Genomic DNA, 57,671 nt, shown 5'->3' on the forward strand with positions numbered 1-57,671 from the left:
ACCCGAACCCGAACCCGAACCCGAACCCGAACCCGAACCCGAACCCGAACCCGAACCCGAACCCGAACCCGAACCCGAACCCGAACCCGAACCCGAACCCGAACCCGAACCCGAACCGCAACCCCAACCCCAACCCCAACCCCAACCCCAACCCCAACCCCAACCAATCCATCAATAAATGGAAAATATGCAGTTAATTTCTTCGAGTTAGACCGAGTTTATAGTTTAGATGGAAAATTTACAGTTAATTTCAAAGGATATGCTAGTTTCATACATAATGAGCAAATTTAGCAGCATGAAATCCAGTTATTTGTGTTTTGGAGCGTATTTTGCTGAAAATAGCTACCTAAAATGCAGTTATTTACTTTAGGTACATCGAGTGTACTAAGTGAGTGGGAATGGTGAGGTAGATGAATAGGTGAGTGGAAGTTGGGAGTCGCGAGGTTGTGAATATATGGTCGTGAAAGGTTGTGTGGGAATGGTGAGGTAGATGAATAGGTGAGGGTAAGTTGGGAGTCGCGAGGTTGTGAATATTTGGTCGTGAAAGGTTGTGAGGGAATGGTGAGGTAGATGAATAGGTGAGGGTAAGTTGGAGTGGCGAGGTTGTGGAATATATGGTCGTAAAAGGTTGTGTGAGTGCAGTGTAAGGTATTGGAATGTTGGAGGACAGAAAGTGGATTAATGAAATCGTGAAAACGTAACGAACAGTACAGTAGTGGTGAGTAAGTAATATGAGTACAAACAAACATCCCCAAACAAAAACCTCCCAATCAACCACCAGTACTGTGGTTAATCGGGAGGCTATTTCAATCTAGCTGGACTTAAATCGCAGATAAGCCGAAATCGTATCGATGGCTACATCAATGGCACGCTCATCTGGATCAAGCTTGGCATTATGCAGGCCATGAGGTGTGTCCACCCCTAACCAGAACATGAAGCCAGGTATTTTCTCCAAAAAGTAACCAAAGTCTTCGCCGGTCATAGCTTCGGTACACTCGAACAACGTAACGTTATCACGTCCGCGAAGCCAGTCCATGAATTCCACGGTTATTGCTGGATCATTATACACTTGGCGATAATTCGAGCCCCAGTCAATCGTGACTTGGCATTCGAAGGAAGCTTCAATGCCCGCGGCGACCGCTTCAATGCGACCTTTGATCTTGTCCATAGAAGCAGCAGATAATGTACGAATCGTACCCTCTAAGCGAGCCTTCTCCGCGATAATATTCTGCTTCGTGCCAGCTTCCATTTTGCCAATCGTAATCACTGCGGAATCCAGCGGATTCACGTTTCGGGATACGATGGTTTGGAGCTGCCCAACCATCTGCGTTGCCGCGATGATCATATCATTCGCTTGATGCGGGTAGGCCGCATGACCGCCCTTACCAAGCAGATCAATGAACAACTCGGATGTGTTGGCAAACAAGATTTCAGGTCTAACAGCAATCGTACCGACAGGATACTCTGGCGCAATATGGAGTGCGACCATTTGGTCGGGCATCCAATCTTGCAATTCCTCGGCTGCTAGCATCGGTAATGCGCCGCCAGGGCCTTCTTCAGCGGGTTGAAACAACACGACAAGATCATCCTGCATCGGAGTCATCACGAAGTGTGTCACTACCCCCATCCCAATCGACATATGAAAATCATGCCCGCATGCGTGCATATAGCCTGGATGCTGAGAAGGGAAGGGGAGAGTGGTCTCTTCCGTAATCGGAAGTCCATCCATATCAGCACGATAGCCGAAGCGCTTGCTCGGGTTTAAGCCTTTAATATAGACCAGAATGCCCGTACGCCATGTGCGGATCGTGAGACGATCTTGAGGCAGTTTGGCCAACTGCTCAAGCAGAAGCTGCTGCGTTTTGAACTCTTGAAAACCCGGCTCCGGGATTTGATGAAGCTGACGTCGCAGCTCTACGAAAGGGCTAAGCATAACGATTTCCTCCAGATCCAGATCACCTTATAGGGTACGTAGGTCTGCTAGAATTTCGGTTTTGGATTTAGTTTTGTCGTCTACTTTTTTGATAACACGTGCAGGTGCACCTGCTACAACTGTGTACTCTTCAACATCTTGCGTTACGATTGCGCCAGCAGCTACAACGGAACCTTTACCGATGCGAACGCCTTCTAGGATAACCGCGTTAGCGCCTACTAGAACGTCATCTTCGATCACACATGGTTGTGCGGAAGGTGGCTCGATAACGCCAGCGACAACTGCGCCTGCGCCAATGTGACACATTTTGCCTACTTGTGCACGTCCGCCAAGCACTGCGTTCATGTCGATCATCGTACCATCACCAACGGATGCGCCAATGTTGATTAACGCGCCCATCATGATAATTGCGTTATCGCCAATATGTACTTTATCGCGAATAACGGCACCTGGCTCGATACGAGCGTTGATGTGTTTCAAATCTAGCATAGGAATAGCAGAATTACGACGATCGTTTTCAACTACGAAATCAACAACTTTATCTTTATTAGCTTCTAGAATTGGTTGAAGCACGCTCCACTCACCGAAAACAACACCGCTTCCGCCCGTAATGAAGGCTTGGCTGCCTTCGCCGAACTCAAGGCCTTCAAGGTTTCCTTTTACATATACTTTCACCGGAGTTTTCTTTTTGCTTTCTTTAATAAACTGGATAATTTCTAGGGTATTCATTTCTGTCATGGTGACATCTCCTTCAAATTTATGATTGACTCTCCTATATTAGCAGAAAGGAGGCGTTTGAGCCAATCTGTTTCAGACAGCTTTTTGTGCAAATTGACTCTGATAGAGCTCAGCATAGAAACCTTGCTGTTCGAGCAACTCGCCATGTGTGCCATGTTCAATAACGCTTCCTTGATTCATAACTAGAATTAAATCCGCTTCTCGGATCGTAGATAAACGATGAGCAATTACGAAACTTGTGCGATTCGCCATCAAATTATTCATTGCGCGCTGGATGGAAACTTCTGTCCGTGTATCGACACTGCTCGTTGCTTCGTCAAGAATCAGGATAGCTGGATCCGCTAGGATCGCACGAGCAATTGTAAGTAATTGCTTCTGACCATGGGAGAGATTGGACGCTTCTTCATTCAAAATCGTATCATAGCCATCCGGGAGTGTTCTTATGAAATGATCTGCGTAAGCCGCGCGTGCTGCTTCAACGATATCATCCTCCGTGGCACGGTGACGTCCATATGCAATATTGTCACGAATTGTGCCATTAAAGAGCCAAGTATCTTGCAGCACCATGCCGAACAGTTCCCGAAGATGGCTTCGCGACATATCGCGTGAATCCACCCCATCGATGGAAATTCGGCCGCTTTGCAATTCATAGAATCGCATCAGCAAATTGACAATGGTTGTTTTACCAGCACCAGTAGGTCCAACGATGGCAACAGTTTGTCCCGGTTTTACATCGATATTCATGTTCTCAATGAGTGGTGCATCTGTTTTGTATGCGAAGGAAACATCCTTGAACTGGACATGCCCCTTAACGTGAGCAACGGAATCCGTCACTTTTTTCTCCAAAACTTCTTCGGATTCATCTAATAATTCAAAAATGCGCTCGGCTGCTGCAATCGTAGATTGAATGACGTTAGCAATATTCGCCACTTGCGTAATCGGCATACTAAACTGACCCGAATATTGGATAAAAGCTAGGACATCACCAATTTTAATCGCATTATGTGTAACCATAATGCCGCCAATGACACTAACGAGGACATAACCGATATTCCCGATAAAGGACATCAAAGGAAAGATTAGTCCTGAAATAAACTGTGCCTTCCAACCAGAATGATACAGCCGGTCATTAATTTCATTGAATTTATCAACAGATTGCTTTTCTCTTCCAAAAGCTTTCACGATCGTATGTCCTGTATACATTTCTTCGACATGTCCGTTGAGCTCACCTAGGGTGCGCTGCTGCCCTTTAAAATATTTCTGTGAGCGGGTAGCAATCATTTTGGTTCCTAATATGCTGAGCGGTAAGGTAACGATAGTAGCTAATGTGAGCAGAGGACTTATTGTCAGCATCATGATAATGATACCGACTAAAGTGACGATGGATGTGATGAGCTGCGTTAAGCTTTGCTGCATCGTGGAACTGATCGTATCCACATCATTCGTAGCTCGGCTCATGGTGTCGCCATGGCTTCTCACATCGAAGAAGGAGAGCGGAACACGCGTTAGCTTCTCATTGATATCTTTGCGTAAATTAAATACGATGCGCTGTGTAACTTTTACCATGATTATTTGCTGGATATACAATAATATGGAGCTAAATATGTATAGGGCAGCTAGGATAAGTACGATCTGAAGGATCGCATCGAAATCGATTTTGGCACCAGCAATGCCTTTGAGCTTGCCGATAGCGCCTTCAGATAACTTCGTAACTGCGTTACCCATTAATTTTGGGCTAATAATACTAAATAATGTGCTTAAAATAGCTGCAAGGAGTACAAAGGATATGGAAACACGAAAAGGCTGCATGTACGTCATGAGTCTTTTCAAAGTACCTTTAAAATCCTTTGCTTTCTGCACAGGCATGCCCATACCGGCCATCCCGCCTCGGCCAATAAAACCTGGATTCATACCGGCTGCGGGGCGCACCGGTTCTTTTGGTTTGTCACTCATGCACTTTCCTCCTCTGATAGCTGAGAAGCAACAATTTCTTGATAGACCTCACAAGTGGACATTAGCTCACTGTGGGTACCGATCCCTGCAATTCGTCCTTCATCTAAAACGATAATTTGGCTCGCATCCATAATGGTGCTGACACGCTGCGCGACAATCAGCATGGTGGAAAGTGAAGTTTCAGATTTAAGTGCAGCACGAAGCTTAGCATCTGTTTTGAAATCGAGCGCGGAGAAGCTGTCGTCGAAAACATAAATGTTTGGTTTGCGAGCAAGTGCCCGTCCAATGGCAAGTCGTTGCTTCTGACCACCCGACAGATTGGTTCCGCCTTGGGCGAGTGTAGATTGGAAGGTATCTTTCATACCGCCAATGAAGTCAGCTGCCTGGGCTGTAGATGCCGCAGAAGCAAGCTCCTCATCGGTCGCTTGATCATTGCCGAATCGAAGATTATCCGCTACCGTTCCAGAGAAAAGTACAGCTTTTTGTGGCACATAGCCGATTTGATTCCGCACACTTTCCAGGGAGAGAGAGCGGAGAGGCTGGCCATTCAAAGTGATGGAACCGGACTCGACATCATAGAAGCGCAGCAACAAATTAATGAGTGTCGTTTTGCCAGAACCCGTACCTCCTATAATAGCTGTAACCTTCCCGGGCTCAGCTCGGAAAGAAATATCCTGAATGGCGGGTTGCTCGGCACCAGGGTAACTAAATGTCACGTTATTAAATTCAACAACGGTTTGGTTGTCTTGCAGCTTTTGTGCGTATTCCGCGTTATGTATGTTGGACTTAATAGTAAGCACCTCATTAATACGCGCAGCAGAAGCGGATGCTCGCGGAATCATCATGAAAATCATCGTCATCATGAACATACTGAACATAATTTGCATGGCGTATTGAATGAAGGCCATCAAATCACCGATTTGCATGTGGTTATTATCAATTCGAATGCCGCCGTACCAGAGAATGACGACGATTCCAAGATTGAATACGAGCATCATAATGGGCATCATCGTAGCCATAATCGTATTGACTTTGATTGCAATCTGTGTGAAATCTTGATTCGCACCTTCGAACTTCAACTTTTCATGTTCCGAACGGTTAAAAGCACGGATAACGCGAATACCCGTTAAATGCTCGCGCAGAACAAGATTGATCCCATCGATTTTCACTTGCAAGGTTTTGAATAAAGGAAGACTTTTTCGCATAATAACTGCAATAACAAGTACAAGGATAGGGATTACAGCATATAGTACAATTGCGAGATTAGTATCCTTATATGAGGCCATAATGACTCCGCCAACGAGCATGGTAGGCACGCCGATGAACATTCGCATCATCACGACTAATTGTTGAACCTGTGCGATATCATTTGTCGTTCTAGTAATGAGGGAAGAGGTTCCGAGCTTATCAAATTCATGCAAGGAGAAGCTTTCGACATGGGAGAAGAGGTTACGGCGTAAATCCCGCCCGAAGCCGGTTGCTGTCTTTGCGAGCAAGTAACTCGCCACCATGACACAAGCCATGCCCCCCATGGCGACTAAGAGCATATAAGCCCCGAATCGCAAAATATAACCGACGTCTCCTTTCACAACACCGACATCCACAATGTCAGAAAGAAGAGTTGGCAGATAGAGTTGAGCTAGTGATTGCAGAAGCATTAACGTAATGATGACAACCACTGAAACTCGGTAAGGCTTCAAAAATCGAAACAATTTGAACATAGTTTCCTCCTTAACATTTTGACTGCATAGAATTGGGATTAATTAGGTTGGTAATGCGATTTTATATGTAAATTATAACACATGGTCTCATTCTTGCTCAAAAAAAGAAACGAAAAAAATATTGACTTATCATGTCGAAAGTGGCATAATTCTTTTAATTACATATGTGCCTTTAAAAACAGTCCAGAGAGGCTGGCAAGGTAAAACGATAAGAAAAGTCGGGTAATACTGAATCGAGAATTCAGTAAGCTTAAGGATGTGCGCATCCTGCAGCCCCGCTCTATCTCTTTATGCACTCGTAACTCCTTGCCATGAATTGGGCAAGGAGTTTTTTGGTTTTCCTGCCAGAAAACGTATGTGAATGCTGACTAAGATAGTTTTGCCAGGAGGCGAAAACGATGAATGAGACCGCCGAACACACCATTATTGATGAAATGGGAATTCGTAGAGCACTTACGCGGATTGCACACGAGATACTGGAAAAGAATAAAGGGGTAGAGAACTGTACCTTGATTGGTATTCGGACCCGAGGCATTTACTTAGCGAAGCGAGTAGCAGAACGGATTCTAGAAATCGAAGGCGTACCGATTCCAGTTGGAGAGATTGACATCACGTCTTATCGCGATGATCGCGTAAAAGTAAAATCGGTTGAGGATGTACAAGAAGGCGGCAAGCTGCAAATCCAGGATCGCAAGATCATCCTCTTCGATGATGTGCTCTATACGGGAAGAACCGTGAGGGCCGCGATGGATGCGCTAATTGATTTGGGGAGACCGCAAATGATTCAGTTGGCTGTACTTGTGGATAGAGGTCATCGTGAACTGCCCATTCGGCCTGATTATGTGGGAAAAAATGTTCCAACTTCCAAGAGTGAAAGCATTAAAGTGATGTTAACGGAAATTGATGATAAAGATGAAGTCATTATTTTGAGGGGGAAACAGGAGTGAGTAGCGTGAGTACATGTACAACTAGACATTTCTTGGGACTGAAAGGCGTAAGTGCAGAGGAGATCACAAGCATTCTTGATCGTGCAGCCTATTGGGAACAGAGCCCTACCAAAGTAAATAACCAATTCCAAGGAAAATTCGTATCAAACTTATTTTTTGAAAATAGTACAAGAACTCGGTTCTCTTTTGAACTAGCACAAAAGCGTCTTGGCGCAGATGTGCTGAATTTCTCGTCAGCGGAGTCCAGCGTTCAAAAAGGCGAGTCCATCTACGATACGGTTCGCACGCTTGAATCCATGGGGATTGATGCTGGTGTGATTCGACTGAAGCCGAATGGTGTGCTGCAAGAGCTAGCTGAGAAAATTAAAATCCCGCTCATCAACGCAGGGGACGGCAACAACGAGCATCCAACGCAAGCGCTGCTTGATTTCTATACAATGCGCAAGCAATTCGGCGTGATCAAAGGTTTGACTGTCTCCATTATCGGAGACATTTTACACAGCCGCGTTGCGCGCTCCAACCTCTGGGGCCTGCTAGCCCTGGGAGCGAAAGTTCAGTTCTGTGCTCCTGCTAGTATGCAGGCTCCTGAGCTAGCGCAATTCGCACCGTATGTCTCCTTCGAAGAGGCATTGAAAGCCGATGTGGTGATGATGCTGCGCGTACAGCTGGAACGCCACGATACAGGGCTAATCAAATCTGCAGAAGAATATCGCGAGCAATACGGTTTGACCGTAGAACGCGCGAGCCGCATGGCGCCTCATGCGATCATCATGCATCCGGCTCCAGTCAATCGCAACGTTGAGCTCGATGATGAACTGGTCGAACATGAGAAATCTAAGATTTTCACCCAAATCGCTCACGGCGTGCCGATTCGTATGGCGGTCATCGAACGAGCTTTATCATAAATTGAGGAGGATTTCACAGCATGGGAATTTGGATTCTAAACGGACTTACCGTTGATGTAAATAATGTTCAAACGAAGAAACACATTTTGGTAGAGAATGATAAAATCGCACAGGTTGTAGATGCTTCGAACGGTGAGACACCGCAAACGACAGGTCATGAAGTCATTGACGCTGCTGGCAAGCTTGTATCACCTGGCTTCATTGATATGCACGTACATTTGAGAGAGCCTGGCTTTGAACACAAAGAGAACATCGCAACTGGAACACGCTCCGCAGCAAGAGGCGGTTTTACAACGATTGCTTGCATGCCAAATACAAGACCGGTTATTGATACCGTAGATACGGTAAATTACATATTAGATAAAGCTGCAACAGAAGGCGTAGTTCGCGTCATTCCTTACGGAACGATCACGAAGAACGAGCTAGGCCGTGAGCTAACAGATTTCGCTGCATTGAAAGAAGCGGGCGTTATCGGTTACACCGACGATGGCGTTGGCGTACAAAGTGCGCAAATGATGAAGGATGCGATGGCACTGGCTGCATCACTCGGTATGCCAATCATCGCACACTGCGAAGATGATACCTTGGTTGTGGGAGCGCCAGTTAGTGAAGGGACTTTTGCCAAGAAGCACGGCTTGAAAGGTATCCCGAACGAATCCGAAGCGATTCATGTTGGCCGCGACGTGCTGCTAGCTGAAGCGACAGGCGTTCACTACCACGTATGCCACGTCAGCACAGAGCAATCGGTTCGCTTGATCCGTCATGCGAAGCAGTTCGGTATCAAAGTTACTGCAGAGGTTTGCCCTCATCATCTGGTGCTGTCGGAAGAAGACATTCCAGGTATGGACGCGAACTGGAAAATGAACCCGCCACTTCGTACGCCACGTGATGTACAGGCTGTTATCGAAGGACTTGAAGATGGCACGATCGACATCATCGTAACGGATCATGCTCCGCATACCGAAGAAGAGAAAGCAAAAGGCATGATGATGGCGCCATTCGGAATCCTTGGTTTCGAAACAGCATTCTCCTTGCTGTATACGAAATTTGTACTTACAGGCAAATGGACACTTGGCTTCCTCGTAGATCGCATGACCAAAAAGCCTGCTGACGTATTCGGTCTTCCATACGGAACTTTGGAAGTGGGAAGCGCGGCAGACATTACAATCGTCGATCTAGATACAACGAAAGCAGTTGTGAAAGAAGAGATCGTATCACGCAGCAAGAACACCCCGTTCATCGGTTGGGAGCTGCAAGGCTGGCCGGTTGTGACGATTGCTTCAGGTAAAGTTGTTTACGCATAGTTCAGGAAATAGCCTTAATTTTAAAGCCTAAATCACGAGAAGCATCTATACGATCAATGAAAAATCGTGTATATTTATACAGAAAGATTAATCTTTATGCAAGTCCGTGAATGTGAAATGTAAGCATGACATCTGCGGTTCGTGAGAACCGCCTGACAATAGCGAAGGAGTTGAAAGAACATGCAGGCAAGATTGTTGCTGGAAGACGGCACTCTTTTTACAGGAAAATCGTTCGGTAGTGAAGGTGAATCCGTCGGCGAGGTTGTATTCAATACAGGAATGACAGGTTATCAAGAGGTGCTTTCGGACCCTTCATATTGTGGACAAATCGTAACGATGACGTATCCACTGGTGGGGAACTACGGTGTGATTCGTGACGACTTTGAATCCGTACGTCCTTTTATCCATGGTTTCGTTGTACGTGAACATGAAGAGATTCCAAGTAACTGGAGAGCGCAATACACGCTCGGCAGCCTGTTGAAAGAATACGGCATCGTTGGAATCAGCGGCATCGACACACGTATGTTGACTCGCAAACTTCGTCATTATGGCGTAATGAAAAGTATCATCACAACATCGAATAAATCCGTTGAGGAATTGATGGCAACTCTGAAGAGTACGCCACTAATGACGGATCAAGTTTCTCGCGTGTCTACGAAAAGCGTATTCGGTGCTCCTGGGCACAAAGAACGCGTAGTTCTAGTCGATTTTGGAGCGAAAAGCGGAATTATCCGCGATCTTAGCAAGCGTGATTGCGATGTTGTTGTCGTTCCTCAGAATGCAACAGCTGAACAAATTCGTCGCTTAGCACCAGATGGCGTATTGCTTTCTAACGGTCCTGGGGATCCGAAAGATGTTCCACATGCAGTAGAAATGATTAAAGGCTTACTTGGCGACATTCCATTATTCGGAATTTGCTTAGGTCACCAACTATTTGCACTAGCTTGCGGCGCTGATACAGATAAATTGAAATTCGGTCACCGCGGCGGAAATCATCCGGTTAAAGATCTGATCTCCGGACGTTGCTACATTACTTCACAAAACCATGGCTACACGGTTAAGGATGATTCCATCCAAGGAACGAACCTTGAAGTGACGCACATTAACAATAACGATCGCACGATCGAAGGCTTACGCCACAAGCAATACCCAGCATTCTCGGTACAATATCACCCAGAGGCAGCACCTGGACCATTTGACTCCAGCTACCTGTTCGATGATTTCATCTCGCTGATTCGTCAGCATAAGCTAGATAACCCACAGCAGCCGCGCCAAGCGCAAATGCTTGCTCAGTGGAATGCTTCCACGGCATCGACATCTGTGAAGGAGGAACTGCAATATGCCAAAAAATAATACACTCAAAAAGATTCTCGTTATAGGTTCCGGACCGATCGTTATTGGTCAAGCGGCAGAGTTCGACTACGCTGGTACACAAGCTTGCCAAGCATTGAAAGAAGAAGGCATGGAAGTTATCCTGATCAACAGCAACCCAGCTACGATCATGACGGATACGAACATGGCTGACAAAGTATACATCGAGCCAATTACACTTGAGTTCGTTACGCAAATTATTCGTCAAGAACGTCCGGATGGCTTGCTTCCAACCCTAGGTGGACAAACGGGTCTTAACATGGCCGTTGAACTTGCTCGTGCAGGCGTTCTAGAGAGCGAGAACGTTAAGCTTCTAGGAACACAGCTGACAGCGATTGAGAAAGCGGAAGATCGCGACCTTTTCAGAGACTTGATGAGAGAGCTAGAGCAGCCAGTACCGGATAGCGTTATCGTAACTACGGTAGCTCAAGCCGTTGATTTTGCAAATGAAATCGGCTTCCCAATCATCATTCGTCCTGCTTACACACTAGGTGGAACAGGCGGCGGTATTTGTAACACGATGGAAGAATTGGTGGAAATCGTTGCTTCCGGGATTCGTTACAGCCCAATCGGTCAGTGTCTCGTAGAGCGCAGTATCGCGGGTATGAAAGAAGTCGAGTATGAAGTAATGCGTGATGCGAATGATAACTGTATCGTTGTGTGTAACATGGAGAACTTTGATCCAGTAGGCGTACATACAGGAGACAGTATCGTTGTAGCACCAAGCCAAACGTTGTCGGACCGTGAGTACCAAATGCTGCGTTCCGCATCCCTGAAAATCATTCGTGCTCTGAACATCGAGGGTGGCTGTAACGTACAGTACGCACTTGATCCGCATAGCTTCCAATACTACGTAATCGAGGTTAACCCGCGTGTTAGCCGTTCCTCAGCGCTTGCTTCCAAAGCGACAGGATATCCAATTGCGAAAATGGCAGCGAAAATTGCGATTGGCTACACGCTGGATGAGCTTGTCAATCCAGTTACTGGTCAAACGTATGCTTGCTTCGAGCCAGCACTTGATTACATCGTATCTAAGATTCCACGTTGGCCGTTCGATAAGTTCACAGCAGCTAACCGTAAACTAGGTACACAAATGAAGGCGACTGGGGAAGTTATGGCGATTGGCCGTACTTTTGAAGAGTCCATTCACAAAGCGATTCGTTCCCTTGAAATCGGCGTACACCGCTTATTCCTGAAAGAAACGGATCTACTAGATAAAGAAACATTAGAATTACGTTTGCAAAAGCCAGATGATGAGCGTCTGTTCTTACTAGCTGAAGCTTACCGCAGAGGCTACACCGTGGAACAATTGCAGAATTTGACGAAAATTGACTGGTGGTTCCTGAACAAATTAAGTGGACTTATCGCTTATGAAACTGAGATTGCAGCGAAGGATTTGACGGCTGAGCTTATTTTCGAGATCAAGCGTAAAGGCTTCACAGACCGTGCTGTAGCGGAAATTCGTACATTGGCAGGCTGCTCGACCTTCACGAAAGAAGCGGACGTAAGAACATTCCGTTTGCAAAACAACATCAAGCCTGTTTATAAAATGGTAGATACATGCGCAGCGGAGTTCGAAGCTTCAACGCCATACTACTACTCCACTTATGAGCAAGAAGATGAAGTAACGGAAACAACGAAAGAAAAGGTTGTTGTTCTTGGATCGGGTCCAATTCGTATCGGTCAAGGGATTGAGTTCGATTACTCCACAGTTCACGCGGTATGGGCGATCCAAGCTGCTGGCTATGAAGCGGTCATCATCAATAACAACCCAGAAACGGTATCAACGGATTTCAATACATCAGATCGCTTGTACTTCGAGCCATTGTTCTTCGAAGACGTCATGAACGTAATTGAGCGTGAGCAACCAATCGGTGTTATCGTTCAGTTCGGTGGACAAACTGCCATCAACTTGGCAGCACCATTACACAAAGCAGGCGTTCGTATCCTAGGTTCTGACCTAGAAAGTATTGATACAGCCGAAGATCGTAAGAAATTCGAAGCATTGCTTAGCAAAATTTCGGTTGCACAGCCTCCAGGTGGTACTGTAACTTCCGTCGATCAAGCGGTAGGTACAGCGGCGAAATTCGGTTATCCGGTTATCGTTCGTCCTTCCTACGTACTTGGTGGACGCGCAATGGAGATCGTTTACTCCGATGAAGAGCTTCTGAACTATATGGAATATGCGGTGAAAATCAACCCTGAGCATCCGGTTCTAATCGACCGTTACATGTTGGGGAAAGAGGTAGAGGTTGACGCGATTTGCGATAGAGAAACGGTTCTGATCCCAGGGATCATGGAACACGTGGAACGCGCAGGGGTTCACTCTGGTGACTCCATCGCGGTCTATCCGCCACAATCTATCTCCGATGAGATCAAGCAACAAATCATCGAGATTACGACGAAAATCGGTCTAGAGCTTAACGTTGTTGGTCTAGTGAACATCCAGTTCGTTATTCATAACGATCAAGTGTATGTCATCGAGGTTAACCCGCGTTCTTCCAGAACTGTGCCTTTCTTAAGCAAAGTGACGAACATTCCGATGGCGAACGTAGCAACACGCGTTATCATGGGTCAATCACTTGCAGATATGGGCTATCAAGGTGGACTATGGCCAGAAGATAAATACGTTTCTGTCAAAGTACCGGTATTCTCCTTCGCGAAGCTTCGCCGTGTAGATACAACACTGGGACCTGAAATGAAGTCCACAGGTGAAGTTATGGGTCGTGATGTTAACTTTGCAAAAGCCCTATACAAAGGTCTCATCGGTGCTGGTATGAAGATTCCTGCTGCAGGTTCCGTCGTGGTAACCGTAGCGGATAAAGATAAAGAAGAAGCGATTGAAATTCTGAAAGGCTTCTATCGCTTAGGCTACAAAATCATTGCAACGGGTGGAACTGCCGAGGCGATCGCTCAAGCAGGTCTTCCAGTTACAACCGTGAACAAGCTTAGTGAAGGTTCTCCGAACATTCTTGACCTCATCCGCAGCGGTGATGCTCAGTTCGTCGTGAACACATTGACTAAGGGCAAAACGCCTGAGCGTGACGGTTTCCGTATTCGTCGTGAAGCAGTAGAGAACGGTGTTGTGTGTATGACATCTCTTGATACTGTAAGAGCGCTAGTGAATATGCTTGAAGCAATTAACTTCTCCTCACGTGCAATGCCAATACATGTCTAAAGGATGGTGCCAAACATGAGTACGTTAACTCGCAACGATGTTACCGGACGCATCATGGTCGCCTTAGACTACGCGAACGCGGAAAGTGCTGAAGGGCTGCTTAAGCAGCTCGAAGGCATTCCGTGTTATGTAAAGGTAGGAATGCAGCTGTTTTATGCTGCAGGTCCTACCTTTGTCGCGAGTCTGAAGGATCGCGGCTATAAGGTGTTCCTCGACGTGAAGATGCATGACATTCCGAACACGGTCAAAGGCGGCGCGGAGAGCGTGACGCGCCTTGGGGTTGATGTGTTCAATGTGCATGCAGCCGGAGGCAAGTACATGATGGAAGCCGCCTTGGAGGGAGTCGACAAGGGGCTAGCTTTAGGGGCAGCACGTCCGATCGTCATCGGCGTGACGCAGTTAACCAGCACCTCGCAGCAGGTGCTGAATGATGAGATCGGCCTGGTCGGTACGACACAGGAGGCCGTCATCCGTTATGCCCGCTTGGCGCAAGCCGCGGGGCTTCAAGGGGTCGTCGCGTCACCGCTAGAGGTGACTGCGATTAAGGCGGCATGCGGTGACGGCTTCGTCACCGTGACGCCAGGCATCCGCCCGGCGGGGGCCGACATCGGCGACCAGTCGCGCATCATGACGCCGGCTGAGGCGTTCGCGCAGGGGACGGACTACGTCGTGATCGGGCGTCCGATCACAGGCGCAGCGGACCCGAGAGCTGCGATTGAAGCAATAATTGATTCAGTCGTGTAAGTTGCAGAGGCGGTTCATTGATTTTATCTTGAAAGGAACGGTGAGGTATGAGTAAGCTCGAAACAATCGCGCAGCATATTGCAGCGTCGTTATTAGATATTGAAGCGGTGGCTCTTCGTCCACAGCAACCTTTTACATGGACATCAGGACTGAAATCTCCAATTTATTGTGATAATCGGTTGACAATGTCACACCCTGCGATCCGTGAGGCGATTGCCGACGGCTTCGTCGCATTGATCAAAGAGAAATTCCCTGAAGCTGAAGTTGTTGCTGGAACTGCAACGGCTGGGATTCCTCATGCCGCTTGGGTAGCTCAAAAGCTAGGCCTTCCGATGATCTACATTCGCGATAAAGCGAAAGGTCATGGCAAAGAGAACCTAATCGAAGGTTCTGTGAAGCCAGGTCAAAAAGTTATCGTCATCGAAGACCTGATTTCCACAGGAGGTAGCTCGCTGAAAGCAGCGGTTGCCGTGAAAGATGCGGGAGCTGTAGCGCTTGGTGTCCTTGCGATTTTCTCTTATCAGCTCGATAAAGCGACGGATGCGTTCGCGGCGGCTGATATGCCACTTCACACACTTTCGAACTATTCGACGTTGCTTGAGGTTGCTTTGGAAAAAGGAACGATCCAGCAAGCAGATATGGAGCTCTTGCGTTCATGGAGAGTTAATCCTTCCGCTTACGGCGCTTAAATAGAAGAATCTGTGATGCGAATTGACGTAATGTAGGGGATTCACCTATACTAGAGGAGTCTTGCAACAGACGACAAGATTTGGCTTGAACCCAAGCGCAGGTTACCGTACCATCGGCACAGCAATTGGAATTAATCTTGCAACTTATGTTTTTAATTATAAGAAGCTCTACCTTTTCGCAAAGGTGAGCTTCTTTTTTGTTCAATTTGAAGGTTGTGGTGATGTCAGCAATTGAAGGAATGCTTGCAGGGGTTGGGACATCCATTTTTTCGGATGAAGGACTAGCTGTAAGTCCATGGAAAGCTGCGAATGGGTAAAAGGGAGCTGTACGAGCTTGCCGTTAGTTAACTCATTAGCAACCGTGATACGAGGTAACAGGGCGAGCCCTAAGCCGCTCATGACACAGTGTTTAATGGTCTCGACATTGCCTAGCTCGAAGCCGATTTGTAAAGCGACGGAATTGTCTTTCAGCAGCCTTTCAAACTTCCCTCGATAAATACAACCTTCTTCAGTGACAATAAATTCGGTGTTTCCGAGGTCAGCGAGCTGGATATGCGACTGCTGAGCCAACGGGTGATCAAGTGGAGCAATGATTACGAGTTGTTCTTCTCGGACACTTGTACACGCGAGTGTGGGATCTGCTGGATATTGATCTAACAGAAGTCCAATATCATAATCACCCTCTTTTACCTTTGTGAGGATAGAAGCTTCACTGTCAGGGAAAAGTTGGATATTCAGCCCTGGATATAGTTGTTTAAGCTCATGTAGGAAGGGGGGCAAATAATACGCAGCTAAAGAGTTAATGGTCCCGATCGTCAAAGTTCCACTGACTTGATTGGCTACCATTTCTTTGGATTGATCATAGATCTCCAGCATTTGTTGCGTTAGCACGAGTAAGCTTTCGCCAGGTGGAGTAAGGCGTAGCTGTCGACCGTACCTTTCAAATAAAGGTACACCATATTCACGTTCCAGCTTTTGAATTTGCATCGTTATGCTTGATTGTGCATAGCCCAATTCCTCTGCAGCACGTGTAAAGCTTTTTCTGCGGGCAACCTCCCGAAAGGTGCGGAAATAGGTCAGATCCATGATTAGCCTCGCTTTAATATCAATATTTTTGATGAGATCTATCATTTATTATAGCTAACAGTGATGAGAAGTTCCATGCTAAAGTAAATGTACAAACAAACGAGGCAGGGAGATGGTTATTTTGCTAAAAGAAAAAGACCTACAGGGGATTTATGTACCCATCATTACCCCTTTTGATGAGGAATTTGAAGTGGATGCAGCATCCTTTTATAATCAGGCATATAACTTATTTCAAGATGAAATAGATGGGTTGGTTGTCAATGGGACAACAGGGGAATCACCAACGATTTCGAGTGAAGAGTTAGGTGTCTTGTTCGCTACAGCACAAGCCGCTCGCGACGCAGCACACGTTGATGTACCTCTAATCGTAGGCACTGGAACGAACGATACACGTTCAACAGTTAGAAAAACAGAGGAAGCGGGTAAACTGGGAGCGGAAGCCGTATTAGTTGTAGTTCCTTATTATAACAAGCCTAGTCAACAGGGGATTATTGAACATTTTCGCCGGGTAGCGGGGGTTGGTGTACCGGTAATCTTATATGATGTGCCGCATCGTACAGGTGTGACGCTTGAACTTGATACGGTGCGTACCATATTAGACATCGATGGGGTCATTGGGATGAAGGACAGTACACCGAACATTGGTCTAGTCACTGAACTGACTAGACTGGGCTCTAAACCTGTACTCTGTGGCGAAGACACATTACTATTTGCAGCGCTGCAGTCGGGGGCAAAGGGTGTAATGAGTGCGTCAGCCAATGTGGAGACGGAGAGGTTTGTGTCTTTTATCCGCAGCTTCGTTGGCGGAGCACTTGAGGATAGCCGACGAGAGTTCGAGGAGCTGTTACCGCTAATTCGACTTCTTTTTCAAGAGCCTAACCCGGCTCCGCTCAAATGGTTGCTGCACCAACAGGGCGTCATCGCTTCAGGTGCATTACGATTACCACTTTTACCTGTGACAGAGGGATTACAAGCGAAATTAGCAGCTTACTTATAAAAGCAAGGAGCAAACAAGAGATGAATCGAACGAGAGTGTTTACTGGCTCGCCCTGGGAACCTGTGGTCGGCTATTGCCGTGCCATTCGTATAGGCGATCGAATCGAAGTAGCAGGCACAACTGCGATGAAGGATGGCGAGGTGGTTGGTGTAGGCAACGCCTATGAGCAAGCACGATTCATTCTACAAACGATTGAACAAGCGCTCCAAGAGCTAGGTGCTCAGTTATCCGATGTGGTGCGGACCCGAATGTTCGTGACGGATATTTCGTTATGGGAAGAGTTCGGCAAGGCGCACGGTGAGTATTTCCGAGAAGTGCAGCCAGTGGCCACGATGGTCGAAGTGAAGGCGCTGATTGACCCGCGATTGTTGATTGAGATCGAGGTGGAAGCGATTGTTGCTAAGGGTGAGTAGAGAGTAGATAGTAGTGAGCAGTGAGCAGTGAGTTGGAGTAGTGAATGCTGGTCAGTGAGTAGCTGTAGTAAGTAGAGATAAGTGTTTGGTGCTTGTGTTAAAATAGAGTACATTAGAGATTAGCGAGTAGAGCGCGGTGGATAGCTGGATTTTCTCCATCTAATTTCAGTGATTTTGAGTGTTTTTATCAGTTGAATGGAAAATATGCAGGTAATTTCAGTTGGTTTGAACAAAATCATCCTATTCATCTCGAATAGCTGTATAAAATCCATTTATTCCAAATTCAAGTGGGAATGCACTCGAAATAACTGTATTTTTTGCATCTAATGGAATCGAAGTGTCGATTAATCCAGGTTTACCTTCAAAATTAGCGAAAAGCGCTACATCCCAAAAGTATCGAGATAGTGATCTCGCATGCTGGAGAGAAGTAGCGCTTTTAAGTTCATAACCGTTATCCACTAACCCACACGTTTACCCAAAATAATTAGATCCCGCTCAATGCCATCTAACTCGGCGACACCAGGCAAATGCGCCCAATTCGTGAACCCGAATTTGCGGAAAAGCTGTAGGCTCGGCTCATTGTGCCCAAAAATAAAACCTAACAATGACTTGAGTCCCAACTTGGGACTAGCTTCAAGCGCTTGTTCCATCAAATATCGCCCGATACCTTGGCCCCGACAGGCTTCATCCACGTAAATACTTACTTCTGCCGTTGCGTTATAGGCGGGACGCCCATAAAAGGACTGAAAACTCAACCAGCCACAGATCCCGTTCTCATTTTCAAGCACCCATAGTGGACGGAAATCGGCAGAGTGTTCATGGAACCAGCGCTCACGTGAAGCTGTTGTGACGGGTTCCGTATCTGCAGTAACCATGCGTCCTGCAATCGTCGAATTGTAGATACGTACGATTTCTGCTAAATCTTCCAATTGTGCATCACGCATGTGTAATTGCTTCCCCATAGAAGTTACCCCTTTTACTGTATCTTAGTTAGATTCTGTTGTAGTTGCAGCCAACGCAGCTAGCTTCAACCAGTAACGACTAATCGTCTCTGTCCCATTGTCCCAATTCATCAAATGGAAATGCTCATTCGGGGCATGGAGATTCTCCCCTGGCAGGCCAAATCCCATAAGCACCACTGGTGCATCTAATACGCGACCTAAAACTTCGACAATCGGAATTGATCCACCGCTGCGTGTATACACAGGCCATTCACCAAAAGTCTCTTCATATGCTTCAGCCGCCGCAACCATAACGGGCTCATCAATAGGTGTGATAAAAGGATTGCCTCGCAATTGACGATCTAACGTTATTGACACGCCTGGAAGCGACTGAGCATGTATATGGGCCTCGACCAGATCCATAATTTCCTCAGGAACCTGCGCAGCGACTAGGCGGCATGCAATTTTAGCTGTAGCACGATTCGGAATGATCGGTTTGATTCCCTCGCCCTGGAAGCCGCCGCTGACTGACGTGATTTCGAGAGTAGGCCTTGATGTTGTTTGTTCGTAGAAGGAGAAGCCTTGCTCTCCATAGAGTTCTGTAACGTTCAAATTCGCACGAACTTTATTCTCATCAGGTTCAACCTGTTTGAACGCTTCTCGCTCTTTGTCTGAAAGTTCAATGACACGGTCATAAAATCCATCGACAGCCACACGGCCATTCTCGTCATGAAAGGAACTGAGAAGCTTGGACATAGCGTGAATCGGGTTCTGTACCGCACCGCCGAAAAGGCCGGAATGCAGATCGCTATTGGCACCATCCAACGTGATTTCGAAACCAGCTAAGCCGCGAAGCCCATACATCAACGCTGGCTTGCCCGGACCGTGCATTTGCGTATCGGATAGTACGATGGAATCCGCTTGCAATTTAGCTGCATGTTCTTCAACAAAGGCTGGAAGATTCTTACTAGCAATCTCCTCTTCACCCTCGATGCAGAATTTCACGTTAACCGGAAGCGAGCCCTGTGTTTGTAGAAAGGCTTCAACCACTTTCACATATAGCAACAATTGGCCTTTGTCATCCGTACTACCGCGCCCGAAAAGCTTGTTATCACGGATAACGGGTTCAAAAGGAGGCGTTTCCCACAACTCTAATGGCTCAGCGGGCTGCACATCATAATGTCCATATATTAAAACCGTCGGTTTGCCTGGGGCATGTAACCAATCCGCATAAACCACAGGATGGCCTTTCGTAGGCATAATTTCAATATTTTCGAGTCCTGCTTTTTGTAAAGACTGAGCAGTCCACTCAGCACATCGCAGCATATCCGTTTGATGCTGGGCAACTGCACTAATACTTGGAATACGCAAAAACGCCAAGAGTTCCTCTATGTGTTCATCCCTATGCGTTTGTAGGTAGCTTTTGATTGTCTCGATCATGGGTGTTTTCTCCTTTTTCTACTGCCAAATAGTCTACATCACTTAACTTCCCCAAAAGCAGGGAAATTCCTGCTATTCCTGTAAACCGTCACATTTTATTTATCATATGGTCAAATAGAATGCTTTTTCCGTATTCGAGAAAATGACTGGATATTGGGTGCTAATAAGAGAACCTTTTTATGGATAAGCTAAATGTAACGAACTGACAACAATGGAGTGATGAACATGAACTGGATCTATTGGGCGAAATTATATGATTCGAAGTTTCAAGCGGGCTGTTTAGCGAAACGAATGGAAGAAGATTGGTGGATCTACGGGTATGAGTGCCCACAGGAAGTTGAGGTTTATAAGTCGAAAAAAGGACGCTTTGGCGTCAGATACAACACATAAATGAATTGAATATGCATAAAATTAACGCTTGACTAAGTCTGCGCCGTTAGTGTATATTTATTTTTGTCGCTGTTGAGCGGCATACATGACGCGGGGTGGAGCAGCTCGGTAGCTCGTCGGGCTCATAACCCGAAGGCCGCAGGTTCAAATCCTGCCCCCGCAACCAAATTTCATTAGGGCCTATAGCTCAGTTGGTTAGAGCGGTCGGCTCATAACCGATTGGTCGGGGGTTCGAGTCCCTCTGGGCCCATAGCACGAAAACCCTTGGTAGATAAGGGTTTTTATTTATTTTAGCGATAAAAACAAGCCTCTCGTTCTCATCGATGTTGATGAAAATGAGGGGCTTGTGTACGTTTGTGCACATTTAAGCACAATGCTTTTATTGTTTCAGCTGTTTAAGTATGGTTACCCAGATTCTAAAACCTGTCACCCAAAGCGTCACAGCTGAGCCAAAACCGATAAAAGTAGACATCGCAATGAGGGATACATTACCGATTGTAGCGTTGATAGGTAAGAAAAAAGAAATGATGCCTAGGATACACAGTACAATACCAGTGCCATAATAAAATTTTTCTCGAAACAATTGTGCTAAAGGCAAAAAATGAATGCCAACTATAATCGCCATGATAGGGAAAAAGACTTCAAAACGATCGAGTTTATTACAAATCACACTTGCAATAAAGATTGCTAGACCTTCTAAACCAAAGATCAATCCAAATCTTCGATTTGTGTGTTTCCAATGCACCTTTTCTTGTGGTGTACGAGCATCTTTCATGTTACGAGATTTAATAAAAAGTGAAATGGCTCCGCTCAGTAAGACCAATGTTATACTAGCTGAAAGAACGAGTGGCCATGGAGCTCCAAGTTGATGTGAGCCAACGATGCCTATCGAAGACCAAAGTGCTCCAAAAAAAGTCATGAACATTACGCCATTGGCAGCCCCAAAGACTGCAGTTTTAGGTGGTTTCACAAAATCACTCATCATTCATCAGACTCCTAACATTTAAATTTGGTACGCTACGCAGTGACGAAAAGAGTTAATACTTTGTTAATAATCCATTTAGATGGATTCAATAAGCGTATAATAAAATAACTAGTAAGGAAACGTTTCCCGCAAATTATTTTTTTAAAGGAGAAAAGAGATGAAACTTAGCAAAAAATCAGTTACTGTCCTTTCATTTACGATTGGAGCTTGTCTATTTGTATCTACTGCATTCGCTGATGCGCTGCTTGGATCCGGGTATGATCGGTTGAAAGATTCAGCCAAAAACACCGCTGGATTGATGGAAAAGGGTCTGAACAATTATACGATCGAGACGCTGTATGCCTTGAAAGATAACGATCAAACGTTACTTCAAGCTTCCTCGTTCAAAAAAATGGATACGGTAAATCAGGTGACAGAGGATACCGAAGTGTCTAAAAACGCTAAGGGTGAAACCACTACCAATTATTCGTATTCTGACAAGAAGCAATCCATTAATAAAAATGGTCTGGATAATACGTATTACATAATGGAATATCCGGCTGATGTGAACCGTGACCGTAGAGGTCCTGCGGAATTCAGAAACCCTTTTAAAGAAAATGGTGCATCCGAGGTAGAGAAAATTGTTGATGCTGTGGTTGGCTCTTTGAAAGATTATGTACAAGTAGAGGAAGGCACGGATGGCGGAAAAGTATATTCGGGAAGTTTGTCCGAGGCACAAGTGCCTGCCATCGTGAATGCAGTCTCCTCATTCGGTTTCAAACAGATGCTGGATAACGAGAGAGATTTACCAGCTATAGAGAGCGATGTTTTTGTGAAAAAGGTTGTAGGTACGGCGATTGAAAATAAAGCTGGCTATCTGGAAAGTGTGACAGGTGATATAACACTTTCAGGAAAAGATAAAAATGGTGTTCAGCATGACTTAAACCTAAATGTTATGCTCAAACTTTCGGAGATCGGCAGTACGAAGATTACCAAGCCTGATCTAACAGCTGCCAAAGTCGAAAAGATCAGCAATTCGGGCGGATTCAGCAGCAAATATGTAGGTACGTATCAAAATGATATCATTATGGACAAAGACGGTAAGTTCGTGAAGATTGGTGAGAGAACGGTTGAAGTTACAAGTGTTGAGGGAGATAAAGTGACAGGAAAGTATTCCGAAAAGGTATATCCTGGTTTTGAAAGTGAGTATCCAAACAAGGATGCGTTTACCTTTGAATTTAATCCTGCGACATCTCCAACGTTTACTTACACAGATGCGAAGGGTGAGCAGAAGAATGGTATAATTCATCCAAACTCTACGGGTAAGATTTATTTTGAAATGATCATTGAGATTACTGATAAAAATTCGTACAAATCTAGCATGAAGCCTTATTATGATGGAGAATTTAGACGCGTATTTGAATAGAAATGATTCTCAGGAGGCGGCGGATAGCGGCTTCCTGAGTTTTTTAGGGAGATGATGAATTGACAGTCAAGGCGATTGAAATAACGGATTTAACCAAGTCATTTACGAATGGCCGAGGAATCAGCGATTTGAACTTAGAGGTGGATCAAGGCGATATATTCGGTTTTCTTGGACCTAATGGTGCGGGGAAGACGACTGCCATGAAGATGATAACAGGACTTATGAAGCCAGATCGAGGCGATGTGAAGATTTTCGGAGCGAGCGTGGCAGAAGACTATGTTAATGCAATGAAACATGTGGGCTGTATCATTGAAACGGCGGAATCGTATCCCTATTTGACAGCAAATGAAAACCTGAGATTGTTTGCAAGATTCTATCCTGAAATCGATCAGCGAAGAATTGATGAATGTCTTGAAATCACGGGGATGCTGAAGTATAAAAATGAGAAATCACAAAAATTTTCGCTCGGGATGAAACAACGATTGGGAATAGCAGCGGCGATTCTTTCAAGACCGAAACTGTTAATTTTGGACGAGCCTTTAAACGGACTGGATGTGGAAGGAATGCTGGAGATGAGGAAGTTGATCAAACAGCTTTCCCAGGAAGGCACGACATTCTTTATTTCTAGCCACTTGATTCACGATGTGGAATTAACTTGTACGAGAATCGGGATTATATACGGAGGCAAGTTGGTTAATGTAGAATATACCCAACAAATTCTGTCTTTTTATTCGTCGCTTGAGAATTATTTTGTTAGTGAGGTGGACAGGAATGGTAGGGTTTAAAGCTGCATTTATGAATGAATCCGTGAAGCTGCTTAAAAAGAAAAAAATAATGGCAGCCGCGATATTGTCCATTCTTGCCGTTGTGATCGGTCAAATTGCTGTAACGACGATTAAACATGGCCTTGGCTTGAGAGTTGTAGGGAGTGTTGAATTTCCTATAGCGGTACTAACGGTTATTGCATATACGCTATTACCTTTGTTTGCTGTTTTTGTAGCAATCGATATGTTTAACGGTGAGTCTTCATCGAATACGATGAAAATAACACTATTAAGACCGGTCTCCAGATTCGGTGTTTTTAGCGCTAAGGTTTTGAATTTAGCATTATTTATTGCTGGTAACCTGTTGTTTATTATGGTGCTTTCGCTACTAGCCGGTTTTATATTCAACCCTTCGTCCGCCAGTTTGGTTGGGATCTTAAAGGTGATTGTGTCATATGGCTTAACCTTTTTTCCTGTATTTGTGTTTGCACTTATCGTCGTGCTGTTATCCAATCTAATTCAGGGAGGACTAGCCGTATTTTTCCTTTCCATTCTTGTATTTATTGGATTTAATTTTCTAGACATAGTATTCTCGTCCTATTCGAGTTTTTTTATCACGTCGATGTTTGACTGGTATACCCTCTGGATTTCTGAATCGATTAATTTCTTCAAAATTGGCCGCCAGATTCTAATCATGTCCGGTTGTGGTATTATGTTATTTACTACAGGGTATTACTTGTTTGACAACAAGGACATATAGAAAGGAATCTGCATGCACTTAACAAAACGTTTTTTCACGATGAATACACTGGCTGTGCTGCTTTCCATTGGTCTGACGATCCTGGCTGTCATTATTTTTGTTGCCACATATACGAAAGTTTTTGGCCGCGAAGCAGGTATTAAGCAGTTTCAACAAGCGTTCGAGGTTCGGGCAGCTATCAGTGAGATCAAAAGAGAAGCGCTGACCTTGGGGTTCGAGAAACTCTTGGACAAGAAGTATCAACAAGAGCTCTCTGATCGTGTGAATGTTTTGGATGCCAGTGCGATCCTTATCGTCAATAGAGAGGTTTTGTTTGCCACTCATAATTTTAATAAGATCGATATTGAGAAAAGCTTAATGCTGTCGAGTGAGTCAAATCGGGATGAGATCGAGCTTGATGGCAAAACGTATATGTTTAACCGTGCGGATTACAAACTCCCTTCGGGTGACTCAGGTATTCTGTTGTTGCTTGCGCCAATCAAGGTAAATACGAAGGTATATTGGATGGTTGGCATCTTTACGATTAGTTTTTTCACGGTTGTTTTTTTGTTGATGAATTTTTGGATCTCCTATCGATTCTCGCGCGGAATTATTATTCCGATCTCCAGATTAAAGGATGCTGCGGTCAAAATTAGGGAAGGCGATCTAAGCGGCGAGATTTCAGAGGATGGCGAAGGCGAAATTCGGGAGTTAGGCAAAACCTTGGAGCTGATGAGGATCAAGTTGAAGGAGTCTGTTTATTTACAGCAAAAATATGATGATAATAGGAAGTTTCTAGTTTCAAGTATTTCTCATGACTTAAAAACACCTGTGACTTCCATTAAAGGATATATCGAAGGCATCATTGATGGGGTAGCCAAGACGCCTGAGAAAATGGAGGAGTATCTGGAAACGGCCAGGTCCAAGGCTATCTTGGTAAATGCGATGATTGATGATCTTCTTTTATATTCAAAGCTCGATTTGAACCAGCTTCCTTACCATTTTGAAAAGAGTGATTTGGCAAGTTATTTCGAGGATTGCGTCGCAGATCATAAATATGAATGTGAAAAGGCGAATGTAGCCATAGCCTTAATTAATGAATTAAAAGAGCCTGTCAAAGTATTAATTGATGGCGAAAGATTAAAGAGGGTCGTGCAAAACATTATTGACAATGCAATGACGTATGCCGGAAAAGCAAATGGAAAGATTGACATTATACTCAGAGAAACTAGAACATCTGCTATTATTGAAATCAAGGACAATGGAAACGGAATTCCGGAGGACAAGCTTCCTTTCATTTTTGAACGGTTTTATCAGGTAGACCCATCAAGAAAGAGCGGTAGTGGATTAGGTCTAGCTATAGCAAAGCAAATTATCGAAGGTCACGATGGAAAAATATGGGCTAAAAGCGCTGTAGGTGAGGGAACCGGGATCATGATATCTCTTAAAAAGTTCTAAACAGGTCTGGAGGTTATGATGAAAAGAATTTTGATTGTCGAAGATGACCAAAGTATTGCCAATCTGCAAAGGGATTACCTGGAGCTCAGCGGTTACTCAGTTAAGATGGTGAACAACGGCTCAGCTGGCTTGAGAGCGCTCAAAGAGGAAGAATTTGAGCTTGTTATCTTAGATATCATGCTGCCTGATATGGACGGGTTTGAAGTGCTAAAAATAATACGTGAGCAGGATGATATTCCCGTACTTTTGGTATCTGCTAGAGCAGAAGAGATTTACAAAGTTAATGGTTTAGGTCTCGGTGCAGATGATTATATAACAAAACCGTTCAGCTCAGGTGAGCTCGTGGCACGAGTAGGTGCCCATCTGAAGAAGTTCGAGCGGATGAAAGAGCGGTTTGGTAAAGGCATGGAGGGAAGCTCAATCCAGATTAGGGGCCTGGAGCTTCAAAAGGATGCTAGACGTGTTTTTGTGAATGGAAATGAAGTTGTTCTGGCCCAAAAGGAGTTTGACCTGCTTCTTTTTCTTGTGCAGCATCCCAATCGCGTATTTGGCAAGGAAGAGCTATTTGAGCGGATCTGGGGGATGGATGCGATGAGTGACGCCTCTACGGTAACGGTTCATATTGCCAGGATTAGAGAGAAGATCGAGGAAATCCCCTCTAAACCTCAATACATAGGAACGGTTTGGGGATCGGGGTATCGGTTTATGGTATAAGGTGTAAAAACGAAAACAGCCCGGGGATGCTTTCCTCGGGCTGTTTCTGTACACTAATCCATTATCGAGTCAACGGTAATCTTATCTCAATCAAGGTTCCTTCATTTATCTTGCTATGATAGGCAATACGGCCATGGTGTTGTTTAATAATCTTGTGACTAATCATGAGCCCGAGCCCTGTCCCTTTTTCTTTCAAGGTATAAAAAGGCTGACCCAAACGAGGAAGCAGCTCTTCAGGTATCCCACACCCTTGATCTTTAATCATAATTACGCACTCATCTTCAGTTTCTTTGTGCAAGCTTATATGAATCTCCCCGCCATTAGGCATGGATTCTATAGCATTCTTCAAAATATTGAGAAAGAGCTGTTTTAATTGATTTTTTTCGCATGTAATGGGTAAATAGGGCTCTTCGCATAATAGTTTAAACTCAATATTGCGCAATAACGCCTGAGGAGAGAGGAACTCGACCGTATAAACAATTAATTCTTTGATATCCGTAGAGATAAGTTGAACAGCTTGTGGTTTTGCCAAAGAAAGAAGCTCACTCGTAATGGTTTCAATACGTTCCAGCTCACTAAGGAGCAGATCATTATACTTGATCGAAGGGCTCTCCTTTTTGTAAATCTGAAGAAATCCTTTGATGGTTGTGAGTGGATTCCGAATTTCATGTGCAACTCCTGCGGCCATCTCCCCGACAATGGAAAGCTTCTCAGTCTGCAAAAGGAATTCTTCCGCTTTCTTACGTTCGGAGATATCTCGGCTGATAATAACGATATGAGCAATATGACCACCCTCACCTTTAACAGGCATGCAACGGGATTCAAATTCGATCCATCTGCCTTCAATGTGTTTAAACCGAAATTCCATGGAATGTGATTCCAGATGTTCAAACATGCTATTTATTGCTGCCCGGAACATGTCCACATCATCAGGATGTACGAACTTACATAACTCAGTGCCTTCCAATGCGAAGCCTTGATACCCTAAAACAGTCTCATGGGAGGGAGAAAAGTAACTGATTGAATGATCTTTATCCATAACCATGATCAAGTCAGAAGTATTCTCAGCGATGAGTCGATATTTGGACTCGCTTGTTTCAAGGTTTTTTTCGATATACTTTTTTTCTGAGATGATTCTCCGGAGCTTTTCATTGGATTCAATCAGTAAGCCTCCTAGAATAACACCTAACATCACAAATAATAAATACTGCAGGTGAAAGAGTGGCTTATCTAATAAAATATGAAAAGTAAATACCGTGACCAGATAGAGAGCAATATAGGCTCCAAATAAGGCAAAGCTTCTTTTTAACGGCGTGAGATAGGAGATAAACGCCTGTAAGATGGAGAGTACAGTCATGATTAATGCCCAACCAGCTATGGCTGGCGGCCAATTCCCACTTGAATACAGCCTTGCGAGTAAGGAGAAAAAACCAGTAATCAACCCCGCCACTGGACCAAGATAGGCAAAAACTAGAATCACTGGAGCATATCGGATGTCATAAGAAAATCCTTGTTGCTTGACCGACAAAAAGACGAGGATAATTGAAACAAGCCCCCCGTAAATTCCAACCCAAAGGCGCAACTGCTTAACTGGCTGATAATTAATGTACGAACGGATTACTAAAGGCGTACTGACTAAGAGTGAAAAAATGGAGAGATTAACAATGTAGTCATAAAGAAACAATATACTCACCCGTATCTAGTTATTTTCATGAATACCCCTATCTATCATAAACCTGAGTGAGTATGATTTCCATATAATTCTTATAATTAATGCTTATGGAAATTCAGTTAGAAAGAATGAACGTATATACGGCATTGTTCATGTGCACAATCTTGTAAAAATACATGACATCTATTATATTGGATGAAAAGCCTGAAGGAGTACGTCATGTGCCGAAATATTAAGCCACTTTTCAACTATGAACCGACAGTAACTGAAGATGAAATTCGAGCGGCGTCATTGCAATTTGTGCGCAAGATCTCAGGGTTTACGGAACCTTCCAAAGTGAATGAGGCTGCTTTCCAGCAAGCCGTTCATGAGGTAGCTATGGCAGCGCAGAAGCTAATGGGATCACTTGTCACGCATGCAGAGCCTCGCAATCGTGAGGTTGAAGCACAGCGTGCCAAAGAACGTAATGCGATCCGATTTGGTACCAAAGAAGCATAGCCAGAAGTAAAAACGGGCTTTTCTCTATGGAGAGAAGCCTTTTTTCGTGCCTGAAAATGGGACGCTAGTTGCCTGGGGGTGTCGGGTCTCGTTCTTTTGGCATATGCTAAGAATACCAATTGGAAAGTAGGTGATTGCAAGTGGCGAAAGGGTTTGATTGTTCAACACCGCTTACGACACAAAAAGCGGCTGCTTTCGTCGGACAAGGATATACATTTGTCGCCAGATATTTGGTGCCAAGTGGAGCAAAGGCATTAACGAAATCAGAGGCGGATGCCATTAGTGCAGCAGGCCTACAGTTGGTTTCTGTATTTGAAACAACTGCAAGTCGGGCGCTTGGCGGAAGAAGTGCTGGTTTGGCAGACGGGGCAACCGCTTCGCAAGTTGCCGCACAAGTTGGCCAACCGGTGGGGAGTTGTATTTATTTTGCAGTTGATTTTGATGTATCCTCTGCCCAAATGCCAACGGTTATTGCTTATATTAAGGCTGCGAGTGAGGCTACACCTGCTTACACAACAGGTGTCTATGGTTCCTATTCCGTGATGGAGGCGCTGCATGCCGCGGGTGCTTGCTCTCGTTTCTGGCAAACCTATGCTTGGAGTGCAGGGAAGAAATCGACATTTATTCAGATTTATCAATATCTAAATGAGGTCATGGCAAATGGTATTGCTGTTGATTATGATGAATCTTACGGGAACGAAGGTTGGTGGAATAAACGAATTACGCCGGTACCACCTAGCTATCCGCTTAGTGAGAAAGATGCGAATGCGATAATCCCCTTCCTTTCAGCAGGATATGGAGCTACTTCCTCTATCCCTGCACAGAATGAGTTTCATCGACTTGCCAATGAATTACGTAAGGTTTCAGGTCAGACCTTGCAATAATATCGGTGTATATCAAAAAAAGCCCGGCTGCTTTGGAAGTCCAAAGTGGCCGGGCTTTACTCATTGGATCACCGCACTGCGTATGTACCACCGATCTTGCACAGAGGCACGTTCAAGATGGAAAAGCACGCGGCGACTCGACACCGCGGAAGCTCTAGCCGCGGTCATGGTCACGTCCACCGCGGTGTCAAGCTGCAGGAGCTGGGATACATCCTGCTCCTTGAATTTGGACAGGCGGCGCATGCTTCGCACATGCATCGCCTGTTCTTGCCCTGTGGTGACCTGCAGCAGCTGCAGGTCTCCTTGATGTGCGGCGCTGATCCATACATCGATCAGCGCCCAGGGCGAAAGCTTGCTGACGTAGTCAAGCAGCAAGCCTGCGGCTCGGTGCACCATGACCTGGTGCGCCGGGTCAACGGAGCGGGAGCCGTGTGTGACGCTCCCGAGGAAGTGAATACAGAAATGACCATTGAAGTCATTTCCCGGTATACCATCACCCCCATGCGGCATGCCATGCATGGAGGCGGCGAGCGTGCGGTCATTCAGCTTCACAAGGACCGCTCGGCGGTCCCAGCTCCATTGGCCGCCATAAATGCTTTTGAGCGTCGCTGAGTCGGTTTTCGTGAGCGGTTGGACATCCGCATGATGGGAGCCTGCGCGACGCTGCCCTTCGAAGCTAAGGCCGCTTTCCACATCGAGGATGGAAAATGAACTATATTTAGGAAGCACAAGGCTTGCTTCCTCCCAGCTTAGCAGTTCGCCATAATGCTTGGCGCGAAGAGCTTGAACTTGTGTCAGTAGAGTTTCCTGTGCTTTGTTTGATAGTTTAACGAATTGTTTTGCAGCCAAATCGATAACCTCACCAGTTGGGGTCACACCCCATTGCATGGTTTGACTATTTTTGATATAGCGGAGCGTAGTATCTGGCAGGAGAGGCTCTACATAGGGATCTCCGCTGATGCCGGCCTCAAGCGCTCGCTGCAGCGATTTATCTACAATCGTCATCTCAGTCTGATAGCCAGCTCGAGGCGATGAGGATACAAGTAACTGAATCGTGTCGGAATCAGCAGATGCTTCCTGATGTAGAGGGGGGTTGTTATCTGCCTGGACGCTAGGACCTACCCATTGACTCCAAAGGAGTGCAAGAAGGAAGGAGACAAGTAGGGGACGCTGCCAGTTCGTGGGTCGGACTGAAGACATGTGAGGGCTTCCTCCTTATTCGTATAGGTATATTGCCATAGTTAAGTGTTTACTTTTTGGTATGATTTTATAAAAACGAATTGTAGATTGTACGTGTTCCTTGTTTGAATTCATATATGTTAAGATTACAAAAGTAAACGATTGAATGAGCGATCGGAACGAAAGGAAGGGAAGTCGTATGGAAGTAACCGAAGGCATACCATTTGAATTACATATTGATGAACAGCGGGTCGTGCGAGGCGATATTTACAGAGCCAAAAGCGAATCAAGTCAAGGGACACTGCTCCTATGTCACGGTTACAAGGGATTCAAAAATTGGGGAATGTTCCCGCATGTAGCGAATGAACTAGCTGAAATTGTAGACGTCGTTGCGTTGAATTTTTCTCATAATGGTGTGGGAGAAAGCTTGATGGAGTTTACAGAGCTTGAGAAATTCGCAGGCGATACATACTCCAAAGATCTAGAGGACATACAGGCAGTCATTGCTGAAATTCACAAGCAAGCGGGCTCAGCGAAACCGATCCTATTGCTGGGGCATAGCAGAGGGGCTGCAGTGAGCTTGATCTATGCCTTAGATCATCCTGAGGATATTGCAGGTGTCATTAGCTGGAATGGCATTGCTAATGTCGATTTATTCACACCTGAGAATAAAGATGAGATGAGAGCTACTGGCCGCTCGTACACCATGAATGGACGAACGAAGCAGATGATGCCGCTTGATCTAGAGATTCTAGAAGATATGGAACGAAATCAAGAGCGATTTGATATTATCGGTAGAATCAGCGTTGCTACATTTCCAATTACACTCATTCAAGGAACAGCGGATGGAGAACGGGGGATTCGTGGCTCTGAGCAGTTGGTTGCGAATCATGCAGACATCCAATGGGTAAGGATTCCTGAGGGGAATCACACCTTCGGCAGTGTTCATCCTTTTCAAGGTGAGACACAGCCACTTCGGGAGGCCATTGTTGAAACGAGACTTGCAATACGAAGTATGCTGAAACTGTAAACTGGCGTGGTAAGGGCTTTCTGGAAGTAGATCTTTCTACTTATGGAGAGCTTTTTTTTTTGACATCATAAAAATTGTGTCTTAATGTCGAATAATAGATTTTTTTGCAGGAATATGTTGGAAGGTGGCGAAGTAAAACATTTAGATTCATTGAAATTACAGAAAAGGGAGAACAAAATGGCAATTAAATCAATCAAGCACAAAATTATTTGGCCCTTAATGGTCGTGTTGTTTGCAGTGTCCGTAGGGACAGCGACAATTACGTATCAACAGACGGCTGAAAGTCTTCATGAAAAAGGCTTTACGACGTTAGAAACAGCTAGAATTGGAATTGAAAACGCGATAATTGCGAGAAAGACAACGGAAAGTGTGATGGAGAAGGAGATGGTTGGACAAGCAGCCCTTCTGTCGTATATGTACGATAAAATTCCGATGAACTATAAGCAAGCTGTTGAAATAGCTGAACGCACTGGTATAGATGAGTTTTGGATTACCAATGCACAGGGACAGTTGGTGCTGACAAATGCAGGCGAAAAGATTGATTTTAATTTCGGTGCTGACCCTAAGAATCAAGCCTATGAGTTTATGGATTTAATTTCCGGTAAGCAAAAAATAGTAACACAGCCTGCTCAGCAGCGAAGTGTCGATCCTAAAGTGTATAAATATGTCGGAGTGTCCGGTTGGTCATCTCCACGCATTGTACAAACGGGAAGAGACGGAGCCACGTTAACTGAACTCGATGGTAAAATAGGAGCGAAACCCGTGCTGACGCAACTAAAGTCGGAGCTGGGTGGCGATGTGCTATTCGCGGGAGTCGTTGATTCCAAGGGTAAACTCGTTGCTTCATCCGATGAGGCCATTACGCAGTTAGATGCGAAGCTGCTAGATTCTCTTAACGTAAGCCTGACAGGGGATCACAAAGCGTACAAAACGATGTCGTACGATGGAACGAAAGCCAAGTATTACTTTAAAGCGTTGTCGACGGGGCAAGTGCTTGTACTGGCTCTGTCGGAGCAAGTCTTGACTAATTTCTTCTATACGACATGTATTGCCACAGTGGCAGGATTACTGATTGCAGGCGCGGTATTGTTTTACATTGTCAGTCGCCAGTTCAAAAGGCTGGAGAGACTGCAATCAGCAATGGTTGCGATCGCTCAGGGGGATGGAGATTTAACGAGAAGGCTTCCCGATACGTCGATGGACGAAATCGGCAGACTGTCGACTGCGACAAATCAATTTATTGAGAAAATTCATGTGATCGTCAAGGATGTTAAACAATCTGCAAGTCTGAGTAAAGGCAATGCCGATCATATCAAAGATTCAATGAAGCAAACAAATACGATTTCATATGAAATTAATACGACCATCCATGAATTGGCAACGGCCGCTGCGAGTCAGGCGGAGGTTGTGGAGGATGGGTTGAAGGGCGTTCACGAACTGGCGGAATTGATTGATGACACGAAAGAACATGTTCAAATTCTACAGAATAATAGTGCAATTATTCGCGAGAAGGAAGAGCGTGGCGCTGAAGCCATGCGAGCGATGATCGAGTTAATCCGCAATAATGTTACCGTGACCAAAGACGTAGAGTCCAGCGTAAGCAAACTTATGCAGGATATTGACGCCATTAGAGAGATGGTCACAACGATTCACGCCATCTCGAGACAAACGAATTTACTAGCGCTTAACGCTTCGATTGAGGCAGCACGGGCCGGAGAAAACGGCCGCGGATTCGCCGTAGTCGCTGCTGAGGTGAGAACTCTTTCTGTTCAAGCAGGAGAGGCATCAGGTCATATTCAGACGTTGATTGAGAACGTTTTGCATTCTGCACAGCAAACATCCGCAGCAATGGAGCAGTCGCTTCACATCGTTGGTTCGCAAGAAGAGAACGCAGGACAGACATCGGATACGTTTGATTTCATTCATACCTCTTTGCAGCAAATCCATGAATCTATCGAAAAGATCACTGCAGATATGGCGCACGTCAATAACCGTAAAAACAAAATTGTTGACTTTATCGAGCTTTCCTCTGCTAGTTCTGAAGAAACGGCAGCAAGTTCCGAGGAAGTTTTGGCCAACGTAGAGACGCTGGGACAAATGTTCGATCGTGTACATACAGAATCGATCGAGCTTCATGATCAGATGACAAGCTTGCAAGATGTGGTTGATCGATTTAAGGTGTAATGAGTGAAAAATAATTGCAAAAGAACCCTGTGAGGGGTTCTTTTTGCGTGTACGCTTAGAAAATAGAAGAACTGTAAGTTAGGTTATCATGATGAAAAACAAAGAAAACCCGCGAAGCACAAGGCTTCACGGGTTTCTGTTACTTATGACCTGTAGTGGGCTCGAACCACTGACCCCTACCCTGTCAAGATGGAAGAGGCTGTTTCCTCTAATGATTATAAGGTTCCAGAAGTACCTATATTATTGAAATGCACATATTTAGCATGAATCTTGGTAACCCCATGTTATCACTAATGTGTGACCAATAACGTGACCAAAATAATTTATCCTAAACCTCTATGAAAAAGGAGAAACATTATGTAATAATTGAATAATACCAAAAAACGACAATTTACTCAGTGCTGAAATGGAGTCAAGAAGAAATGGAAACAGCTCGTTTAGCTAATATATACAAAATTATTGAAAGTTCTAGAGTTAAATATGGGACTCTTAAAAAATGTGAATTTCACATACACACTCCTGCTTCTTTTGATTATCGACTTATTCCAGGGAAAAAATACTCTACACTAACGATTAATGAAGTGGTTGAAATTGCATTATCTCAAGGATTTTTAGATGAAGATAGCAAAGCTGTGTTAGATCAGAAAATAATAGCTGGTGATTATGAAGGTGAGGATTATAGGAAGTCACTTTCAGATCAAAATATACCGTATGATTCATTGAAGGAGTATTTGGCCTACCAACTAATAGCTCATAAATTGTATTGCGAATCTGTTGAAGTTGCTGTAATAACTGACCATAACACAATAGAAGGTTTTTATAAATTGAAATTTGCCCTAGTGGAGTATTACCAACGTGTTATTAAAGTTTTAGGAAAGAAATCCATTCATTTGTTTCTAGGAATTGAAATATCTTGTTCTGAACAAAATCATTTAGTGGGAATATTTGATGAAAACAAATATGAACAATTGCAAAAATTGATTGATGATTTTATTTTTTCTAAAGAACAAGGAACTTATGAAACTAGTTACAATATGATTGAGAAAATTGTTGCATTGAATGGAATTCCTTACATTGCTCATATCAATACATCAGACTTTATTGGAACTGGTATTTATAAGGAAACCCTATATGGTTCTGATAATCTAAATGTACTTGGTCTAACTAACCTTTCGAGAAAAAGTTTTGTTCTTGAAATATTAAGTAACTATACAAATAAAACAAGTAGATTTTGTTTTATTCATGAAGGGGATTCGCATGAATTATCAACATTAGGAAAAAGAAACACATGGATTAAGTTTAGTAAGATAAGTTTCCAAGCCTTAAAAAAAGCGTTTAAAAATCACCATTTTTGTATTTACAGTGAAGAACCATTTTTAACAAATAAGTACATTAAAGGAATTATTGTGGAACCAGGAGAAGAAGGATTCTTGAGGTCACGTCCTGGTCAAATAGATGATAGATTCGTCCTAGACTTTTCAAAAGATTTAAATTGTATCATTGGTGGACGTGGAACTGGAAAAAGTACGATATTAAATATGTTGGAAACAATTTTTACATTGGAGTCAAAAACAGCTGATTCTTTAAAATTTATTTCTAAACATAAGATTGTATATGTAGTATTTCATTTAAGAGGTAATGATTACATAATAAAGTTCATACCACAGTCCAGGTCAGATCGTGATTATTATGAAATTGATGGTTTTGAGCCATTAGCTTTTAAAAATAAGAATCCAGAAAAACTTTTCTTATCAGATCACTGGCTAGAATTATATGAAGTAATAGCCAATTCAGATACAATTGATTTTCAATTAAGAACTCAAAATAGAGATATTATTTTAAATGATATTTTTAGAAACGGGTATTCAATAAACAACATTATTAACAGTATAGATCGAGGGGAAATCGGACTCTTTGTTAAAGAAGTAATTTTCAATGGCCTAATTTTTGAAGATTTTAAAACATTTATCAATGAAATCAATCATACTCCCAAAAGCAAATTCAACAAGTTTATAAAAGAAAACTTTCATAATTTAGTGAATATAATCGAGCGAAGAAAAATTCATGTTGACGAAGTAATAAAAGGGTTTAATTTTATAAATCAAAATCTGATAAATATTCATTATTCCCCAAAAGAAAAACACATTGATTATTACTTAAGTTTTTTGTTTGATGAGATTCAAGACAAGACAAAACGAATCTTAAAGACAAAATTGAGATGGCACGATGCCGAGAGATTTATTTATGAGACTGTTAAAAAAATTGGATTTCTTGAATTGATTAACTTGCTTTTAAACGATAAAGTATTTGAAATAGAAAAACAGAATAAATTATCTACTTATATATCCACTCCAACTTCCTTGAGGGATATTGAATCTGGTTTGGAAGACATATCTTCGGCAAATATAAAACAAGTTTACCGTGAAATTAAAAACAAAGTGTTGAGCAAGAATATTAATGCATTTGAAACAACCCTGGTGCGATATTTTGAAGTAATAGATGATTTTACATTAAGTTTCAATGTTAACTCCAAAGAATCAGTAAACGAACAGGCTTGCTTAATGAAGAACATTGTCGAACTATCTTTGGGTCAAAAGGTTGTCGCTATCCTAACATTTCTTTTCAATTACGGGAAATATTCAAACGACAACTCGCCATTAATTATTGATCAACCTGAGGACAATCTAGACAATCAATATATTTATAAGAATCTGGTAGCAAGTTTGAGGGAAATGAAAAATTCAAGGCAAGTAATTTTAGTAACTCATAGCTCTACCATCGTTACAAATGCAGATTCTGAGCAAGTTATTGTATTGAACTCTAATAATCAAGTTGGTTGGATAGAGCAAAAAGGTTATCCAAGTGATGAGAAAATTATGAAGTATATTATCACATATCTTGAAGGTGGAGAGCCCTCTTTTAAACATAAAATGGACATGTATTCTATAGTCCTAAATGCGTAACAAAAAGGAGGCCAATTTTGGCCTCCTTAAATTTTGATAGATAATTCAACTACTTTTCCTAATATTTTAATCTGATTAGAATCAACTTTTATTGGTTGAATGTTTTGTTTTTCAGCGATTAATAAAGATGTATCCTTAATAGAAAAGAATCTTCTTACAACTATAGAATTTTCGAAAACTCCGACAATGACATCACCATCATGAACACTGGTCACTTCTTTTACGGAAAGAGTTGATCCCTCTGGTATCAAAGGCTCCATCGAATCATCAGTCATAATAAACTCATATGCTAGAACCTCCTCATAACTCATTGGTTTGAGAAATATTTGGGGGTCACAATTTTCTATACAGTGGATCATCAAATTATAATTAGAGAGTTTATCTTGTTCTTCGATAATGAGTGGTGTCATATCTTTGGGATAGTTAATTTCTGTAATTGCTTTCAATAAATTTTTGAACCATTCTGAGAGCTTAACATGAAGTTCTTTAATGTGATCAGGAGCCTTCTCTACAAAGCTTTCATAGAGAAAATCAATAATATCAGCGTTACAGACTTTGGCTATAGCGATATTAATCTCATCAGAAGCAGGGGCTTGTTTGCGAGTTTGTAATTTACTTATATAAGATGGAGCAACTTTTACACCTAATTCTTTACAATGGTCGGATAATTCTTTGAGTGTATAACCACTTTTTTCTATCATTTTTGTTAATGATTCATAATATCCCATATGTTGTCCCCCTCCCTAATATAATACTCATTTTATAAAAATATAGTCAACAAAAATGTCGATGACTTTTCAACGATATTTTTGTTGACTTATTTGCGATATGGAGTTAAATTAAAACTGCGATGATAATAAAACGATTATTTTATTTACAAAATTGCCAACGGAAAGGGGGCTTCATTATTGATATTTTAAATTTTATCGCTAGATTTGAAAACTATTTTAACCAAAGTGCAAAAACAAGAGCCATTCAAGCAATTCAGGAGAAGAAATTAATGGTTCTATTGGTCGATCTTCGGCGTAGCTTACAAAGCGCAGCCGATACCGTCGAGGAGCGTAGCGGATCGTCGGCTAGGCCTTGATATGGAGGGCAAGACATGCAAGGCTGATTTGCGGGACAGGCCACTACGTGGACTGACCGCATAGCCTGTCCTGCATGTCTTGTGGAGGCTCCATGTCAAGGCTGAGGCGTTCGTACCGCCTACCCAGCAACCATATAACATGCTGGGTTCTAATTACACTTAATGGAGGTTGAAAGCGTTGATATTAAAGGGTGTAGACACTATTGAATTTGGTTTGGAAATTGAAAATTATCAAGAAGTATTTAAGACTTTTTTAAATAAATTTAAAGAGCTTAAAGAACTTAGCCAAAAAACAAACTTAGAACAACAAATAGTAATTGGTGATCTCAATCTTACTGTAGATCGAAATGGTCAAAGATTTTATGCTTACCGATTAACCTGTAATGATTTTACTATTGCCTTTATGGAACAGGAAATGAAGAGTAACTCACCAATTTTTGTTCGTTTTATGTCCAGTTATCTGTGGTCTTATGGTTTTAATGAGTCATATGAGAAATTTCTAAAATGGTTTGACAATTTTAAAGCAATAATTATTAAAAATAAACTATCTCGAGTAGATATTTGTGTTGATTCTGATCAATTTAAGATAAGCAAAAATGATGTTAATGGGGTTATTACTCGATCTAGGAGCAAAACGGATCACTTTGTAAAAGATGTATTTACCAAAGGTAGTGTATTTAGTGGTTTTACAATTGGTGGTAGTAATACATTGTTAGCCCGTATTTATCTCAAATCACTTGAGATAAAGACGTCAGGAAAAGTTTGGTTTAAAGATATATGGCTGAACAACGGTTGGACAGGAGATAAGGACGTTTGGAGAGTAGAATTTCAGCTCAGAAGACCTGTGTTAAAGGAATTATCATTAGATACAGTCGAAAATCTTAATCAAAAAAACTCTGAACTATGGGCTTATCTTACACAGGAATGGTTAACTATTAGACAACCTAAAAATGATAATACATCAAGATGGAAGATAAAGAGAAAGTGGAAAATCGTACAAAAAGCAACTAATAATTACGAGGCTACTCCGTTAATTAGATCAGTAATCAAGCAAGGGGATCTTATGAGGCTTTTGAATCAAGCTGCAGGACTCCAAATGTCAATTGCTGCAATCAGTGACCACGATTCAACAAGAGAAACCTCAGAGGTTATTGCTTCCTGGCTAGAAGTAAAATTAAAAGTAAAACAAACAAATTTTGAAGTGCAAAAGGAAAAAAGGCAAAAGAAATTCTTGTTAGATAATAATGGAGGTAGTACTCATGAAGCATAAAGGAACCAAGACTGAATTTACAATTGCCACATTTGATGGCTCATATAATTTAAAACTTTCCATTAACGATACTCAAGATGGATTAAGTGATAGTGACTCTGTTATTAAAGCAATCAATGAACTGATTGACTCACTTGATTTTAAAGAAGATTTTGATAAAGAGGGTTTCAATCTAGAGGATAAAGCAATTTCAATAATTGAGTCTGTTGCCGCTATGCTTGGATCTTATGGCTGCACATACGGTAACCAAAGAAATGATTATCTTGAGATAATAAAAAGCTTAATAGCATTTAAAGAACCTAATCGGGGTGATTTAAATGTACAGTAATTTAGAAATGCTTCCACCTGTATTGGATGTTACGCATCTACAAAGTGTCTTGGGAATAGGGAGAAGACAAGCTTATGAACTAGCTAACTCTGGACAGTTTCATGTTGTTAGAGCAGGTAAGAGAATTAAGATTGCTAAAGAGGTGTTTGTTAAATGGCTTGTGGGAAGCTTGACATAATGGGAGGTAAGTATGGCAGGTTCAATTAAAAAGGAAGGGAATAGTTGGTATTTTGTAATCGAACTCGGAAAAGATCAAATAACTGGGAAACGAATTCAAAAGAAAAAACGAGGATTCAAAACGAAGAAAGAAGCACAGAACGCATTCGCAGAAACGTTGAATGAGATTAATAAAGGTACATATGTTCAACCTTCAAAAGTCCTATATAAAGATTTTCTCAGTGAGTGGTTTATTGATAAAAAGACAAAGATCATGCCTTCTACATACAGCACTTATAAATGGTTAATTGAAAAATATATTATTGCATATCTAGGCAATGTTGAATTATCTAAGTTGACTCCAATGATTATTCAAAAATTTTATAATGATCTCTCAAATGATGGAAACATTGTGCCTGAAAATATTATTAAAATTCATTCGCTGATAAATAGTTCTTTAAAAAGAGCTGAACGTTGGGGGATACTGAGCAGAAATGTAGCAACCCTTGTAGATCCACCGAAATCGGTTAAGAAGGAAGTTGAAGTGTGGACGGTTGATGAAGTCAAAAAGTTCCTCGGGATAGCTATTCACGATAGGTTATATATCGCCTTTCTACTCGCAGTTACAACTGGCATGAGACAAGGAGAAATTTTAGGGCTTAGATGGAAAGACATTAACTCGAAGGATAGTTCAATTAGCGTTATTCAAACATTAAGTCATGATGGGAAAACACTTAAAGCCGGATCTAAAACAAAGGCAGGCACAAGGAAGATCCATTTGCCCTTAGAGACGCTTCAGTATCTTGAAAAGCATAAAAGGATTACCGAGATTGAGAAGAAGCAGAACAGCCCTTTATACGCCGACAATGACCTTATAGTATGTACCTCAATAGGCACACCTGTAATCCCAAGGAATTTAATGCGTACCTTTTATCGTCTAATTAAAACTGCTGATCTGAAAAAAATCCGTTTTCATGATATTAGACATACGCATGCAACGCTTTTACTTATGCAAGGTGTTAACCCCAAAATTGTTGCAGAAAGATTAGGTCATGTGGATATAAGACTTACACTGGATACATACAGTCATTTGCTCCCTAGTATGCAGTTAGAATCTGCAACAAAATTTGGAGAAATGCTTTTCAATTCTTAAAAGGAAGGCTCTGTTAAAACTCGATGTTGATTTTCTCATTAAGCTAACGGGCAGAATAGTTCAACAAGAATGCCAGCATGCCTGCATTGGAAAATATCACAGAACGAGAACCGTTAAGAAGATGGTTCTCGTTCTGTGTTTGTGCAAGCTTATTTTCGCACATTCGTCAAAGGTTGAATATGAAGCTCATATGTAACGTTAAATTTCACGTTCGCCCAGAGAGTAGACCATTCATCCTCGCTCATGGGCTTCGAAAAAGGACCTAGTGTAAGAGTACCTATTTCCAGAGGGTCCACTTCCGACTTTTGCATTTTCTTTAGCAGCTCTGTTGTTTGTTTTTCGAAAAGCGATTTTATCTGTTGATGAATAACCGCTAATTGATCAAGGTTGTCTATATCTCCCTTTCCACGGTACTCTTCAATTCGACCTTTGAGCTCGACGTTGAGAGATAATGTTGAGTAGTCGAGATTTAATTTCATCTTTGTCTCGGAAGTGACATTCCCCATCGCTATTGATAACTCTGGGATGGTAAGGACTTTAAGGTGATGATTATGATCAATCAGTTGGAATATTTGTTCATTTCTCTTATTAATGTTCGTTTGCAGTTTATCGTTTTTGAAGAAGGCAGTTCCTTCGTAGATAAAATGTTCTTTATCGACCTTGAAAATAGGTGCCACTGGATCGGAGTATGGTGAATAGTACCTTTTCATAAATTGATGTAGATTTACAATAGTCATATCTCCTTGTTTCTTATTTTCATAGTGTTTAAGCAAACGATAAAGTAAATAGCCGGGAACGTCTTGTGTTTTTATTTGATTTTTAATGAAATCATCAAAGCTTCCATTGACGATGACGATATAAAGGCGTTGAGAAATATCAGGGTCCGTAAATAAAGTGTTCATAAGTGATGTAATGCCTTTTTTCGCCAGTTCTTGTTCAATAAATACCATACGAAGTTGTCCTGATTTTACTTCCCGATAATAGCTTAAATTAAAATCCTTTCCTCCCTCCTTCAATAGATCGACTTCTTGGGTAAGCATTTTTTTTGATTCAGAATATATGGGTGGTACCAGTGTGCTTATTCTTAGCTTCCCTTCTGCACCCTCAGTAATCGACCACCAAATCACAGGGGAGATTTCTTCGATCTGATTGTTATCTACAAATGGGGAGCACCCAATCATCCATAGCATACTGCTCATTATGACGAGGAACATCGTATGTTTAAACAGCCTCAATGCTAGATAAGCCCCTTTCGTTTGCAAGCAATCAGAAGGAAGGTTGGGATGAACAAGTAGGTAAATGCCCGTAACCAAATCTGTAGGTTCATCAAAGGGTTCTGTTCAGTTTCATCAAACCACTTGTCTAGAATAATCGTACTTATTAAAATCATGATCCAACAGGTTATAAAACCAATTCGATTGCTCTGTTCGTTTAATCTTCCTGAAACTATTCGAATAGCCCCGTAGAACCATAAGAAATAAAGGGAAATGGCCCACACATAATAAAACATTTGCAGGCAAATTAAAATGATATCAATTCGCTCAAAAACAGGAGTTTGCAGATAACGAATAAGGTCCGTTACCGGAAATCTGCTTTTGTTCAAGTATTGGGAACTAAAAAATAATAAGGAAACAACAAACATAATCAAATACTCAAAGACAGACGCGGTATTAGCAAATGTCAAATATTTCAACATCTTTTGTTTTTGGTTTAACCACGGCCCAATAAAGACCAAGTACTCCGGTCCCGAGAACGCTTGCCAAATGAATAAAAGATTCTTCCAGGAGACTGTCGACCAGTCTGCGGGGATCAAGGGATATAAATCGTGAAGTGACGCCATCGATGGGAAGAAGAAAGGAATAAAACATAAAATCATCCAAGCGGAACCAAAAAAGGCAATAACGACAAAGCGTATCGCATTCGTCATTCCTCGAGAGGCCGCGTACAAACAAATCCCAAAGAGAAATAAAATCAACCACAAAGGATTCATGGAAGGGAAGATGATACTATTAATCACTTCCACAGTCCCCAGTGTACTTACATATATTTTAGCAAAAATGAAAAACAGACCAACGAAGGCCAAAACACGAACCGTCCGCTTTCCAAATAGTTGAACGAATCCTTGATATCCTTTGGTGGAAATGTCTGATGAAAACCATTTTGCAATCAAGATCATATTCAATTGTGATAAAATCCCCACGGCAATTAATGCCCAAATCATATAGGGATAAACCAATTTGGAAGGAGTGACTAAGACGAAATATAGCATTTGACTTCGGTTGACCATGAAAAAGACATAGATCCCGCCAAACGTGGCCGTTCTCTCATATAAGGAAGATGCCTTCACATTATTTTCTCCTTTGACTGGTTCGCCATTTCTGTAGGGTATGTAAATATTCAGGACGTTCCTTCATCCAATGGAAAGGACCCCGAATGAAAAGATCTAACCAATCCCTCCAGTAAAGAGGAGCTAAGGGGGCAAAATAAGGTTGTTTCAAAGATGTGATACTATTCAAATGGACAAGAATAACAATTATCCCGAATACTATCCCTAACATTCCGATATAGTTGGCAAGGAAAAGGAAAGCGAATTGAAGCAGTGTGTTTGATTTGGTCACGAGATAATTAGGGACTAGAAACGAAGCGATAGCCGTAACACCTACTAAAACAATTAATATTTTGCTTGCAAAACCAGCTTCAACGGAAGCTTGTCCTACGACAATGCCACCGATCACGCCTAGTACTTGACCCGACTTTGTGGGCATCCTAAGACTTGCTTCTTTGATGATCTCCAGGGTTAGCAGCATTAAAAATGCTTCCCAAAATGGCGTAAACGGCAATTTGGTTCTAGATTCTAATAATACAAAAAGAACTTGCATCGGGAGCATCTGATAATGATGCGTGGCTAACGCAACATAGATCGGGACTAATATTAACGAAAGTACATAGCTTACATATCGCAGCAGCCGCATAAAACTGGCAACCAGCCAGCGGTTAATGTAATCCTCTGGAGATTGAAATAGATGAAAAAATGTGATGGGAGCCGTTAACGCAAATGGTGTATTGGCTACTAAAAAAGTAATTTTTCCCATCGATAAAGTGAAAGCGCATAGATCCGGGCGGTCGCTTTGTTGAAATTGCGGGAATATACTATGATAATGATCTTCCATGAATGCCGCAACATGGGACGAATCCATAAAAACATCAAAATCAATGGTAGATAGTTTACTTCTTGCAATGGAAATAAATTCGGGATTGGTCACCCCTTCCATATACATCATGATAACCTCTGTTTTACTTACAGAACCGACAGAAAACCTTTCTGATTTTAAAGATGTCGATGGAAGCCGTCTGCGAATCATTGTCACATTTTGATCGATTTGCTCACTGAAGCTGTCCTTGGGTCCAAACATAATGGTTTCGGTTTCCGATGTTTCGATGGCGCGAGTCAATGGATTTGGAAGAAGTGCTGCCCACCACTGATTCTTCATAGGTTCATAGAGAAGGATGGATCCCGTTAATAGTTTCTGCTGACCTTCCTCCATCGTGACAATTCTGGATACCTTAGCTGTGGCTATGCATTCATTTATTTCTTCAAGATCACAGTGGAGCAGCGGTTCGATAACGGATTCATTTAAGCGTTCTTGGTCAATTAATGTTCTTATGTAGAGAAACATCACCATTTGATCATTATTGGTCCTGCGTTCGATGATTTCTGCATCGTCCATGTTGGCCAAAATTTGTCTAAATGAATCTATCGTTAGGACGGTATTCTGAGGTTCAGGTTTCTCAAAATGGTGTCCAATCTTAAGCTTCTTCCAAAACATAAACACCATCCTTACAAAATGGGTAGTAAAAATTGAAAATATTGGTTATGCCTTTATAATTTATCCATGACTGGATCATTTATACCCTTAGGGTTCGAATGTATGAGAACTGTTTCATGAGGTGCATGCGGATACATCAGTATTAAGTCTACAGGGTTTAACAAGTCATAGGATAAACTTTCTAAAAATATACACGAAAAAGCAGAGCTGCTGCTTGTAGGGATTAACAATTTATACAAAAAATTATGCTTGAAGCTAAAGGGTTTTCTTGGAGGGTTAGAGAAAGATAGGGCAACCAGAGGTAATAGAAGTGTTGGGATTATTTGAAAATGCCGGGTAGTTAAACTAACGGATAACGATAGTTCAATTAACCGCCCCGGAAAGGCGGTTTTTCTTTTGGTTAAAATCAACATTATAGAATAACAGAGCCAAAAAGGAAAAAACCGCAGCAGTTACTTGCCGCGGTTTTCGTGTTTTTATGCTTGTATTACATTTCGACACTTTGGAAAACTTGAGCAACCATAAAACGTGCCTTTTGAGCCTTTTCGTAGTACCATTTGATTACCGCAACGTGTACAACTATGTTCTTGTATAGGATTATCTGTAATAACCTGTTTTGCCGAAGGAGCACTACCAGGATTCATTTTTAGTATCATTTCTACAAGATCATTACGACTAAGTAGCTTAACATTGTTCGAAGCAGCTAGCTGTCTCGCTTGCTCTGTAAACTTGCTATTGGTTATTACCCATGCTTCAGACGCACGATAATGAGCTATGGATGGTACAACTTCCTGAACAGCTTTTAACCCAACATTACTCGAGTACCTCTTTGCTTGAATAGCAATACGTTTATTATCTTTTTCAATGATCAAATCTGCCCCGAAATCACCGCTTGCTTGAGTCACTTGGACTTTGTAACAATGGGCTTGAAACAAATGACCTAAATATTTCTCGAATTGAATCCCATCCATTATATCAATGTCTGCAATCCCTGACTTTTTAAGTTGTTCTGCTTTAACTGACTTTCTGTAAAACATTACTGAAATAAGAATTCCAAGGCTTATAATAAAGACAATGGCAGAAGCAATTAAACTTCTTGTAAAATAAAATGTTCCAAAGAAAGTCACTAGAAATATTAACTGTAGTAAAGCATCCATTGGATCTTGTTTCTTTTTGCGTCTAGCCAGAGTAACTCCCCCTAGATGATGTATTGAAATTAACCAAGCTAGGAAGAATGTACCATATCGTTTGGAAATAATCTACAATTTGTGGCTTGAATAATGTGATCGGTGACCAGTACGTGACCAGTGGATATAAATCAATCATTAATTGGTTAATATTTGGTTGCGAAAAACAAAAAAAGCCTTGATATACAAGGCTTTCGCTTTATGACCTGTAGTGGGCTCGAACCACTGACCCCTACCCTGTCAAGATAGTGCTCTCCCAGCTGAGCTAACAAGTCGTTTATGGATACAATTAGTAATATACCAAGTATTCAAGAGATTGTCAATTGGTGAGCGCTTACTTTTTCCAGAAAAAGAGCCATGTAAATAGCGCGGAGTGAGGCTTTCGCTTCTTTTTGGAACGTGGGAGAAAGTTTGTAGGCGTATCTGTTTCTATCTCTGTACTCAAAGGTTTGGATAGTAAAAGTGAGAGTTCTTCTTCTGTAATTCCTCGTGCTGTCATAGTAGGGTATCTGCCTTTCTGTATAAAGCGTGAAGTTAATGTACCACATTCAAGAGTTCTTTCCTAGTATCGCTTTCATCTTGCGTGAATTTATGGTAACTTGAGATCATTAGAGTTTGGGAGGAAAAAGGTTATGACGAAACAACAGCATCGTTGGAATTTGCGTTTGAAGAGCAGTAATGTGTATTTAGGCACAGTATATTTGGGAGATCCGCTTCCTGAAGTGGAAGATGTGATCATGATTGGTGAGAAAAAATATACAATTCTTGAACTCGGAAGTACACGTGATGCAAGTGACGTATTTGTCGAGGAAGTTAAGAAGAAGTAATGGAAGTAAGCGAAGGAGCGGATCTTAATAGATCAGCTCCTTCGCTTTGTTATGTAAGGTTGTATAAGGATGCGAGGCAATCTACAAACATTTTATTGTATTCTTCGCGGGAGAGATCTTTGTTGCAAGCGATGTCCCTTCCTAGAAATTGAAACCAGGTGATTTCGGTACGATCTTTTTTGTACACAAACTTATCTTGCTGAATGAGGAAGGCATCATTTTCAAAAAAAGGCACTTTGTCAAATTGAAGGGCGGGTTCGTTTTGCTTTTCGCTTACTAAAGTGGCCAAAAGAATTAGCATACGGTAAGGATCACGAAAAATTTCATATTGCGTCATGGTCATGATTCAACACTCCTTTTATTTGATTGCCGGGCTAGGTAATCATACTAAAAGGAAGTGGCCATTTATACACGTTTGGGCAAACTGGTGAGGAAATTGAAGGGAAATCAGAGGAATTTGAAGAAAATAGAAAAAAGACTGAAGGTCACTCTAAGGAGGATCGAGTGATTCAGTCTTTTTTGAGCTTGCTCCTACATCAAAGGATTAGCGTTTGTAGCCGCCGAGAGATTGTTCAGCCATTTGCACTAATCTTTTTGTGATGTTGCCACCGATTGAGCCAGCATCACGGGATAACAAATTACCGTTGTAACCAGAAGGGGAGAGAGGAACACCAATTTCCTGAGCGACTTCATACTTCATTTGATCTAATGCTGCCTTTGCTTGTTGGACGACTAACGTGTTAGATCTAGCCATTCATAATCATCTCCTTTTTTTTGGTACACCAGTATTATTTGAATGTTCAGAATATTTATTCGCTGAATTCAAAAAAAATAAAAATTTTTTTCCGCATCTATAAATTTGGCTATAAACCAAGGAAATGATGCCTGATTTCATGAAATTGTACAAAGAGATTATGCCTATATAAAAATCAATAAACCCCCAACAGTAAGTTGAGGGTGATATTTGATAATTTATGATAACGGTTTCATTATTCTTCGGATTGTTCTGCTTCTTCCTCTGCAGCAGCTGCTTCTTCAATCGCTTCAGCGATTACTTCTTCAGCCTCTTGACTTACCACTTCTTCAGTGGATTCAGCAGAGATTTCTTCTTCGTTTTGTGAAACTACTTCTTCTTCTTGGCTCATTTTTTGTCACCTCCTCTGATACGTATAGTAACATTGTATCACTACTACTAGGTTATTCAAGTAGCTTGGACGTATAACTATCAGATTTAATGTAGATTTGATTGATTTGTCATTTCATGGCGGAATTTCAATGCGGAATACGTCAAATGTGGGGAGGAAACCCGCTATTTAAGCGGCTTTCAGCGATTGTGCATGTTTTATTTTTCTATGAATATAAATGAGGCTAAGCACCAATATTTTATGATTACTATGCTGAGTTTCTATGAAAACTCATAGGAGGAATCCGAATGAATCGGTCGGATGTTATTTTAGAGCTACAACTTGTACCAGAATTATTGAAACAAGCGGAAGCTATTTATATCGATGCCGTGTCTGAATTGAATTGGGCAAAGCATATGCTTCTGGCGAAGGAGTACGAAGTAATAGGTGAAGGGCTTGTTACAGGGAAGAATGAGCTTCAACGACAAGCGGAATTATGGCCACATACGAAAGAATTACAGAAGCAGGTCCTACAGATGGAAGATGCAGTTGAACATTCGAAGGTTGAGTTTCACTTCTACAAACGGAAATTAGAAAACTTACAAATTATTGCAAAGCTCATGACTATTTTATAATCGTACTCTTTTAGAAGAAATATGATGAAGATGCCTGCAATCGAAAGATGGCAGGTTTTTCTCTGTTAAATCGGAAGAGTTAGAAAATTTTATAGCTGACATGCGGTTACCATGAAGGGCAGTTGTGCATCCTAAGGGTAGAATATACCAATGTGTGGTTTTACAGGAGGATTGTACAAGATGAAATCAATTCGATTTATGGTGACCGCCAGCCTAGGCATATTCATGTTGACAGGTTGTCAAGCAGCCAGAAGCGCCTCAGTAGCAGAACCCACTTCGCCGCCAGCAACAATCACTGTTGCGCTCATAGGAGCCAACAACCAATCGGTAGGTTCAGCGCAATTAACCGCTGTCAGTGAAGGTGTACAGATGGATGTACAAGTCAGTGGGCTTTCTCCTGGTGTTCATGGTCTGCACATTCATGAGAAAGCGATTTGTGAAGCGCCAACGTTTGATTCAGCAGGAAGTCATTTCAATCCACAACACAAGGAGCATGGGTTCTTAAATCCGAAAGGTGCGCATGCAGGGGATCTGCCAAATCTTATTGTGGATGCACAAGGTAATGGGCGATTTAGTAGTGTTACGAAGGCAGTGGTGTTAGAAAAGGGACAGCCTAATTCGCTGTTTAAACCAGAAGGATCAAGCTTGGTAATCCATGAGAAGGCAGATGATTTGAAGACGGATCCATCCGGCAACTCGGGTAAACGGATTGCTTGCGGTGCTGTGAAATAAGGGAAGGAAGGGTTTCGACAACATGATCAAAACACAGGATCTCAAGCTTCAAATGGATGAATTAACAAAACAAAATGATATGGTACTTATTGAATTAGAACAGGTCAAAAAAATGTTGATCTCCAGTGCGCAAGGCTCTCAAGATAGCCAGGGACAGCAAGCTTCCTCGAGCAATGGTGACGCCGCGCAACAGGATTCAGCAAAGAATACCTCGCAAAATCAAGGTCAAAATCAAGGTCAAAGTCAGAACCAAAGCCAAGATCAGGGACAGAATAAAAACAAAGATCAAAACAGTGATCAAGATCAAACGCAGCAAATGAAATCTGGCCAAGGCAATTCGAATAACCAGCAAGTAACTGATTTAGCGAATGAGCTCTTGAAAATTAAAGATTTAGTCGTAAAGTTGGAACAAAAGACGTCGCAGTACGTCAGCAGTCAGTCAAATGGCTCGTTAACGGAAAAAGATGCAGTAAATCTCATTCTGACGTTAATGAACGGGATGGTAGACTGGGCAAGCGAATTTGTTTCCTCCAAAGCTTCCTCCAATGGCCAGGTGCAATAACGCCTCTTCTATAAGAAAAAGCAAAAAGGCTGAATCCACTCAGCCTTTTTGCTTTTTCTCATAAGGTATAAATATTAGGACTGTACAGCTTTGGTTTTAAAGTTCATTTGCTTTGCACAATATTCGATGATCTCACTCCGCCGTACGATTCCAATGAATTTATCGGAATCATCGACGACAGGTACGAAGTTTTGCACTTTGGCTAAATCAATCAGATCAACCATTTCTGCATGAATATGAACGGGTTTATTTTTAACTCGAAGAGGGACCTCCTCAAGCACATGGCGGTGTGCATTCTCAAATCCGATATGCTCTGAATTTTTGAGAAACCACAAAAGATCCCCTTCCGTAACGGTACCAACATAATGACCATCATCAGAAAGAATCGGGACAGCAGTATATCGATGATACTCCATGCGTTCCAGTGTTTGACGAAGGGTTGCTTGTGGAGTCGCGGTAATAACTTCGGATTTAGGCAAAAGGAAAAAAGCGATATTCATCAGTCACACTCCTTACATAAGAATCAATGTGTCTAGTATATCAAACTTTGCGCATAGAATCTAAACCTGTGATGGATGCTAGTAGTGAGGTGAACGGAAATGAATCGAGCATTGACTACAGCGTTGATCGGTATTGGTGCCGCTCAAGCCATCAAATTACCTTTAACATATGTGTTCAGTAAAAAATGGGACTGGACACAATTGGTTCAAACTGGCGGGATGCCGAGTTCCCATTCTTCAGGTGTTACGGCACTCGCTACCTACATTGGAATGAAAAGAGGCTTCTCTGCCATTGATTTCGCTGTGAGCTCCGTATTCGGGGCTGTCGTGATGTATGATGCCATGGGCATTCGAAGATCAGCTGGCGAAATTGCGGTTGAAGTGAATGATTTAGACGAACAGGTCGAACGAATTGCTAGGCAGCACCCTGGGCTCTATCATGCCAGAAGACGGAAGGCCTTGAAAGAACGATTAGGTCATTTACCTCGGGAAGTTGCAGTAGGTGCAATATTGGGGTTTGCCATTGGTGCTTGCAGCTATTTGATGGAGAGAAAGTAAAGACGCGATCGCTGTACATGTGGACAACATTTCCTGAATGGGATAAGATCAAGAAACGATCTTAGAGAGGAAGATGCCCATATGGAAACTATTCGTGTTACGACAACGGATCAACTGAAAGCTTGTTTTGCTGTGCGATTTAACGTTTTTGTTGATGAACAGCAAGTACCCGCTCACCTTGAGATGGATGAAAAGGATGAGTCCCCAGAAGCCTGCCATCATTTTCTCATTAAGGACGGCGAAGTACCCATCGCTACATCCAGATGGTATGAATATCAAGAAGCAACAGCTAAATTACAGCGTGTTGCCGTCTTAAAGGACTATAGAGGGCGCTCATTAGGGAAACAACTTATACTAGCTATGGAACAACAGGCGCTCGAACTAGGCTGCAAATATGCCATTCTAGACGCGCAATGCCAAGCTGAAGGCTTTTACAGTCAGTTAGGCTATAAAGTGATTTCCGACGAGCCGTTTTATGATGCTGGCATTCTACATGTCAGAATGAAGAAAACACTCTAACTAACAGCTGCATTTTCATTTCCAGAAGTCACGGTAACGGAAAGTGGGAAGGTAAGAATAAATCGTGTGCCGATCCCGAGCTCGCTTTCGACTTCTAATGTACCCTGATGATCCTGTACAATTTTATAACAAATCGATAATCCCAGTCCGGTACCTGTTTCTTTGGTAGTGAAGAAGGGATGGAAAATCTTCTCTAGCTGATCACTCGGAATACCAGGACCGTTATCCGCAATGACTAAAGTCGCGTTCTTCTGATCGCGGCTTAATTTCATGTGGATAGAACCGTTTGATTCCATGGCTTCGCAAGCATTTTTCATCATATTTAACAAGAGCTGTAACATTTTATCTTGATCCATAAGCATGTGAACGGCGTAGGTCGACTCATGAAAATGGATCTCATGCCCAGAGCTTGTGGCTTCGGATTCAATGAGCGCAATAACTTTGAGCACGCATTCATTCAATGAATGGGTTTGAAAGACTGTCTGGTGCGGCTTGGAGAATTGAAGGAACTCACCGGTCAAATCACTCATCCGATCGATCTCATCCATAATTAATCCATACCAATTTTCAATATTGTAATCGCTTGCTTTTGATAATTGCAAAAAGCCTTTGACTGTTGTTAAGGGGTTTCTTATCTCATGAGCCATGCCAGAAGCCAGTTCACCGACGACACGCAGTTTCTCTGACCGTTGCATTTGTTCTTCGCGTTTTAACCAAGATTCACGCTTCTTCATAAATAGATTATGCTCCGCGTGCAAAATAAGATCATCTTTCGTCAAGGCATCTTGCGGAAAGATAGCAATGCCATATGTATTTTGAATACCAGTAAGCTTAGGGAGTTCAGAATCCAACTTTTGTTGATAAGAAGCGGTTGTCAGAAAATCTTTGTGAAGCGGCATGACGACTGCGAATTCATCGCCGCCATATCTCGCGATAAATAGCGCATCTTTGAATAGTATTTGAAGGAGATCAGCCATTTGCTTTAGTACGAAGTTACCTGCTTGAAAGCCACCAGAGGTATTCATTGCTTTCAGATCCGTACAGTCGATTAGAAACAGAACGAGGGGTTGGTAGTGTTTGATTTGTTGCTCAAGTCTTCGATGACATTCTTCATAATTATAAAGACCGGTAAGGGAGTCTTTTTGCGTTAATAAATGGCGTTCATTGCGAATGCGATCCATTTTTCCAGAACGAAGATAGGCTGTCCGTGTTAGCCAAGTTACGGCTGCGAAGTCGAGGATACTCGTGAACCCAAACATGGTTTCTCGGGATGCGGAATGAGTTATGAAATTAACCGTAGTCAAATAAATAATCACGGAACCTAGGGACAATGTCCATGCGCTCAATTTGCTTTCTTCCTTGTAAGTGTGGTGTGCCAGAGTTAATAAATATAAGGGATAGCATAGACCCGATTGTCCAAGGGCATGAAGCGAAGCAATGAGGAGTAGTTGAATCCACGGCATAGCAGGATGTGGAGAGGAGAAGCGAACAGCTAAAACATAAAGTAATACAGCTAGAACAAACGAAGGAATGTTCAATACTGAATGCAGATAGATCGTATATAGGCCATATAATATAACATAAACATAATAAACCCCATTGATAATCACCGTATCAGCTCCCGATTGGAATTTCCGCCGTTCACATACTACTGTGACATGTTCTATGTTTGTCATAAAATCCCTGCTGTTCTCGAAAAAAAATTGAGAAATAATGGGGATTTTATCGAAAGAAGCCTTGAGAATATTTTTCTCAAGGCTTCGGATGAACATCTAGATTAATCTAGGATTTCGATGATATCATGTTTGTGGATAAAGGTCATATGACCTGTTTGTCCAATGTAATCAGGCATGTGGTCATCATAATGCATCAGATACACGAGTTTCTGAATATGATCGGGCAGGGTAAGAAGTTCATCAAGTGTTGTGTGTACATAACCCGGACCGCTTAATTGACAATCGTGAAAAATGGTGTGACAATTTCTAGTATGTATAACTTCGTTGATGAGCAAGTCTTTATTAAACTGCAAATCTGCACTATAGAAGGTTCGATGATTAATAAAAATCGAATAGTTAAGCTTATGAGCTATATGAAGGGTAGGGATGATTTCAATCGTTAGCTCAGTTGAGATGTTATAGGGTTCTCTTTCTTGCAGAAAGACAAGTTCGAAATAATCCTGAAGCTGGTTGAAGCCTTCTTCCGGATTGTAGAGACCGCCTTTCAGGCTATTCTCCCAAAGAACATCAGCTAATGCCTCGGTAATATAAAGCTGCACGCGTTTGCGGTTATATTGATAGAATAATCGAAAGGCTACTTCTTCAAGGCCGCCTATATGATCAGCATGAATATGTGAAATGAGAATACCACCGATTTGATCGAGTTCTACACCAATTTCATTCAGTGATTTAGGCGTAGTTGGCCCACAATCAATAAGAATAGTGGCGTCCGTAGATCGGATTAAGGCACTTGTATTGTAATACAATTTGGAAAAGGCACTGCCGGTTCCCAACATTTGAATTTGCAAACTCATTCAGCAGCCTCCAATTTTCGACAAAATCCATCTTTTTCTAATGTAACATGGGAGGTTGCCGACTTTCAACCTCTATATGTGGAAATAAAGTAACAGTAGAACTAAAGTATTCGAATAGAAGGTGTTGATCTCACAATGAATTGGTTGCTAGGATTTATCATTGTTTTGCTTATCTTGCTTTGTTTAGTTGGACTTTCCACCTACGTTGGTTGGCAATTAACGCATCCGGAACGGAAGTTAGTGGATGATGCTCCTGAGAATTATAATCTACATCGTGTTGATGTTAAATTCCCAAGCAGAACAGAGGGGGTTATGTTAGATGGCTGGTACCTGAAGTCTCCTAACGCGCCAGCCACATCCTTAACGACAACTGTCATCATGTCCCATGGTTATGCGGGCACACGACTGGAAAAGGGTCTCCCCGCGCTATCGTTAGCTCAAGCACTTGTGCATGCAGGGCACCATGTGCTTATGTTTGATTTCCGAAATTCAGGACGCTCAGAAGGGCATACAACAACGATAGGTTTCCTTGAAAAGGAAGACATCCTGGGTGCTATCGATTGGGTGAAGACATCGACAAATCATCCAACGAAAATCATGTTACTTGGATTTTCAATGGGAGGCACGTCATCCCTACTAGCTGCTGCGGAAGATAAAGCTGTGTCAGGTGTCATTACAGACAGTGCTTTCGGTCAATTAATTCCCTATTTGAAGGAGAATCTGCCCGTGTGGTCTAAGCTTCCACGGATTCCGTTTACTCCGCTGATTCTATCTATTTTGCCCAAGCTAATTGGTGTGAACCCTTATGCTGTTGATGCGTTAGCTGCTGTCGATCAGATAGCACCGAGGCCAATTCTATTCATTCACAGTAAAGATGATCAAGCTATTCCTTATACCAATAGTATGGAGATGTATAATCGTCACCCAGAGGATTTTGAGCTATGGATCACAGAGAAAGCGGGGCATGTAGGCTCTTTTCAAATGGAATCAGAAGCTTATATTAAGCGTGTTCTTAATTTTATTACGAAATTATAAATTCATCGCAACTCTTCATAACCATCGGCGTATAAAGATCAGACAGACAGATGACTAACGAGGTTGGAGGTTAAAATGAGATGAAAGTTCAGCGCATTTTTACGTTGATGGTTGTGTTCTTTGTTTTAAGTACGGCTGCGGTGGTAGCCTCTTCGATATGGGGGGAATATAAAGGATATAATATCGCTAGATTAGTCGTAAACAATCAAACGAAGGAATTCGCAGATGCAGATGTCCCGCCTCTCATTGTGGATGGCAAGACAGTGCTGCCATTACGTGCAATGAGCGATGCTTTACAAGCTTTGTTAAAGTGGGATGATTCAAGCAAAACAGCATACTTGTTCAAGCCGAATGTACATATGTTTTTTACAACGGAAGTTCGGAAAGATTCAGCGATCGTCCCTTTCGGCGTAGTTGAACGTGGTAAGCAAGCGGACTTCATCGTTTTCGCGCAGGTGGATAATTTGAAAACGAGCATTAATTCCGTTCGCGTGTCCATTGTTTCGCCTAGTGGACGAAATGTGATTACACCAGTTGAGAAATCAATTGCAGATTCCAAAGAATCGTTTTGGTTGAAGGTACCTTTATATGGCGTGTCCTTTGATGAAGCGGGTACATATGTAGTGAAATTTGCTATGCAGCAAAATGGCAGCGACGATTATTCCGTGGTTTCGGAGAAACAAATTCAATCCGAATAAGCCAAATGGAAATGATCTGGTTTGACCTCTTATTATGAAAATGATAGGATATTTAAGTAACTTATTACTTAATGAAATGAGGTTCTGCCTGTGAGCGATGAGAAGCATGATCATGTACACGGCCCGGACTGTGACCACGATCACGACGAGCAAGGGGAAGACGTTTTTATCGTAACGGACGAGAACGGTGTAGAACATGAAATGGTCATGGTATATACCTTCCAATCTCAGGAGCAAGCGTACGCTGTTCTACTAGATCGTAATGATCCTGAAGCAGACGGCGTCATTTTCCGTGTTGAAGAAGAGGACGAAGATGCCTTCCTTGTCAACATTGAAGACGAAGAAGAGTGGGAACGTGTGGTAACGATTTATAATGAAATCGTGGCTCAAGAAGGCGAAGAATAAGAGCTATACATAAGAACCCCCTAGCAGAATGATCTGTTAGGGGGTTTCTGTTTGTGTTTATTCATTTTCTAGGATTGAAATACATGATTCTACCGTTAAATAGATGAAGTTCAGCTTTCAGAAGTTTGCCCAAATATTTGCAGAATTCATTGCCTTTGCTCTTGTCGCCATGTGTGGCATTGTCAGGTAATACGAATTGTACAAACTGGCGTTCTTGCTCCTGGTTTTGTTCAGAACCGACCCCAACCACAATCGTATGATATAAGGGATTGATGCCTTTCAGATAAAACCATTTACCTTCGCCTTCCGGTTTCGTCTCAATGGTATAAGGGAATCCGGCTTCGTCATACTCCCAACCGAGCTGTTTGGCTGTCAGGCTGAGTTGATCCCGATAATGCAGCAGCTTGTCCTTGATTTCATCCAAGGTAAGTGCCGCGACAGCAGATCCTGTTACGAATTTAATATAAGCGCTTTGAGCCATTCCTTGATCACCTCATTCGCAAAACATCACCCATATCATAGCATCATGTAAACGGTTTTACAATATATCCCTCGTGGTTGAGAGTTGCAATAAACGGCTCTGCCATCCTAATGGACGACGGAGCCGTTTATCTTGAAATTAAGCCGAATTATGAAGTGAAACCAAAAAGATCTTATATGTTTAGAAAATAGCTTGAGTTTCTACGATTACTTTCACCTGTTGTACACTGCGATCCTCAGGGCCTTTGACTGGCAATCCGACTTCCACATGCTCAACAATATAGTCGATCAATTCTTGCGTAATGACCTCTCCAGGAAGCAATATAGGGATACCTGGTGGGTAAACATAAATGAACTCAGCAATGATCCGGTCAGCGGAGTCTTTGAAAGGCAGAATTTCCGTTTCTCCATAGAAAGCATCGCGTGGTGTCAATGTTAATTGCGGTATCGCAGGAACCTTGATGACAACTTCCTTAACCTCAACAACATCATCATTGATGTGAGATAGTTCTCGCAATGCCGTTAGTAGAATTTCTACATTCTCTGGTGTATCTCCCGGAGTGAAGAGGCAGAGGATGTTGTACATGTCACTCATCTCGACTTCGATATTGTAGTGATCGCGCAGCCAGTTCTCTACTTCAAAGCCCGTGACACCTAGCTTACGGACGTGTACGCAGATTTTGGTAGGGTCATAGGCATAAGTAGCTTCATCACCGAGAATTTCTTCTCCAAAACAATATAGGTTAGGAATCTCGTTGATTTGCTTTCTCGCATAATGAGCAAGCTCAATCGTGCGTTCTGCCATTTCACGTCCATTTAGAGCAAGATGTCGA

58 protein-coding genes and 3 tRNA genes (1 of these 61 running past the window's edge) are annotated in these 57,671 nt (G+C 42.4%); 36 read left to right on the forward strand and 25 right to left on the reverse strand.

Translation table 11 applies throughout. From position 1 onward, the window contains the following. On the forward strand, positions 1-197 hold a 197-nt coding region (locus AC58QG_RS00005; protein WP_497359612.1), incomplete at its 5' end, for a hypothetical protein. 614 nt (positions 198-811) lie between these two features. Here AC58QG_RS00005 and AC58QG_RS00010 read toward each other — a convergent pair. The 4 genes from AC58QG_RS00010 to AC58QG_RS00025 all read right to left on the reverse strand — a co-directional run bounded on the left by AC58QG_RS00010 (position 812) and on the right by AC58QG_RS00025 (position 6,345). Next, positions 812-1,933 (reverse strand): N-acetyldiaminopimelate deacetylase, encoded by a 1,122-nt coding sequence (locus AC58QG_RS00010; protein WP_497359614.1) that lies wholly within the window; start codon positions 1,931-1,933, stop codon positions 812-814. 27 nt (positions 1,934-1,960) lie between these two features. Further along, on the reverse strand, positions 1,961-2,671 hold the full coding sequence (gene dapD, locus AC58QG_RS00015) for a 2,3,4,5-tetrahydropyridine-2,6-dicarboxylate N-acetyltransferase (RefSeq protein ID WP_436235911.1): 711 nt from the start codon (positions 2,669-2,671) through the stop codon (positions 1,961-1,963). Between the two features lie 72 nt (positions 2,672-2,743). After that, on the reverse strand, positions 2,744-4,624 hold the full coding sequence (locus tag AC58QG_RS00020) for an ABC transporter ATP-binding protein (protein ID WP_497359617.1): 1,881 nt from the start codon (positions 4,622-4,624) through the stop codon (positions 2,744-2,746). Further along, the gene (locus AC58QG_RS00025) at positions 4,621-6,345 is read right to left on the reverse strand and encodes an ABC transporter ATP-binding protein (RefSeq protein ID WP_497359619.1); all 1,725 of its coding nucleotides are present in this window, start codon (positions 6,343-6,345) and stop codon (positions 4,621-4,623) included. The genes AC58QG_RS00020 and AC58QG_RS00025 overlap by 4 nt, the downstream gene beginning before the upstream one ends. A gap of 398 nt (positions 6,346-6,743) precedes the next feature. On the opposite strand from AC58QG_RS00025, the gene pyrR reads away from it, so the two are divergent. The 7 genes from pyrR to pyrE all read left to right on the forward strand — a co-directional run bounded on the left by pyrR (position 6,744) and on the right by pyrE (position 15,483). Further along, complete coding sequence (pyrR, locus tag AC58QG_RS00030) at positions 6,744-7,292, forward strand: bifunctional pyr operon transcriptional regulator/uracil phosphoribosyltransferase PyrR (RefSeq protein ID WP_497359621.1); 549 nt, start codon at positions 6,744-6,746, stop codon at positions 7,290-7,292. A gap of 5 nt (positions 7,293-7,297) precedes the next feature. After that, entirely contained in the window at positions 7,298-8,197 is a 900-nt protein-coding gene (locus AC58QG_RS00035; RefSeq protein ID WP_497359623.1) for an aspartate carbamoyltransferase catalytic subunit, read from the forward strand. Between the two features lie 20 nt (positions 8,198-8,217). Then, complete coding sequence (pyrC, locus tag AC58QG_RS00040) at positions 8,218-9,501, forward strand: dihydroorotase (RefSeq protein WP_497359625.1); 1,284 nt, start codon at positions 8,218-8,220, stop codon at positions 9,499-9,501. A gap of 180 nt (positions 9,502-9,681) precedes the next feature. Next, entirely contained in the window at positions 9,682-10,854 is a 1,173-nt protein-coding gene (gene carA, locus AC58QG_RS00045; protein WP_497359627.1) for a glutamine-hydrolyzing carbamoyl-phosphate synthase small subunit, read from the forward strand. Next, positions 10,841-14,050 carry a carbamoyl-phosphate synthase large subunit gene (gene carB / locus AC58QG_RS00050; RefSeq protein WP_497359629.1) on the forward strand — a complete coding sequence of 1,070 codons (3,210 nt, stop codon included), beginning with the start codon at positions 10,841-10,843 and terminating at the stop codon, positions 14,048-14,050. The genes carA and carB overlap by 14 nt, the downstream gene beginning before the upstream one ends. Before the next feature lie 15 nt (positions 14,051-14,065). After that, entirely contained in the window at positions 14,066-14,794 is a 729-nt protein-coding gene (gene pyrF / locus AC58QG_RS00055) for an orotidine-5'-phosphate decarboxylase (protein WP_497359631.1), read from the forward strand. A 47-nt stretch (positions 14,795-14,841) separates the two neighbouring features. Continuing rightward, positions 14,842-15,483: an orotate phosphoribosyltransferase gene (gene pyrE / locus AC58QG_RS00060; protein ID WP_497359633.1), complete on the forward strand. Its 642-nt coding sequence runs from the start codon at positions 14,842-14,844 to the stop codon at positions 15,481-15,483. A gap of 201 nt (positions 15,484-15,684) precedes the next feature. Here pyrE and AC58QG_RS00065 read toward each other — a convergent pair whose 3' ends face one another. After that, the gene (locus tag AC58QG_RS00065) at positions 15,685-16,614 is read right to left on the reverse strand and encodes a LysR family transcriptional regulator (RefSeq protein ID WP_497359635.1); all 930 of its coding nucleotides are present in this window, start codon (positions 16,612-16,614) and stop codon (positions 15,685-15,687) included. Positions 16,615-16,681: 67 nt separating this feature from the next. Here AC58QG_RS00065 and dapA point away from each other — a divergent pair, with 67 nt between their 5' ends. Further along, complete coding sequence (dapA, locus tag AC58QG_RS00070) at positions 16,682-17,566, forward strand: 4-hydroxy-tetrahydrodipicolinate synthase (protein WP_497359637.1); 885 nt, start codon at positions 16,682-16,684, stop codon at positions 17,564-17,566. Positions 17,567-17,586: 20 nt separating this feature from the next. Beyond that, positions 17,587-17,979, forward strand: coding sequence for a RidA family protein (locus AC58QG_RS00075; protein ID WP_497359639.1), 393 nt, complete (start codon positions 17,587-17,589; stop codon positions 17,977-17,979). 240 nt (positions 17,980-18,219) lie between these two features. Here AC58QG_RS00075 and AC58QG_RS00080 read toward each other — a convergent pair whose 3' ends face one another. Genes AC58QG_RS00080 through AC58QG_RS00090 form a run of 3 tightly spaced genes read right to left on the reverse strand, consistent with a single transcriptional unit; the run spans position 18,220 to position 20,360 of the window. Then, on the reverse strand, positions 18,220-18,438 hold the full coding sequence (locus tag AC58QG_RS00080; RefSeq protein WP_497359641.1) for a hypothetical protein: 219 nt from the start codon (positions 18,436-18,438) through the stop codon (positions 18,220-18,222). After that, entirely contained in the window at positions 18,438-18,941 is a 504-nt protein-coding gene (locus AC58QG_RS00085) for a GNAT family N-acetyltransferase (protein WP_497359643.1), read from the reverse strand. Before AC58QG_RS00085 ends, AC58QG_RS00080 begins: the two co-directional genes overlap by 1 nt. Before the next feature lie 24 nt (positions 18,942-18,965). Next, complete coding sequence (locus AC58QG_RS00090; RefSeq protein WP_497359645.1) at positions 18,966-20,360, reverse strand: dipeptidase; 1,395 nt, start codon at positions 20,358-20,360, stop codon at positions 18,966-18,968. A gap of 225 nt (positions 20,361-20,585) precedes the next feature. Here AC58QG_RS00090 and AC58QG_RS00095 point away from each other — a divergent pair, with 225 nt between their 5' ends. The 3 genes from AC58QG_RS00095 to AC58QG_RS00105 all read left to right on the forward strand — a co-directional run bounded on the left by AC58QG_RS00095 (position 20,586) and on the right by AC58QG_RS00105 (position 21,000). Then, positions 20,586-20,750 carry a hypothetical protein gene (locus AC58QG_RS00095; RefSeq protein WP_167356966.1) on the forward strand — a complete coding sequence of 55 codons (165 nt, stop codon included), beginning with the start codon at positions 20,586-20,588 and terminating at the stop codon, positions 20,748-20,750. A gap of 89 nt (positions 20,751-20,839) precedes the next feature. Next, positions 20,840-20,916 (forward strand) — tRNA-Met (locus tag AC58QG_RS00100). Positions 20,917-20,926: 10 nt separating this feature from the next. Further along, positions 20,927-21,000, forward strand: a tRNA-Ile gene (locus AC58QG_RS00105). A 129-nt stretch (positions 21,001-21,129) separates the two neighbouring features. Here AC58QG_RS00105 and AC58QG_RS00110 read toward each other — a convergent pair. Then, on the reverse strand, positions 21,130-21,735 hold the full coding sequence (locus AC58QG_RS00110; protein ID WP_497359647.1) for a hypothetical protein: 606 nt from the start codon (positions 21,733-21,735) through the stop codon (positions 21,130-21,132). Between the two features lie 157 nt (positions 21,736-21,892). On the opposite strand from AC58QG_RS00110, the gene AC58QG_RS00115 reads away from it, so the two are divergent. From AC58QG_RS00115 to AC58QG_RS00135, 5 genes are read left to right on the forward strand one after another with little or no spacing between them, the layout of a single operon-like run. Next, on the forward strand, positions 21,893-23,140 hold the full coding sequence (locus AC58QG_RS00115) for a hypothetical protein (RefSeq protein WP_497359649.1): 1,248 nt from the start codon (positions 21,893-21,895) through the stop codon (positions 23,138-23,140). 59 nt (positions 23,141-23,199) lie between these two features. Beyond that, positions 23,200-23,925 (forward strand): ABC transporter ATP-binding protein, encoded by a 726-nt coding sequence (locus AC58QG_RS00120; RefSeq protein ID WP_497359651.1) that lies wholly within the window; start codon positions 23,200-23,202, stop codon positions 23,923-23,925. Beyond that, positions 23,912-24,664: an ABC transporter permease gene (locus AC58QG_RS00125; protein WP_497359653.1), complete on the forward strand. Its 753-nt coding sequence runs from the start codon at positions 23,912-23,914 to the stop codon at positions 24,662-24,664. Before AC58QG_RS00120 ends, AC58QG_RS00125 begins: the two co-directional genes overlap by 14 nt. Before the next feature lie 12 nt (positions 24,665-24,676). Further along, on the forward strand, positions 24,677-26,101 hold the full coding sequence (locus AC58QG_RS00130; protein ID WP_497359655.1) for a sensor histidine kinase: 1,425 nt from the start codon (positions 24,677-24,679) through the stop codon (positions 26,099-26,101). An 18-nt stretch (positions 26,102-26,119) separates the two neighbouring features. Continuing rightward, positions 26,120-26,815, forward strand: a complete 696-nt coding sequence (locus tag AC58QG_RS00135) for a response regulator transcription factor (RefSeq protein ID WP_497362743.1) — start codon at positions 26,120-26,122, stop codon at positions 26,813-26,815. Between the two features lie 61 nt (positions 26,816-26,876). Here the strand turns inward: AC58QG_RS00135 and AC58QG_RS00140 are convergent, their stop codons facing one another. Then, positions 26,877-28,508, reverse strand: coding sequence for an ATP-binding protein (locus tag AC58QG_RS00140; protein ID WP_497359657.1), 1,632 nt, complete (start codon positions 28,506-28,508; stop codon positions 26,877-26,879). A gap of 198 nt (positions 28,509-28,706) precedes the next feature. Between AC58QG_RS00140 and AC58QG_RS00145 the strand changes: the two genes are divergently transcribed. Together AC58QG_RS00145 and AC58QG_RS00150 are read left to right on the forward strand one after the other, a co-directional pair. After that, positions 28,707-28,985 (forward strand): DUF2277 domain-containing protein, encoded by a 279-nt coding sequence (locus tag AC58QG_RS00145; RefSeq protein ID WP_497359659.1) that lies wholly within the window; start codon positions 28,707-28,709, stop codon positions 28,983-28,985. 140 nt (positions 28,986-29,125) lie between these two features. Then, the gene (locus AC58QG_RS00150) at positions 29,126-29,869 is read left to right on the forward strand and encodes a DUF1906 domain-containing protein (protein ID WP_497359661.1); all 744 of its coding nucleotides are present in this window, start codon (positions 29,126-29,128) and stop codon (positions 29,867-29,869) included. Between the two features lie 60 nt (positions 29,870-29,929). On the opposite strand, the gene AC58QG_RS00155 is transcribed toward AC58QG_RS00150, so the two are convergent. Beyond that, on the reverse strand, positions 29,930-31,069 hold the full coding sequence (locus AC58QG_RS00155) for a hypothetical protein (protein WP_497359663.1): 1,140 nt from the start codon (positions 31,067-31,069) through the stop codon (positions 29,930-29,932). Between the two features lie 178 nt (positions 31,070-31,247). Between AC58QG_RS00155 and AC58QG_RS00160 the strand changes: the two genes are divergently transcribed. From AC58QG_RS00160 to AC58QG_RS00170, 3 genes are all read left to right on the forward strand, one after another. Continuing rightward, positions 31,248-32,078: an alpha/beta hydrolase family protein gene (locus tag AC58QG_RS00160; RefSeq protein WP_497359665.1), complete on the forward strand. Its 831-nt coding sequence runs from the start codon at positions 31,248-31,250 to the stop codon at positions 32,076-32,078. Between the two features lie 177 nt (positions 32,079-32,255). After that, positions 32,256-34,262, forward strand: a complete 2,007-nt coding sequence (locus AC58QG_RS00165; RefSeq protein ID WP_497359667.1) for a methyl-accepting chemotaxis protein — start codon at positions 32,256-32,258, stop codon at positions 34,260-34,262. Positions 34,263-34,684: 422 nt separating this feature from the next. Continuing rightward, on the forward strand, positions 34,685-37,225 hold the full coding sequence (locus AC58QG_RS00170; RefSeq protein ID WP_497359669.1) for a Spaf_1101 family AAA-like ATPase: 2,541 nt from the start codon (positions 34,685-34,687) through the stop codon (positions 37,223-37,225). 26 nt (positions 37,226-37,251) lie between these two features. Here the strand turns inward: AC58QG_RS00170 and AC58QG_RS00175 are convergent, their stop codons facing one another. Then, positions 37,252-37,953, reverse strand: coding sequence for a S24 family peptidase (locus AC58QG_RS00175; protein WP_497359671.1), 702 nt, complete (start codon positions 37,951-37,953; stop codon positions 37,252-37,254). A gap of 537 nt (positions 37,954-38,490) precedes the next feature. Between AC58QG_RS00175 and AC58QG_RS00180 the strand changes: the two genes are divergently transcribed. From AC58QG_RS00180 to AC58QG_RS00195, 4 genes are read left to right on the forward strand one after another with little or no spacing between them, the layout of a single operon-like run. Further along, complete coding sequence (locus tag AC58QG_RS00180; protein ID WP_497359673.1) at positions 38,491-39,582, forward strand: replication initiation factor; 1,092 nt, start codon at positions 38,491-38,493, stop codon at positions 39,580-39,582. Further along, positions 39,572-39,910, forward strand: a complete 339-nt coding sequence (locus AC58QG_RS00185) for a hypothetical protein (protein WP_497359675.1) — start codon at positions 39,572-39,574, stop codon at positions 39,908-39,910. The genes AC58QG_RS00180 and AC58QG_RS00185 overlap by 11 nt, the downstream gene beginning before the upstream one ends. A gap of 7 nt (positions 39,911-39,917) precedes the next feature. Then, on the forward strand, positions 39,918-40,088 hold the full coding sequence (locus AC58QG_RS00190) for a helix-turn-helix domain-containing protein (protein ID WP_497362744.1): 171 nt from the start codon (positions 39,918-39,920) through the stop codon (positions 40,086-40,088). Positions 40,089-40,100: 12 nt separating this feature from the next. Continuing rightward, positions 40,101-41,219 (forward strand): tyrosine-type recombinase/integrase, encoded by a 1,119-nt coding sequence (locus tag AC58QG_RS00195; protein ID WP_497359677.1) that lies wholly within the window; start codon positions 40,101-40,103, stop codon positions 41,217-41,219. 149 nt (positions 41,220-41,368) lie between these two features. Here the strand turns inward: AC58QG_RS00195 and AC58QG_RS00200 are convergent, their stop codons facing one another. The 5 genes from AC58QG_RS00200 to AC58QG_RS00220 all read right to left on the reverse strand — a co-directional run bounded on the left by AC58QG_RS00200 (position 41,369) and on the right by AC58QG_RS00220 (position 46,508). Next, the gene (locus tag AC58QG_RS00200) at positions 41,369-42,433 is read right to left on the reverse strand and encodes a Ger(x)C family spore germination protein (RefSeq protein WP_497362745.1); all 1,065 of its coding nucleotides are present in this window, start codon (positions 42,431-42,433) and stop codon (positions 41,369-41,371) included. 23 nt (positions 42,434-42,456) lie between these two features. Beyond that, entirely contained in the window at positions 42,457-43,566 is a 1,110-nt protein-coding gene (locus AC58QG_RS00205; RefSeq protein ID WP_497359679.1) for a GerAB/ArcD/ProY family transporter, read from the reverse strand. Between the two features lies 1 nt (position 43,567). Further along, positions 43,568-45,046 carry a spore germination protein gene (locus AC58QG_RS00210; RefSeq protein ID WP_497359681.1) on the reverse strand — a complete coding sequence of 493 codons (1,479 nt, stop codon included), beginning with the start codon at positions 45,044-45,046 and terminating at the stop codon, positions 43,568-43,570. Between the two features lie 476 nt (positions 45,047-45,522). Continuing rightward, positions 45,523-46,203, reverse strand: coding sequence for a restriction endonuclease (locus AC58QG_RS00215; protein WP_497359683.1), 681 nt, complete (start codon positions 46,201-46,203; stop codon positions 45,523-45,525). Between the two features lie 232 nt (positions 46,204-46,435). Next, positions 46,436-46,508 (reverse strand) — tRNA-Val (locus AC58QG_RS00220). A gap of 357 nt (positions 46,509-46,865) precedes the next feature. Here AC58QG_RS00220 and AC58QG_RS00225 point away from each other — a divergent pair. Beyond that, the gene (locus AC58QG_RS00225) at positions 46,866-47,060 is read left to right on the forward strand and encodes a hypothetical protein (RefSeq protein ID WP_028558119.1); all 195 of its coding nucleotides are present in this window, start codon (positions 46,866-46,868) and stop codon (positions 47,058-47,060) included. 49 nt (positions 47,061-47,109) lie between these two features. Here AC58QG_RS00225 and AC58QG_RS00230 read toward each other — a convergent pair whose 3' ends face one another. From AC58QG_RS00230 to AC58QG_RS00240, 3 genes are all read right to left on the reverse strand, one after another. Continuing rightward, a complete protein-coding gene (locus AC58QG_RS00230) occupies positions 47,110-47,403 on the reverse strand; it encodes a hypothetical protein (RefSeq protein WP_497359685.1) in 294 nt (97 codons plus the stop codon). Between the two features lie 201 nt (positions 47,404-47,604). Beyond that, positions 47,605-47,814 carry an alpha/beta-type small acid-soluble spore protein gene (locus AC58QG_RS00235; RefSeq protein ID WP_314804561.1) on the reverse strand — a complete coding sequence of 70 codons (210 nt, stop codon included), beginning with the start codon at positions 47,812-47,814 and terminating at the stop codon, positions 47,605-47,607. 235 nt (positions 47,815-48,049) lie between these two features. Continuing rightward, positions 48,050-48,205 carry a hypothetical protein gene (locus tag AC58QG_RS00240; RefSeq protein WP_436235936.1) on the reverse strand — a complete coding sequence of 52 codons (156 nt, stop codon included), beginning with the start codon at positions 48,203-48,205 and terminating at the stop codon, positions 48,050-48,052. Positions 48,206-48,492: 287 nt separating this feature from the next. On the opposite strand from AC58QG_RS00240, the gene AC58QG_RS00245 reads away from it, so the two are divergent. From AC58QG_RS00245 to AC58QG_RS00255, 3 genes are all read left to right on the forward strand, one after another. Further along, positions 48,493-48,819 (forward strand): hypothetical protein, encoded by a 327-nt coding sequence (locus tag AC58QG_RS00245; RefSeq protein ID WP_497359687.1) that lies wholly within the window; start codon positions 48,493-48,495, stop codon positions 48,817-48,819. Positions 48,820-48,999: 180 nt separating this feature from the next. Then, entirely contained in the window at positions 49,000-49,551 is a 552-nt protein-coding gene (locus AC58QG_RS00250; RefSeq protein WP_497359689.1) for a superoxide dismutase family protein, read from the forward strand. A 22-nt stretch (positions 49,552-49,573) separates the two neighbouring features. Continuing rightward, positions 49,574-50,113: a hypothetical protein gene (locus AC58QG_RS00255; RefSeq protein WP_497359691.1), complete on the forward strand. Its 540-nt coding sequence runs from the start codon at positions 49,574-49,576 to the stop codon at positions 50,111-50,113. Between the two features lie 74 nt (positions 50,114-50,187). On the opposite strand, the gene AC58QG_RS00260 is transcribed toward AC58QG_RS00255, so the two are convergent. Then, positions 50,188-50,613: a CBS domain-containing protein gene (locus AC58QG_RS00260; protein WP_497359693.1), complete on the reverse strand. Its 426-nt coding sequence runs from the start codon at positions 50,611-50,613 to the stop codon at positions 50,188-50,190. Between the two features lie 99 nt (positions 50,614-50,712). Here AC58QG_RS00260 and AC58QG_RS00265 point away from each other — a divergent pair, with 99 nt between their 5' ends. Then, positions 50,713-51,171, forward strand: coding sequence for a divergent PAP2 family protein (locus tag AC58QG_RS00265; RefSeq protein ID WP_497359695.1), 459 nt, complete (start codon positions 50,713-50,715; stop codon positions 51,169-51,171). A gap of 81 nt (positions 51,172-51,252) precedes the next feature. Continuing rightward, positions 51,253-51,690: a GNAT family N-acetyltransferase gene (locus AC58QG_RS00270; RefSeq protein ID WP_497359697.1), complete on the forward strand. Its 438-nt coding sequence runs from the start codon at positions 51,253-51,255 to the stop codon at positions 51,688-51,690. Here AC58QG_RS00270 and AC58QG_RS00275 read toward each other — a convergent pair. Continuing rightward, on the reverse strand, positions 51,687-53,366 hold the full coding sequence (locus tag AC58QG_RS00275; RefSeq protein ID WP_497359699.1) for an ATP-binding protein: 1,680 nt from the start codon (positions 53,364-53,366) through the stop codon (positions 51,687-51,689). The two genes, AC58QG_RS00270 and AC58QG_RS00275, sit on opposite strands and share 4 nt — an antisense overlap. A 101-nt stretch (positions 53,367-53,467) precedes the next feature. Then, positions 53,468-54,220: an MBL fold metallo-hydrolase gene (locus tag AC58QG_RS00280; RefSeq protein WP_497359701.1), complete on the reverse strand. Its 753-nt coding sequence runs from the start codon at positions 54,218-54,220 to the stop codon at positions 53,468-53,470. Between the two features lie 135 nt (positions 54,221-54,355). On the opposite strand from AC58QG_RS00280, the gene AC58QG_RS00285 reads away from it, so the two are divergent. The 3 genes from AC58QG_RS00285 (at position 54,356) to AC58QG_RS00295 (ending at position 56,358) form a co-directional block, all read left to right on the forward strand. Next, positions 54,356-55,255, forward strand: coding sequence for an alpha/beta hydrolase (locus tag AC58QG_RS00285; RefSeq protein WP_497359703.1), 900 nt, complete (start codon positions 54,356-54,358; stop codon positions 55,253-55,255). 80 nt (positions 55,256-55,335) lie between these two features. Then, entirely contained in the window at positions 55,336-55,953 is a 618-nt protein-coding gene (locus tag AC58QG_RS00290) for a stalk domain-containing protein (protein WP_497359705.1), read from the forward strand. A 90-nt stretch (positions 55,954-56,043) separates the two neighbouring features. Further along, on the forward strand, positions 56,044-56,358 hold the full coding sequence (locus AC58QG_RS00295) for a DUF1292 domain-containing protein (RefSeq protein ID WP_056612546.1): 315 nt from the start codon (positions 56,044-56,046) through the stop codon (positions 56,356-56,358). A gap of 61 nt (positions 56,359-56,419) precedes the next feature. On the opposite strand, the gene AC58QG_RS00300 is transcribed toward AC58QG_RS00295, so the two are convergent. Then, positions 56,420-56,839, reverse strand: a complete 420-nt coding sequence (locus AC58QG_RS00300) for a DUF1885 family protein (RefSeq protein ID WP_497359707.1) — start codon at positions 56,837-56,839, stop codon at positions 56,420-56,422. Between the two features lie 180 nt (positions 56,840-57,019). Continuing rightward, positions 57,020-57,671, reverse strand: the 3' portion of a protein-coding gene (locus tag AC58QG_RS00305) for an aminotransferase class I/II-fold pyridoxal phosphate-dependent enzyme (RefSeq protein ID WP_497359709.1). The gene runs 818 nt beyond the window's last position; only the last 652 of its 1,470 coding nucleotides appear in the window; its start codon lies beyond the right edge, outside the window; its stop codon occupies positions 57,020-57,022.

It is taken from the genome of Paenibacillus sp. J22P169, from assembly GCF_059691995.1.

Bases quoted from the DNA above. Each gene is read 5' to 3' on its own strand.
- AC58QG_RS00215 (WP_497359683.1), bottom strand. From the start codon at position 46,203: ATGGATGCTTTACTACAGTTAATATTTCTAGTGACTTTCTTTGGAACA.
- pyrC (WP_497359625.1), top strand. From the start codon at position 8,218: ATGGGAATTTGGATTCTAAACGGACTTACCGTTGATGTAAATAATGTT.
- AC58QG_RS00250 (WP_497359689.1), top strand. From the start codon at position 49,000: ATGAAATCAATTCGATTTATGGTGACCGCCAGCCTAGGCATATTCATG.
- dapD (WP_436235911.1), bottom strand. From the start codon at position 2,671: ATGACAGAAATGAATACCCTAGAAATTATCCAGTTTATTAAAGAAAGC.
- AC58QG_RS00115 (WP_497359649.1), top strand. From the start codon at position 21,893: ATGAAACTTAGCAAAAAATCAGTTACTGTCCTTTCATTTACGATTGGA.
- AC58QG_RS00125 (WP_497359653.1), top strand. From the start codon at position 23,912: ATGGTAGGGTTTAAAGCTGCATTTATGAATGAATCCGTGAAGCTGCTT.
- AC58QG_RS00265 (WP_497359695.1), top strand. From the start codon at position 50,713: ATGAATCGAGCATTGACTACAGCGTTGATCGGTATTGGTGCCGCTCAA.
- pyrF (WP_497359631.1), top strand. From the start codon at position 14,066: ATGAGTACGTTAACTCGCAACGATGTTACCGGACGCATCATGGTCGCC.
- AC58QG_RS00300 (WP_497359707.1), bottom strand. From the start codon at position 56,839: ATGGCTCAAAGCGCTTATATTAAATTCGTAACAGGATCTGCTGTCGCG.
- AC58QG_RS00270 (WP_497359697.1), top strand. From the start codon at position 51,253: ATGGAAACTATTCGTGTTACGACAACGGATCAACTGAAAGCTTGTTTT.
- AC58QG_RS00190 (WP_497362744.1), top strand. From the start codon at position 39,918: ATGCTTCCACCTGTATTGGATGTTACGCATCTACAAAGTGTCTTGGGA.
- AC58QG_RS00160 (WP_497359665.1), top strand. From the start codon at position 31,248: ATGGAAGTAACCGAAGGCATACCATTTGAATTACATATTGATGAACAG.
- AC58QG_RS00240 (WP_436235936.1), bottom strand. From the start codon at position 48,205: ATGAGCCAAGAAGAAGAAGTAGTTTCACAAAACGAAGAAGAAATCTCT.
- AC58QG_RS00135 (WP_497362743.1), top strand. From the start codon at position 26,120: ATGAAAAGAATTTTGATTGTCGAAGATGACCAAAGTATTGCCAATCTG.
- AC58QG_RS00170 (WP_497359669.1), top strand. From the start codon at position 34,685: ATGGAAACAGCTCGTTTAGCTAATATATACAAAATTATTGAAAGTTCT.
- AC58QG_RS00195 (WP_497359677.1), top strand. From the start codon at position 40,101: ATGGCAGGTTCAATTAAAAAGGAAGGGAATAGTTGGTATTTTGTAATC.
- AC58QG_RS00095 (WP_167356966.1), top strand. From the start codon at position 20,586: ATGAACTGGATCTATTGGGCGAAATTATATGATTCGAAGTTTCAAGCG.
- AC58QG_RS00225 (WP_028558119.1), top strand. From the start codon at position 46,866: ATGACGAAACAACAGCATCGTTGGAATTTGCGTTTGAAGAGCAGTAAT.
- AC58QG_RS00230 (WP_497359685.1), bottom strand. From the start codon at position 47,403: ATGACCATGACGCAATATGAAATTTTTCGTGATCCTTACCGTATGCTA.
- AC58QG_RS00245 (WP_497359687.1), top strand. From the start codon at position 48,493: ATGAATCGGTCGGATGTTATTTTAGAGCTACAACTTGTACCAGAATTA.
- carA (WP_497359627.1), top strand. From the start codon at position 9,682: ATGCAGGCAAGATTGTTGCTGGAAGACGGCACTCTTTTTACAGGAAAA.
- pyrE (WP_497359633.1), top strand. From the start codon at position 14,842: ATGAGTAAGCTCGAAACAATCGCGCAGCATATTGCAGCGTCGTTATTA.
- AC58QG_RS00200 (WP_497362745.1), bottom strand. From the start codon at position 42,433: ATGTTCCTCGTCATAATGAGCAGTATGCTATGGATGATTGGGTGCTCC.
- AC58QG_RS00165 (WP_497359667.1), top strand. From the start codon at position 32,256: ATGGCAATTAAATCAATCAAGCACAAAATTATTTGGCCCTTAATGGTC.
- AC58QG_RS00130 (WP_497359655.1), top strand. From the start codon at position 24,677: ATGCACTTAACAAAACGTTTTTTCACGATGAATACACTGGCTGTGCTG.
- AC58QG_RS00290 (WP_497359705.1), top strand. From the start codon at position 55,336: ATGAAAGTTCAGCGCATTTTTACGTTGATGGTTGTGTTCTTTGTTTTA.
- AC58QG_RS00065 (WP_497359635.1), bottom strand. From the start codon at position 16,614: ATGATAGATCTCATCAAAAATATTGATATTAAAGCGAGGCTAATCATG.
- AC58QG_RS00020 (WP_497359617.1), bottom strand. From the start codon at position 4,624: ATGAGTGACAAACCAAAAGAACCGGTGCGCCCCGCAGCCGGTATGAAT.
- AC58QG_RS00260 (WP_497359693.1), bottom strand. From the start codon at position 50,613: ATGAATATCGCTTTTTTCCTTTTGCCTAAATCCGAAGTTATTACCGCG.
- pyrR (WP_497359621.1), top strand. From the start codon at position 6,744: ATGAATGAGACCGCCGAACACACCATTATTGATGAAATGGGAATTCGT.
- AC58QG_RS00285 (WP_497359703.1), top strand. From the start codon at position 54,356: ATGAATTGGTTGCTAGGATTTATCATTGTTTTGCTTATCTTGCTTTGT.
- AC58QG_RS00025 (WP_497359619.1), bottom strand. From the start codon at position 6,345: ATGTTCAAATTGTTTCGATTTTTGAAGCCTTACCGAGTTTCAGTGGTT.
- AC58QG_RS00275 (WP_497359699.1), bottom strand. From the start codon at position 53,366: ATGACAAACATAGAACATGTCACAGTAGTATGTGAACGGCGGAAATTC.
- AC58QG_RS00255 (WP_497359691.1), top strand. From the start codon at position 49,574: ATGATCAAAACACAGGATCTCAAGCTTCAAATGGATGAATTAACAAAA.
- AC58QG_RS00145 (WP_497359659.1), top strand. From the start codon at position 28,707: ATGTGCCGAAATATTAAGCCACTTTTCAACTATGAACCGACAGTAACT.
- carB (WP_497359629.1), top strand. From the start codon at position 10,841: ATGCCAAAAAATAATACACTCAAAAAGATTCTCGTTATAGGTTCCGGA.
- AC58QG_RS00010 (WP_497359614.1), bottom strand. From the start codon at position 1,933: ATGCTTAGCCCTTTCGTAGAGCTGCGACGTCAGCTTCATCAAATCCCG.
- AC58QG_RS00085 (WP_497359643.1), bottom strand. From the start codon at position 18,941: ATGGGGAAGCAATTACACATGCGTGATGCACAATTGGAAGATTTAGCA.
- AC58QG_RS00090 (WP_497359645.1), bottom strand. From the start codon at position 20,360: ATGATCGAGACAATCAAAAGCTACCTACAAACGCATAGGGATGAACAC.
- AC58QG_RS00235 (WP_314804561.1), bottom strand. From the start codon at position 47,814: ATGGCTAGATCTAACACGTTAGTCGTCCAACAAGCAAAGGCAGCATTA.
- AC58QG_RS00185 (WP_497359675.1), top strand. From the start codon at position 39,572: ATGAAGCATAAAGGAACCAAGACTGAATTTACAATTGCCACATTTGAT.
- AC58QG_RS00175 (WP_497359671.1), bottom strand. From the start codon at position 37,953: ATGGGATATTATGAATCATTAACAAAAATGATAGAAAAAAGTGGTTAT.
- AC58QG_RS00155 (WP_497359663.1), bottom strand. From the start codon at position 31,069: ATGTCTTCAGTCCGACCCACGAACTGGCAGCGTCCCCTACTTGTCTCC.
- AC58QG_RS00280 (WP_497359701.1), bottom strand. From the start codon at position 54,220: ATGAGTTTGCAAATTCAAATGTTGGGAACCGGCAGTGCCTTTTCCAAA.
- AC58QG_RS00210 (WP_497359681.1), bottom strand. From the start codon at position 45,046: ATGTTTTGGAAGAAGCTTAAGATTGGACACCATTTTGAGAAACCTGAA.
- AC58QG_RS00075 (WP_497359639.1), top strand. From the start codon at position 17,587: ATGAATCGAACGAGAGTGTTTACTGGCTCGCCCTGGGAACCTGTGGTC.
- AC58QG_RS00110 (WP_497359647.1), bottom strand. From the start codon at position 21,735: ATGATGAGTGATTTTGTGAAACCACCTAAAACTGCAGTCTTTGGGGCT.
- dapA (WP_497359637.1), top strand. From the start codon at position 16,682: ATGGTTATTTTGCTAAAAGAAAAAGACCTACAGGGGATTTATGTACCC.